Annotated in this window: 49 protein-coding genes (1 of these 49 only partly in view); 5 read left to right on the top strand and 44 right to left on the bottom strand. The window is 72.0% G+C overall.

Annotation, left to right across the window (positions count from 1 at the left end; translation table 11 throughout):
• Window positions 1-23 precede the first annotated feature (23 nt).
• The 19 genes from GA0070215_RS05105 to GA0070215_RS05015 form a co-directional block, all read right to left on the bottom strand.
• Window positions 24-1,229 carry an ATP-grasp domain-containing protein gene (locus GA0070215_RS05105; RefSeq protein ID WP_091042356.1) on the bottom strand — a complete coding sequence of 402 codons (1,206 nt, stop codon included), beginning with the start codon at window positions 1,227-1,229 and terminating at the stop codon, window positions 24-26.
• Window positions 1,226-2,464 (bottom strand): ATP-grasp domain-containing protein, encoded by a 1,239-nt coding sequence (locus tag GA0070215_RS05100; protein ID WP_244166863.1) that lies wholly within the window; start codon window positions 2,462-2,464, stop codon window positions 1,226-1,228. Before GA0070215_RS05100 ends, GA0070215_RS05105 begins: the two co-directional genes overlap by 4 nt.
• Window positions 2,461-3,675 (bottom strand): aminotransferase class V-fold PLP-dependent enzyme, encoded by a 1,215-nt coding sequence (locus GA0070215_RS05095; RefSeq protein ID WP_231394672.1) that lies wholly within the window; start codon window positions 3,673-3,675, stop codon window positions 2,461-2,463. The genes GA0070215_RS05100 and GA0070215_RS05095 overlap by 4 nt, the downstream gene beginning before the upstream one ends.
• Window positions 3,676-3,682: 7 nt before the next feature.
• Window positions 3,683-5,002: a pyridoxal-phosphate dependent enzyme gene (locus GA0070215_RS05090; protein ID WP_091042351.1), complete on the bottom strand. Its 1,320-nt coding sequence runs from the start codon at window positions 5,000-5,002 to the stop codon at window positions 3,683-3,685.
• A complete protein-coding gene (locus GA0070215_RS05085) occupies window positions 4,999-6,441 on the bottom strand; it encodes a Y4yA family PLP-dependent enzyme (RefSeq protein WP_091042349.1) in 1,443 nt (480 codons plus the stop codon). Before GA0070215_RS05085 ends, GA0070215_RS05090 begins: the two co-directional genes overlap by 4 nt.
• Window positions 6,442-6,771: 330 nt before the next feature.
• The gene (locus GA0070215_RS05080; RefSeq protein ID WP_018783819.1) at window positions 6,772-8,187 is read right to left on the bottom strand and encodes an alkaline phosphatase family protein; all 1,416 of its coding nucleotides are present in this window, start codon (window positions 8,185-8,187) and stop codon (window positions 6,772-6,774) included.
• Complete coding sequence (gene eboE, locus GA0070215_RS05075; protein ID WP_091042346.1) at window positions 8,184-9,404, bottom strand: metabolite traffic protein EboE; 1,221 nt, start codon at window positions 9,402-9,404, stop codon at window positions 8,184-8,186. Before eboE ends, GA0070215_RS05080 begins: the two co-directional genes overlap by 4 nt.
• Entirely contained in the window at window positions 9,404-10,255 is an 852-nt protein-coding gene (locus GA0070215_RS05070; protein ID WP_018783817.1) for a TatD family hydrolase, read from the bottom strand. Before GA0070215_RS05070 ends, eboE begins: the two co-directional genes overlap by 1 nt.
• Entirely contained in the window at window positions 10,256-10,879 is a 624-nt protein-coding gene (locus GA0070215_RS05065; RefSeq protein WP_091042344.1) for an EboA domain-containing protein, read from the bottom strand.
• Between the two features lie 135 nt (window positions 10,880-11,014).
• Window positions 11,015-12,016 (bottom strand): sugar phosphate isomerase/epimerase family protein, encoded by a 1,002-nt coding sequence (locus tag GA0070215_RS05060; RefSeq protein ID WP_091042342.1) that lies wholly within the window; start codon window positions 12,014-12,016, stop codon window positions 11,015-11,017.
• Complete coding sequence (locus tag GA0070215_RS05055) at window positions 12,013-12,981, bottom strand: SCO3242 family prenyltransferase (RefSeq protein ID WP_018783814.1); 969 nt, start codon at window positions 12,979-12,981, stop codon at window positions 12,013-12,015. Before GA0070215_RS05055 ends, GA0070215_RS05060 begins: the two co-directional genes overlap by 4 nt.
• A complete protein-coding gene (locus GA0070215_RS05050) occupies window positions 12,965-14,125 on the bottom strand; it encodes an inositol-3-phosphate synthase (RefSeq protein ID WP_091042339.1) in 1,161 nt (386 codons plus the stop codon). The genes GA0070215_RS05055 and GA0070215_RS05050 overlap by 17 nt, the downstream gene beginning before the upstream one ends.
• A gap of 631 nt (window positions 14,126-14,756) precedes the next feature.
• On the bottom strand, window positions 14,757-15,956 hold the full coding sequence (locus GA0070215_RS05045; protein ID WP_208600292.1) for a Gfo/Idh/MocA family protein: 1,200 nt from the start codon (window positions 15,954-15,956) through the stop codon (window positions 14,757-14,759).
• 35 nt (window positions 15,957-15,991) lie between these two features.
• The gene (locus tag GA0070215_RS05040; RefSeq protein WP_091042334.1) at window positions 15,992-17,047 is read right to left on the bottom strand and encodes a substrate-binding domain-containing protein; all 1,056 of its coding nucleotides are present in this window, start codon (window positions 17,045-17,047) and stop codon (window positions 15,992-15,994) included.
• 104 nt (window positions 17,048-17,151) lie between these two features.
• Window positions 17,152-18,276: an ABC transporter permease gene (locus GA0070215_RS05035; RefSeq protein ID WP_091042332.1), complete on the bottom strand. Its 1,125-nt coding sequence runs from the start codon at window positions 18,274-18,276 to the stop codon at window positions 17,152-17,154.
• Window positions 18,273-19,796, bottom strand: a complete 1,524-nt coding sequence (locus GA0070215_RS05030) for a sugar ABC transporter ATP-binding protein (RefSeq protein WP_091042329.1) — start codon at window positions 19,794-19,796, stop codon at window positions 18,273-18,275. The genes GA0070215_RS05035 and GA0070215_RS05030 overlap by 4 nt, the downstream gene beginning before the upstream one ends.
• Window positions 19,793-20,995, bottom strand: coding sequence for an ROK family transcriptional regulator (locus GA0070215_RS05025; protein ID WP_018783808.1), 1,203 nt, complete (start codon window positions 20,993-20,995; stop codon window positions 19,793-19,795). The genes GA0070215_RS05030 and GA0070215_RS05025 overlap by 4 nt, the downstream gene beginning before the upstream one ends.
• A gap of 436 nt (window positions 20,996-21,431) precedes the next feature.
• Window positions 21,432-23,108, bottom strand: coding sequence for a ThuA domain-containing protein (locus tag GA0070215_RS05020; protein WP_018783807.1), 1,677 nt, complete (start codon window positions 23,106-23,108; stop codon window positions 21,432-21,434).
• Between the two features lie 11 nt (window positions 23,109-23,119).
• Entirely contained in the window at window positions 23,120-25,924 is a 2,805-nt protein-coding gene (locus GA0070215_RS05015; RefSeq protein WP_244166862.1) for a carbohydrate-binding protein, read from the bottom strand.
• Between the two features lie 700 nt (window positions 25,925-26,624).
• Here GA0070215_RS05015 and GA0070215_RS05010 point away from each other — a divergent pair.
• A complete protein-coding gene (locus GA0070215_RS05010) occupies window positions 26,625-28,187 on the top strand; it encodes a S8 family peptidase (protein ID WP_026267528.1) in 1,563 nt (520 codons plus the stop codon).
• 104 nt (window positions 28,188-28,291) lie between these two features.
• Here the strand turns inward: GA0070215_RS05010 and GA0070215_RS05005 are convergent, their stop codons facing one another.
• Window positions 28,292-29,527 (bottom strand): alkane 1-monooxygenase, encoded by a 1,236-nt coding sequence (locus tag GA0070215_RS05005; protein ID WP_091042320.1) that lies wholly within the window; start codon window positions 29,525-29,527, stop codon window positions 28,292-28,294.
• 128 nt (window positions 29,528-29,655) lie between these two features.
• Here GA0070215_RS05005 and GA0070215_RS05000 point away from each other — a divergent pair, with 128 nt between their 5' ends.
• Complete coding sequence (locus GA0070215_RS05000) at window positions 29,656-30,255, top strand: TetR/AcrR family transcriptional regulator (protein WP_018783802.1); 600 nt, start codon at window positions 29,656-29,658, stop codon at window positions 30,253-30,255.
• An 82-nt stretch (window positions 30,256-30,337) separates the two neighbouring features.
• On the opposite strand, the gene GA0070215_RS04995 is transcribed toward GA0070215_RS05000, so the two are convergent.
• The 12 genes from GA0070215_RS04995 to GA0070215_RS04940 are packed head-to-tail and all read right to left on the bottom strand — an operon-like array spanning window position 30,338 to window position 40,535.
• On the bottom strand, window positions 30,338-30,790 hold the full coding sequence (locus GA0070215_RS04995) for a RidA family protein (RefSeq protein ID WP_196806653.1): 453 nt from the start codon (window positions 30,788-30,790) through the stop codon (window positions 30,338-30,340).
• On the bottom strand, window positions 30,787-31,518 hold the full coding sequence (locus tag GA0070215_RS04990; protein ID WP_091042317.1) for a 2-keto-4-pentenoate hydratase: 732 nt from the start codon (window positions 31,516-31,518) through the stop codon (window positions 30,787-30,789). Before GA0070215_RS04990 ends, GA0070215_RS04995 begins: the two co-directional genes overlap by 4 nt.
• Window positions 31,515-32,546, bottom strand: a complete 1,032-nt coding sequence (gene dmpG / locus GA0070215_RS04985; RefSeq protein WP_018783799.1) for a 4-hydroxy-2-oxovalerate aldolase — start codon at window positions 32,544-32,546, stop codon at window positions 31,515-31,517. The genes GA0070215_RS04990 and dmpG overlap by 4 nt, the downstream gene beginning before the upstream one ends.
• Window positions 32,543-33,478 carry an acetaldehyde dehydrogenase (acetylating) gene (locus GA0070215_RS04980; RefSeq protein ID WP_091042314.1) on the bottom strand — a complete coding sequence of 312 codons (936 nt, stop codon included), beginning with the start codon at window positions 33,476-33,478 and terminating at the stop codon, window positions 32,543-32,545. The genes dmpG and GA0070215_RS04980 overlap by 4 nt, the downstream gene beginning before the upstream one ends.
• Window positions 33,475-34,269, bottom strand: coding sequence for a 2-keto-4-pentenoate hydratase (locus GA0070215_RS04975; RefSeq protein ID WP_091042309.1), 795 nt, complete (start codon window positions 34,267-34,269; stop codon window positions 33,475-33,477). The genes GA0070215_RS04980 and GA0070215_RS04975 overlap by 4 nt, the downstream gene beginning before the upstream one ends.
• On the bottom strand, window positions 34,266-35,777 hold the full coding sequence (locus tag GA0070215_RS04970; RefSeq protein ID WP_091042304.1) for a 2-hydroxymuconic semialdehyde dehydrogenase: 1,512 nt from the start codon (window positions 35,775-35,777) through the stop codon (window positions 34,266-34,268). The genes GA0070215_RS04975 and GA0070215_RS04970 overlap by 4 nt, the downstream gene beginning before the upstream one ends.
• A 16-nt stretch (window positions 35,778-35,793) precedes the next feature.
• A complete protein-coding gene (locus GA0070215_RS04965) occupies window positions 35,794-36,054 on the bottom strand; it encodes a EutN/CcmL family microcompartment protein (protein WP_018783795.1) in 261 nt (86 codons plus the stop codon).
• Window positions 36,054-36,380, bottom strand: coding sequence for a BMC domain-containing protein (locus tag GA0070215_RS04960; protein WP_018783794.1), 327 nt, complete (start codon window positions 36,378-36,380; stop codon window positions 36,054-36,056). Before GA0070215_RS04960 ends, GA0070215_RS04965 begins: the two co-directional genes overlap by 1 nt.
• Window positions 36,381-36,403: 23 nt before the next feature.
• Window positions 36,404-36,694, bottom strand: a complete 291-nt coding sequence (locus tag GA0070215_RS04955; RefSeq protein ID WP_018783793.1) for a BMC domain-containing protein — start codon at window positions 36,692-36,694, stop codon at window positions 36,404-36,406.
• A 10-nt stretch (window positions 36,695-36,704) separates the two neighbouring features.
• The gene (locus tag GA0070215_RS04950; protein WP_091042301.1) at window positions 36,705-37,544 is read right to left on the bottom strand and encodes a DODA-type extradiol aromatic ring-opening family dioxygenase; all 840 of its coding nucleotides are present in this window, start codon (window positions 37,542-37,544) and stop codon (window positions 36,705-36,707) included.
• Window positions 37,537-38,520: a DODA-type extradiol aromatic ring-opening family dioxygenase gene (locus GA0070215_RS04945; RefSeq protein ID WP_018783791.1), complete on the bottom strand. Its 984-nt coding sequence runs from the start codon at window positions 38,518-38,520 to the stop codon at window positions 37,537-37,539. The genes GA0070215_RS04950 and GA0070215_RS04945 overlap by 8 nt, the downstream gene beginning before the upstream one ends.
• Window positions 38,517-40,535, bottom strand: a complete 2,019-nt coding sequence (locus GA0070215_RS04940; protein ID WP_018783790.1) for a hydantoinase B/oxoprolinase family protein — start codon at window positions 40,533-40,535, stop codon at window positions 38,517-38,519. Before GA0070215_RS04940 ends, GA0070215_RS04945 begins: the two co-directional genes overlap by 4 nt.
• Window positions 40,536-40,628: 93 nt before the next feature.
• Here GA0070215_RS04940 and GA0070215_RS04935 point away from each other — a divergent pair, with 93 nt between their 5' ends.
• Entirely contained in the window at window positions 40,629-41,465 is an 837-nt protein-coding gene (locus GA0070215_RS04935) for an IclR family transcriptional regulator (RefSeq protein WP_091042298.1), read from the top strand.
• A gap of 5 nt (window positions 41,466-41,470) precedes the next feature.
• Here the strand turns inward: GA0070215_RS04935 and GA0070215_RS04930 are convergent, their stop codons facing one another.
• The 8 genes from GA0070215_RS04930 to GA0070215_RS04895 all read right to left on the bottom strand — a co-directional run bounded on the left by GA0070215_RS04930 (window position 41,471) and on the right by GA0070215_RS04895 (window position 51,418).
• Complete coding sequence (locus GA0070215_RS04930; protein WP_091042295.1) at window positions 41,471-43,090, bottom strand: thiamine pyrophosphate-binding protein; 1,620 nt, start codon at window positions 43,088-43,090, stop codon at window positions 41,471-41,473.
• Complete coding sequence (locus GA0070215_RS04925; protein ID WP_081635875.1) at window positions 43,087-43,836, bottom strand: enoyl-CoA hydratase/isomerase family protein; 750 nt, start codon at window positions 43,834-43,836, stop codon at window positions 43,087-43,089. The genes GA0070215_RS04930 and GA0070215_RS04925 overlap by 4 nt, the downstream gene beginning before the upstream one ends.
• On the bottom strand, window positions 43,833-45,191 hold the full coding sequence (gene purB / locus GA0070215_RS04920) for an adenylosuccinate lyase (protein ID WP_091042291.1): 1,359 nt from the start codon (window positions 45,189-45,191) through the stop codon (window positions 43,833-43,835). The genes GA0070215_RS04925 and purB overlap by 4 nt, the downstream gene beginning before the upstream one ends.
• Entirely contained in the window at window positions 45,191-46,753 is a 1,563-nt protein-coding gene (locus GA0070215_RS04915; RefSeq protein ID WP_091042287.1) for a class I adenylate-forming enzyme family protein, read from the bottom strand. The genes purB and GA0070215_RS04915 overlap by 1 nt, the downstream gene beginning before the upstream one ends.
• Window positions 46,754-46,757: 4 nt before the next feature.
• Entirely contained in the window at window positions 46,758-48,767 is a 2,010-nt protein-coding gene (locus GA0070215_RS04910) for a hydantoinase/oxoprolinase family protein (RefSeq protein WP_091042283.1), read from the bottom strand.
• A 73-nt stretch (window positions 48,768-48,840) separates the two neighbouring features.
• Complete coding sequence (locus GA0070215_RS04905) at window positions 48,841-49,671, bottom strand: ABC transporter permease (RefSeq protein ID WP_141708154.1); 831 nt, start codon at window positions 49,669-49,671, stop codon at window positions 48,841-48,843.
• Between the two features lie 2 nt (window positions 49,672-49,673).
• Complete coding sequence (locus tag GA0070215_RS04900; RefSeq protein WP_018783782.1) at window positions 49,674-50,501, bottom strand: ABC transporter ATP-binding protein; 828 nt, start codon at window positions 50,499-50,501, stop codon at window positions 49,674-49,676.
• Window positions 50,498-51,418, bottom strand: a complete 921-nt coding sequence (locus GA0070215_RS04895; protein ID WP_255327229.1) for an ABC transporter substrate-binding protein — start codon at window positions 51,416-51,418, stop codon at window positions 50,498-50,500. Before GA0070215_RS04895 ends, GA0070215_RS04900 begins: the two co-directional genes overlap by 4 nt.
• Before the next feature lie 310 nt (window positions 51,419-51,728).
• Between GA0070215_RS04895 and GA0070215_RS04890 the strand changes: the two genes are divergently transcribed.
• Complete coding sequence (locus GA0070215_RS04890) at window positions 51,729-52,565, top strand: MaoC family dehydratase (RefSeq protein WP_091042280.1); 837 nt, start codon at window positions 51,729-51,731, stop codon at window positions 52,563-52,565.
• A 201-nt stretch (window positions 52,566-52,766) separates the two neighbouring features.
• Entirely contained in the window at window positions 52,767-53,150 is a 384-nt protein-coding gene (locus GA0070215_RS04885; protein ID WP_244166892.1) for a hypothetical protein, read from the top strand.
• Between the two features lie 42 nt (window positions 53,151-53,192).
• On the opposite strand, the gene GA0070215_RS04880 is transcribed toward GA0070215_RS04885, so the two are convergent.
• From GA0070215_RS04880 to GA0070215_RS04865, 4 genes are all read right to left on the bottom strand, one after another.
• Window positions 53,193-53,831: a nitroreductase family protein gene (locus GA0070215_RS04880; protein ID WP_244166891.1), complete on the bottom strand. Its 639-nt coding sequence runs from the start codon at window positions 53,829-53,831 to the stop codon at window positions 53,193-53,195.
• A gap of 130 nt (window positions 53,832-53,961) precedes the next feature.
• Window positions 53,962-55,203 (bottom strand): DUF1501 domain-containing protein, encoded by a 1,242-nt coding sequence (locus GA0070215_RS04875; RefSeq protein WP_018783777.1) that lies wholly within the window; start codon window positions 55,201-55,203, stop codon window positions 53,962-53,964.
• Window positions 55,204-55,214: 11 nt separating this feature from the next.
• Window positions 55,215-56,513, bottom strand: a complete 1,299-nt coding sequence (locus tag GA0070215_RS04870) for a DUF1800 domain-containing protein (RefSeq protein ID WP_036344922.1) — start codon at window positions 56,511-56,513, stop codon at window positions 55,215-55,217.
• 388 nt (window positions 56,514-56,901) lie between these two features.
• Window positions 56,902-57,671, bottom strand: partial view of a cellulase family glycosylhydrolase gene (locus GA0070215_RS04865; RefSeq protein WP_167361483.1) — the 3' portion only. It continues 1,213 nt past the right edge of the window; only the last 770 of its 1,983 coding nucleotides appear in the window; its start codon lies beyond the right edge, outside the window — the gene reads right to left on this strand; its stop codon occupies window positions 56,902-56,904.

Below are 57,671 nucleotides of genomic sequence, written 5' to 3'. Positions count from 1 at the left end.
CGGTCACAGATCCCGAGCGGGGATCACATCGCCGCGGTCACTGTCGATCCCGTGATGCGGTAGTCGGCGGCAACCTTCGACACCGCCGCCGACACCGCCGCCGTACTGTCCCCCCGGAACCGGAACCGGCCCCCGACGTGCTCGAAGTAAGCGTCGGCGTCCGGCAGGACCACGCCCGGCTCGAGCACCACCTCCGCGTACAGCTCGGGCACCGACCCCATCATCGGGGTGGACGCCTCGATCCGGCACGGCCGCTGCGCCGGGGCGGGCACGAGCAGAAACCCGCCGACCGGCCCGTCCGCCGTCGGGGCCGGCATGTCCGGCCTACGCCCCAGGGCGAGGTCGAAGGCGGCGTGGTTCAGGTCGTAACCGCGCAGTTCCCGCCACATGAACGGGATTTCCGCGCCGCCGGTCCGGGCACCGACCTCCAGGAACCGCAGCCGGCCTCCCTCGTCGAACAGCTCCAGATGGAACACCACCGGATCGGTGGAGAGCGCCCGCAGCACCCGTCCGGTGAAGTCCTCCACCCGTCGCCGGAAGCCGGCGTCATCGACTTCCACCGAGCCGAGCGCGATTCCCGACCGGAACTCCAGGCAGGTGCGCAGATAGCGGGACACCGTGCACGCCGCGACCGCGGCGCCGTCGAAGACCCCGTCGACGTGGTACAGCACACCAGGACTGAACACCTGGACCATCGACCCGGCCACCTCCCGGGGCACGTCGGCGGGCCGGTCCAGCACCCGCACCCCCGCGGCAGAACTGCCGTCGCGCGGCTTGAGCACCACCGGATAGCCGTGCGTCGTGGCGAAGTCGTGCACGTCCCCCGCACTGTCGACCGCCGCGAACGCGGGAACGTCGACCCCGGCCGCCGCGACCGCCCGGCACATCACCACCTTGTCGCGGAACCGGCGCGTGTCGTCCACCGTCGGCCCCGGACAGCCCCACTCCGTCCGCAGGTGCGCGGCGACGAGCAGGTCGTCCTCCTTCAGCGCGACGACGCCGACCGGCGGGCCGTGCCGACCGGCGAGTCCGCGTACCGCACCGGAGACCGTGGAGAGGTCGTCGGTGGCGGGCACCACGACGACCTCCCGTGCGTGCGCCGGCACCGCGTCGGCCCCGACGTCGGTGCTGACGTAGGTGACCGCGTGGGCGGTGTGATCCAGGTAGGCGGCGTAGTCAGCGTACCCGGCCCGCCACCGGTGCAGGACCACGACGTGCGGGGGCGTCATGCCCGGAGCCGGTAGAAACCGACACCGTCGAGGTAGTTGACGGCGCGGAAGTCGTCGGCGACCACCTGGGCGACCGGATGCGCCAGGCCCACCATCAGCGGTTCGGTCGTGTCGTCGACGGTGCGCGGCAGATGTTCGCCCGGCTGCACCCCCAGGTGCTCCCTGTGGAAGCTGGGCAACGCCCGCACCTGGTCCAGCAGCGGGTAGTCCTCCAGGATGCCCTCGACCGGCGAGGTCAGATACGCCATCACCACGTGCTGCTCGACCCGGTGCGGCTCTTGGTGGCGGTTCGCGAACAGAACCGGATCCAGGTACGCCTGCACGGTCCACTCCAGTTGTGACTCACCACCGGCAAGGGTGGCGTAGTAGGCGGCGCCGCCGCCGCAGAGCCGGATGCCGGCCTCGACCAGGCACGGTCCGTCGCTGGTGACCATGATCTCCAGGTGGGCGGGTCCGTGCCGCACCCCGAGTGCGTCGAGTACGCCGCCCGCGTACCGCACCACCTCCGGCACGTCGTCGACGGGGGTGGAGAACACCCCGGCGTGCCGGTCGACGACGCCGTTGACGGTCATCTTGGCGTACTGCCAGATGTCAGTGACCCGGTGCAGGCCGTTCGCGCTGACGGTGTTGACGGCGTACTCGGTGCCGACGAGGTACTCCTGGGCGACGACCGTCTCGTTGCACTCGGCGAAGACGTTCGTGCTGCCGAGGATCGCGTGGAAGGCTGCCGACGACGCGTCCGGGGTGTCGCAGAAGGTGACCCCGTCGTTGCCGGCGCTGCGGACCGGCTTCACCACGACTCGGCCGCCGACTTCGGCGTGCCAGGCACGCAGTTTCGCCTCGTCGGTGACCACGAGTTGCCGGGTGGCCCGCAGGCCCGCGGCGCGAACGGTCTCGTTCTGGACAGCCTTGTCACGTCGCGCGGCGCTGTGGGCGGTGCCGTTGGTCGGCAGCCCCAGCGCCTCGGAGAGCTGATCGGCGAGTTCGACGCCGGTCTCCCCGCCGGTGATCACCAGATCGGGGCGGTGCGCGGCGAGCGCGTCCCGGGTCGCGGCGAAGTCCCCGGTGTGCACGATGTTGGCGGAGAACATCGTCAGGTCCGGATGCCGCCGGTACGCCGGCGGCGGCAGGACGGTGCTCTGCACCCGCACGACGGTCGCCCCGGCGCTCTGGAACGCCTGCGCCAGCGGCACGGTGGGCGCGTACACGTCGACCATCGCTACGATCTTGTTCAAGATCCCATCCTTTCGCAACGCTCGACCACCGCGAGCACCCGGTCGATCTCGTCCGGGGTGTTGTAGACGTGCACGCTCACCCGCACCGCCAGGTCGTCGGTGTCGCGACCGGCCTGGCAGTGGCTGTCCGCCCGGACCATCAGCCCCTCGTCGGCGAGCACGAACCCGAGATCGTCGGAGCGCACCGCCGCGTGCCGGAACGTCACGATCCCGTCCCGCCGCTGCACGTCCGAGTCGGCGGTGAGGCTGTTCTGACAGCCGAGCACCCGCACACCGGGGAGCCGGCTCAGCCCGTCGGTGAGCCGTACGCACAACGCGGTCGTCCAGGCGTGGATGTCGGCGAGGCCGGCCCGGTCGAGCCAGTCGAACGCGGCAGCCATGCTGACGATCCCGGCCGTGTTCGGGGTGCCGGCCCAGCCGCGGCGCGCGAAGCGCGGGCCGCGCCGGTTGCGGGCCCACACCACGCCCGTTCCGGGCAGCGCGAGCATCTTGTGGCCGGAGAAAACCACGAAGTCCACGTCGAGGTCGGCGACCGACACCGGCCGGTGGCCGACGCTCTGCGCCGCGTCCAGGCAGATCGGCACGTCCGGGCCGACGACCTCGCGGATGCGGTGTACGTTCATGTCGGCGCCGAAGACGTGGTGTACATGCGTTGTGGCGACGAACCGGGTCCGTCCGGTGACCACCGACGGCAGCGCCCGGTGGTCGTAGTCGCCCGAGGCCGGGTCGACCGGCATCGGGCGCACGGTCACCCCGACGCCGGTGCGGGCGAGGCGGTCACGCAGGTCCAGCCACGGGCGCAGGTTCGACTGGTGATCACCGAACGGGACGATGATCTCGTCGCCGTCGGTCAGTTGTCCGGCGAGCCAGTCGTCCGCGACGGCCCGCAGGCCGTCACTCGTGCCGCTTGTGAAGTCGACAGTGGACCCGTCGCCGGTGTCACCGAGCGCACGCCGGATCCGGTCCCGGCACGCCTCGATCCGTGCGGTGGTGCGGGTCGCCCACGGGTGGGATCCCCGCCCCACGTTGGCGTTGCCGGTCGTCAGGAACTCATGCACGGCGTCGAGAACGGCGGCCGGTTTCTGCGTGGTGGCCGCGCTGTCCAGGTACGCCAGACCCGGACTGCGTTCGAAGATGGGGAACTCCGCGCGCAGACCGTCCTGCCATGACGCGAGCCGGTCGAGCACCCCGCCGTGGATCGTCGTCGTCACGGCCGGCTCAGTCCCGCACCAGCGGGGCACCCGCGTCGCGCCAGGCCACCACGCCGCCGCGCAGGCTGCGCGCATCCTGATGACCCATCCGGGTCAGCAGCGCGGCGTAGCGGGCCGACTTCTCGCCGACCGGGCACACCAGCAGCACCGGTCGCGACGCCCCGATCGGCAGGCCGCCGTGCAGCAGTTCGTCGAAGAGTTCGTCGACGATGTTGACCGAATTCTCGATGTGCAGCGCGGCGTAGGCGAACGCGCCGCGCAGGTCGACCACCAGCGGCGCCGTCTCGGCGATCCACTGCCGCGCCTGCGCCACGTCGACGGAGGCGGCAGCGGCGACCTCGGCGTCGGTGAGCGTGCCGACCGAGTTCGGCCGCGGCGGTTGCTTGAGCAGGTCGGGTCGGCGCTGACGGACGTAGCTCATGTAGCTCTCGACCCGGTCGCACACGATGAACACGGCCGTGCGGCGCTCGGTGAGGGTTTCGTCGATCGCCTTGAGATGACGCACCGCGCCGAAGTAGGCCGCACCGCCGGTGGGTCCGCCGAGCATGCCGCAGCGCCGGTTCAGGGTGAGCATCCCGTCGATGGCCTCCTGCGCGGAGACGGCCTCGATCGTGTCGTAGTTGCTCGGGTCGAAGAGACCGACCTCGTTCACCTCGTCGATGTTGCGGATACCGGGGATGAAGTCCGACTTCTGCGCCACCAGTCCGACGACGGCGACCTGCGGGTTGTGTTCACGCAACACGGTCGCGACACCGGTCGACGAACCGGCGGTGCCGACACAGGCGATGAAGATGTCCGGCCCGCGCCCGTCGAGATCCTTGATGACCTCCTGCGCGGTCGAGATCCGGTGCGCCTCCAGGTTGCGCGGGTTGAAGTACTGGTCGGTGTGCAGGTAGCCGCTGCCCTCCTCGGAGAGCATCCGGTACATGCGGGTCAGCGGATCCTCGGTGTCGGTCGGGTCGAGACACTCGGTCTGGCCCGGCAACTCCTCGATCTGCGCGCCGAGCAGCAGCAACAGGTCCTTGATCTCGGGGACCTTCATCCGGTTGGTGACGCTCTTGAACGGCAGCCCGTGCATCGCCGCGATGACGGCGAGTGCCTTGGCGGTGTTGCCGCTCGACAGCTCCACGATCGAGTCTCCGCGCTCGATCGCCCCCGCGAGGCCCTCCTTGGCCATGTTCCATGCCGGCCGGTCCTTGACGGAGCCGAACGGGTTCAGCATCTCCAACTTCGCGTACAGGTCGATGTTGCGCAGTCCGTGCACCTCCGGTGCCACCCGCACCAGCGGCGTGTCACCGATCGTGTCCAGGATGCTGTCGTACCTCATCGGTCACCTTTCACGGGCCAGTACTGCTCGTCGAGACACCACTTCCACGTCCCGCCGGCTCGGTAGACGGCGGCTTTGGCAGCGATGGGCTGCATCAGGGCGTGATCGGCGGCGAAGTCCATGAAGTAGCCGGCGGTGTTGACGAACACCACCAGGTCGCCTGGCGCGGGGAGGCGGGGCAGGGTCACCTTCCGGCGGGTGATGAGATCGTCCTCCAGGCACAGGTTGCCGGACAGGTACACGCCGACCGGATCGTCCTCGCCGGAGCCGGGCGGCAGCAGCACCGGGTCCATCAACACGGCGTGGTCCTCGGTGCTGATGTCGCGGGAGTTGGCCGCGAGCCGGACCAGCACGTCGCCGGCATGGGTGGTGCGTACCTCCACCACCCGGGCGGCGGTGAGGCCGCACTGGTCGAGCATCGCCCGGCCCGGTTCGACATGCAGGTCGTAGAGGCTCTCCAACAGCAGGGTCGCCATCGACCGGCCGAGCGTCGGCGCGTCGAGGGTCAGCAACGCGTCGAGGTAGGCCGGGCCGGCAACCGGCCGGTACGCCGGGTAGACACCCAGAGCGCCGCGCAGCGTGCCGGCCTCGGCGCGTAGTCCGTACCCGTGGTTCTGCCAGGTCATCGCCGGGCGCACGCCCAGGACGGCCCGGCCGAGTTCGGTCGTGTAGCGGTCCCATTCCTCACGGTCGGCGAGGTAGTTGACGCCGAACCCGCCGCCGATGTCGATCGCCGACGGCGAGAACCCGCGCGCCGACGCCTCGCGCATGGCCAGCAGGCAGCCCTCAAGCGCCAACGCCTTCTCGGTCAACGCGTTCGTGTCCAGGTGGTAGGCGAATCCGAGCAGGTCCAGCTCGTCGCGATGCTTGTCGAGCAGGTCCAGCACGAGGCCCACCTCACGACCGTGCACCCCGAACCGGCTGGGTCGGCTCAGCACCCGCACGCCGGCGGAGTCGAACGCCGACAGTCGCGCCATGACCCGCACCCGCGGCAGGCGGTGGCTGGCCACCAGCGCGGCTAGTTCGGCCAGTTCCTGCACGGAGTCGGCGTTGACCACAGCGCCGACCCGAGCGGCCAGCCACAGGAAGTCGGTGTCCTTGGGACCGGTCGCCATGATCCGGCGGCCGGCGCATCCGGCCTCCAGCACGTGCCGCAGTTCGCCGAGCGACGCGACATCGACCCCGGTGTCTCCGGCGGCCAGTTGGCGGACCAGCGCGCTCGACCGGTTGGCCTTGTGGGCGAAGAAGACCTCGCCGCACAGGTGATGAGAGGTCAGCACCTCGCGGTACCGCTCGACGTTGTCGGTAATCTGGTGCGGCAGCACGACGTTCAACGGTGAGCCCAACGCCTCGACCATGTCCGGCAACAGGTCCGGCTGGTCGAGAATTCCGCGCACCGAGTCGCTCAGCGACGGCTTCAGAAACAGGTCTGTGTCCACACTTCCCCCAGTACAGGCGCCTTCACCACTGAAGCCGCCGGGAAACCACCCAGGGCCGGTGGGAACGCAGCCGCACCCATCGAACGTGCTGAAAACGATTCCCGTTTCCATAGTGTCGGCCCGAGGCGCGAATCGCAACCCCCAGTCACCACCAAAATGCGTACCGGAACGACCCACCGCCAGACCTCGGGCCGCCCGCCGCACCAGAGACGTACGCCCGGACCTGCACCGGGACCCGCGCGCCGCGGACGGCCGCCCGCCGGCGAGCCAGGCGCGGTGCAGCGGTGTCCGTGCAGGACGTCGCCGTGCAGTCCAGTATGTCGTCGTGGATCAACGCGAACGCGTCGAACGACTCCAGCGCGGCGGGGCCAGTCCGGCGAGTTCCAGCAGCAGCCCCTTCACCTCGGTGGCGGCGACCCGGTCCCGCGCTGCCGACGCGTCGGAGCAGAGCAGCACCGGCCCGTCGTCCGCGTCGGTGGGCAGCCGCCCGTGCGAGCCCCGGACCGCGCGGGCGCCGGCGTCGAGCCCGACCACGCTCATCAGGTACCGCATTCCCAGCTTCTTCCGGGCCAGCGCCACGGCGGCCCGCCGTCTCGCGGCACCGGGGGCGGCCGGATCGAAGAACAGCTCCGCCGGATCGTACCCGGGCTTGCGGTGGATCTCCACCAGCCGGGCGAAGTCCGGCGCGCGGTCGTCGTCGAGCCAGTAGTAGTACGTGAACCAGGCATCCGGCTCGGCCACCAGCACCAGCTCACCCGCGCGGGGGTGGTGCAGCCCGTACGCCGCCTTGCCGTCCGCGTCGAGCACCTCGGCCACCCCGGGCAGCCCGGCGCACAGCTTCGCCACCGCCGGCACGTCGGCCGGGTTCCGGACGTACACGTGGGCGACCTGGTGGTCGGCGACCGCGAACGCCCGGGAGGTCCACGGGTCGAGGTACTCCATACCGGCCTGCGTGTGCACCCGCAGGAACCCCTCCGAGCGCAGCAGCCGGTTGACGTCCACCGGCCGGGACACGTCGGAGATCCCGTACTCGGAGAGCGCCACGACGGTGGCGTCCCGCTCCCGGGCGGCGTCCAGCAGCGGCGCCAGCACGGCGTCCAGCTCGGCCGCCGCGGCGGCGGCCTGCGGGCCGGACGGGCCGAACCGTTGCAGATCGTAGTCCAGGTGCGGGACGTAGACCAGGGTCAGGTCGGGTGACTGCTCGGCGAGGAGCCGCCCGGCGGCCCGGCAGATCCACCGGGACGACGGGAGCCCGGCGCCCGGTCCCCAGTAGGAGAAGAGCGGAAACGTGCCCAGCGCTCCGGTCAGCGAGTCGTGCAGCTCCGGTGGGTCGGTGTAGCAGTCCGGGTCCTTACGCCCGTCGGCGTGGTAGACCGGGCGCGGCGTGACCGTCCAGTCCACGTCCGCGCCCATCGCGTACCACCAGCAGACGTTCGCCACGGTCCAGCCCGGCGCTACCCGGCGGGCCGCCTCCCACAGCTTCTCGCCGCCGACCAGGGCGTTGTGTTGGCGCCACAGCAGCACCTCACCGAGGTCCCGGAAGTACCACCCGTTGCCGACGATCCCGTGCTCGGCGGGCGGCGCACCGGTGAGAAACGTCGACTGCACCGAGCACGTCACCGCCGGCAACACGGTGCCCAGCTCGGCGCGGAACCCCGCGTCGGCGACCGCGCGCAGCCGGGGCATGTGCGCGAGCAGCCGCGGGGTCACCCCCACCACGTCCAGCACGACAAGTTGCCTGCTCACCGGGTCGCCACCTTCCGGCAGGTCGGGGCCAGGCCGAGCGCCACCAGCTCGGCGCGGGTGAAGGCCAGCTCGGCCGCGATACCCGCGGCCAGCTCCGCGGCGGTGCGCGGCCGCCGTGCGGCCGGCAGCACTCCCCAGGTGTACGTCTCGACATCGAGGTGGTCGCAGGCAGCGCCGGGGCCGGCGAACAACGTCGCCAGCGCGGCCCGCAGCACCGGCAGCGTCGAGTCCAGCGGCGGTTCGGGCGGGGCATGCAGCGGCACGTGGTAGTGCACCCGCCACGGGCCGGGCAGCCCCGCGTCGAGGGCAACGTCCAGGTCGTCGGCGGCCCAGCCGGGTCCGGCCGGATCCGCCGGGGCACCGCGGCCGGAACCGGCGGTCGCCGCCGCGCACGCCGAACTCCGCGTCTGGTGCAGGAAGCGCGGTTCCACCCAGCGTCGCAGGGCGTTCGCGCCGGCGAGTGGGTCGGCCGCCTCCAGCGCGGCCGAGACCTGCACCTTCACGACGGGTAGGCCGGCAGCGCGCAGCCTCGCCAGGGCCGCCACCGGCTCCTCCCAGGCACACGCGAGGTGGGCCAGGTCGAGACAGATCCCGAGCCGGGTGACGTCCACTCCGGACAAAGCAGCCACGGCCTGCGCGGTATTTTCCACCACACAGCCCGGCTCCGGCTCGAAGCCGACCCGCACGCGGCGGCCGGTGTCCCGTTCGACGGCGGCGAGGCCGGCGGCGAGCTCGTCGAGCCGGCGGCGGGCGGCGTCCGCGCGGGCGGCGTCCCAAGGATCCCGCCAGGCCAGCGGCAGGGTGGAGACCGAGCCGCGGGCCGCGTCGGCGGGCAGCAGGTCCGCGAGCACCCGGGCCAGGTCCAGCGTGTACGCGAGCCGCCCCGGGGTGGTCCAGTCGGGGTGGTAGACCGCCCCCTTGACAACGGGCGCCTGGAAGGCCGCGTACGGAAAACCGTTGAGGGTGACGACCTCCAGGGCCCGCGCGGTCAGCTCGGCCCGCAGGCGCCGGCGGGCGCCGGCATCGGCGGCCAGCTCGGCGGCGACCGGCGCGGCCAGCCACAGGCCGAGCCCGAGCAGGTCCGCACCCAGCCGCTCGCGCACCGGTACCGCATAGGTGTCGAGTTGGGCGATAATGCCGGCGAGGTCCTCAGCGGGGTGCACGTTCGTGCAGTAACCGAGGTGGACGACGGTCCCGTCGGCGTGCCGCAGCCGCATCAGCTGCCCCCACGCAGGATCGAGTTGCCGGCAAACGTCGACTCCGGGGCGTCCACATCGCGCAGGTCGAGCCGCCCGGACCGGCCGTAGAACTCGACCGGGTTGCGCCACAGCACCCGGTCCACGTCGTCGGCGTCGAACCCGGCCAGCAGCATCGCCTCCCCGGTGGCCCGGGTCAGCAGCGGATCCGACCGGCCCCAGTCGGCCGCCGAGTTCACCAGCATCCGCTCGGTGCCGTACCGCTTCAGCAGCTCCACCATCCGCGGCGGCGACATCTTCGTCTCCGGATAGATCGAGAAGCCCAGCCAGCAGCCGGTGTCGCGGACCAGCTCCACGGTCACCTCGTTCAGGTGGTCGAGCACCACCCGGCCCGGCGCGATGCCCGACTCGGCGACCACCGCGAGCGTGCGCTCGACGCCGCGGGCCTTGTCCCGGTGCGGGGTGTGCACGAGCGCCGGCAGGTCGTGCGCGAGCGCCAGGGCGAGCTGGGCGGCGAAGACCTCGTCCTCCTCGGGCGTCATCGAGTCGTACCCGATCTCGCCGACCGCCACCACGCCGTCCTTCTCCAGGTAGCGGGGCAGCAGGTCGAGCACCGGGCGGCAGCGCGGGTCGTTCGCCTCCTTCGGGTTCAGCGCCACCGTGGCGTGGTGGCGGACGCCGAACTGGCCGGCCCGGAACGGCTCCCAGCCGATCAGCGAGTCGAAGTAGTCCACGAAGCTGTCCACGCTGGTGCGTGGCTGGCCCAGCCAGAACGCCGGCTCCACCACGGCCCGGACGCCCGCGGCGGCCATCCGCTCGTAGTCGTCGGTGGTGCGGGACGTCATGTGGATGTGCGGGTCGAAGATGCGCATTCACGCCTCCCTGTGGTGGGGTTGGCCGGTGCCGGCGGTGAGCCGGTCGAGCAGCGCGGCGGCGTCGGCGGGCATGGTTCGGCCGGCGGCGGTCCGCTCGGCGGCGAGCGCGGCGAGCATGGCCGCCAGCGTCCCGTCGGCGCGGGCGTCGAGATCGGCCACCACGGCCAGCGGCACGCCGGTGAACACGCACTTGAGCACCGCCTGCCGCCAGGCCGCCGGGTCGAGGTGCCGGGCGTACGGGCCGAGGGCCGCGGCGACCAGCCGCGTGTCGTTGGTGCGGATCGCGTCGTGCAGCAACGGCACCCCGGCGGCGCCGACCGGCAGCAGGGGCAGGGCTTTGAGTACCGCGCTCCTCTCGGCGGCGTCCCCGGCCCGGTAGAGCGCCTCGGCCTGTCCCGCCACGTGCTCGGCCGGCAGGCTGGTCAGCAGCAGCGCGCGGGTCGCCTCGTCGGCGGTCCAGCCGGGCAGGTCGGGCAGGTCGGCCCGACCGCAGCGTCGGCCGGCGGCCGGAAAGAACCGGGCGATCGCGGCCGGCTCGGCCGCGATCCGGCGCAGCGCCGTCGCCAGCCAGTCCGGGTCCGGTACGTCCCGCAGGGCCGTCCGTAGGTCGTCAGGTGTCACTCATGCCTCCCGTCGGCGCCACTCCCCGAACCGGGAGGCGGCACTCTCCCTCGTGCCAACCGGTGCGTCCGGCGCTCGGCCGGCCTCGCATGCGCCGGTGCGGCGGCGGTACGCCCGGACTGCTGCGCTCTCCCCCTACATGTGCGCCGCCTCCGGTGACGCGTCGGTAGGGGAAGAGCAAAGCCGCGGAGCGGGTACCGGCCGCCCGGCGGCATGCGGAGCCGGCAGGCCGGTCGCCGCGGCCCGCAGGAAGTCCAGCGAGCGGGCGGCGACGGCGGGCGCGGCGTGCGAGTGGCGCGGCAACTCGACCGCGACCAGGCCGGCGTAGCCGACCTCGCGCAGCGCCGCCAGCACCGGCGGGAAGTCGATCTCGCCGGCACCGAACTCCAGGTGCTCGTGTACGCCCCGCCGCATGTCGTCGATCTGCACGTTGACCAGGCGCGCTGCGACCGCGCGGACGCAATCGGGCACCGGCAGCGGCTCCAGGCAGCGACAGTGCCCGATGTCGAGGGTGATGCCGAAGCGGTCCGGGCCGCCGAGGGCGGCCGACAGCCGGCGCCAGTCCTCGATGTCCTCGACCAGCATCCCGGGCTCCGGCTCGAAGCCAAGCATCACCCCGGCCGCGTCGGCCGCCTCGACCACCGTGGCGCAGCCGGCAACCAACCGGTCCCGGGCCACCGCGGGCGGCACCGCCGCCGGCCGGACGCCGGCCCAGAAGGACACCGCCTCGGCGCCGAGATCCGCGCCGACGGCCACCGCGCGCCGCAGGAACTCGATGCGGCGGGCGGGGTCGTCGTGCAGCAGCGTGGGCGCGTGCTTGTGCCACGGATCGAGCAGGTACCGGGCTCCGGTCTCGATCACCACGCCGAGACCGAGCGCGGACAGCCGACCGGCGACGGCGTCGACGCGCCGCGCGAGGCCGGGTGCGAACGGGTCGAGGTGATCGTGGTCCAGGGTGAGGGCGACGCCGGCGTAGCCGAGGTCGGCGATCACCGCGAGCGCCTCGTCGAGGCGATGGTTGGCGAAGCCGTTGGTGCCGTACCCGAACCGCAGCCCGCCGCCGGTCTCCCCGGTGGCCGGGCCACTGTGGTGGGGCGGCCGGTCGGTGCGGGGAGCGGGCGGGCGGGCGGCGGTCATGTCGGAGAGACCTTCCGGGCGAGCCGCCGGCACAGTGGCGCGGCCGCCGCCACCGCCAGCCCCAGCAGGCCGGCACCGGCCCGCGCGGTCAGCGCGCCCTGCAGGGTGGGCAGGCCGGTGATACCGACGCCGACGGCCGCGCGCACCCGGCTGGCCGTGGGCTCGGCGACCACCCGTAGCTGGGCGGCGCCGTACCGGGCGACGTACCAGCCGGTCAGTGCCACGGGCAGGGCCGCGGCCAGGGCGGCTGCCGGGCTCCCCCGGCCGGGCCCCCGGGACCGGCCGGGCGGGCCGGCGCCCGCGCGGGGTGCGGCGGCGTCCGAACAGACGCGCCGGTCGCGGCCGAGGCGCCGGTCGAGGGCGGACGGAAGCACGGCGCTGGCCGCGACCAGGACGGTGCCGGCGAGGGTCCGCACCGGCAGGCCCGCATCGGCACCGTCAACCTCGCGGCGGGAGAGGGCGGTGACGGTCCAGGTGTGGGCGGCGACGGTCGCCGCCGCGGGCAGCGCCCGCACCGGCCGGCCGCCGGAGGCACCGAGGAGGACGTCCAGCCCCCGGCAGGCGGCCATGACGGCCGGACCGGCGGCGGTGTTCTTGGCGGCCAGGTCATACGCCCAGACCACGGTGGCGAGCGGGAGCGCGACGGCGGCGGCGCGCCGACCTCCGGCGGCGGCGGCGAGCCCGACCCCGGCGGCGGTGAGGCCGGAGGCAAGGCCGAGCGCGAGGCCGGGGGCGACCCGGCCGCTGGGGATCGGCCGGTCCGGGCGTTCGACCGCGTCGAGCCGCCGGTCGGCCCAGTCGTTGGCGGCCATGCCGGCCCAGTACAGCAGCACCGAGGCGGTCGCCAGGGCGGGCGTACGTGCACCGAGCGCCCCCGCCGCGGCAGCACCGGCAACGACGTCTCCCGGCACCGACAGCGCGGCCGGCGCCCGGACCAGTTCGGCAAGGTCAGTGAGGCGGGGCATCGGCACCTCCGGAGTGCAGCCGGTGGGCTAGGGCGCACAGCCGGGCCCACTGATCGGCGAGCGCGTGGGAAGGGTCGCCGAGCGGGTCCTTGAAGAAGAAGGCGAGATCGGTCAGGGGACCCGCGACGCCGGTGGCCTGCGCCGCGGCGGTCAGCCGGGCCAGGTCGAGCACCAGCGGCGCGGCGAGCGCCGAGTCGCAGCCGTGCCAGCTGAACTCCAGCCGCATGCCGGTGCCGAGGAACCCAGCGAAGGTGACCAGATCCCACGCGGTCTTGAAGTCGCCCAGCTCCTCGACGTACTCGATGCGGCTGCCGCCCTGCGGGAGGTAGCCGAGGGTCTCGCCGAGCACGCGTTGCTTGCTGCGCACCTTGGCGGCGTTGGCTGCCGGGTCGGCGAGCGTCGCGCCGTCGCCACCGCCGAGCAGGTTGACACCCGACCAGGACCGGACGGCGAGGTGCCGCATCGCGAACATCGGGGCGAGCACCGACTTGATCAGGGTCTCCCCGGTCTTGCCGTCGTGACCCGCGTACGGCACCCGGTGCGCGTCGGCCAGCGCGGCCAGTGCGGGCAGCCGCAGGCCGGTGGACGGGGTGAAGTCGACGTACGGGCAGCCCGTCGTCACCGCCGCGTACCCGTACAGCGAGCTGGGTGGCAGCACCTCGTCGGGACCGGCGAGAGCCGCCCGCAGCGCGGCCGGATCGGCGTGGCCCGGGTGCGGGCGAGGTGCCGGCTCGGTAGCGGCGACGTTGACCACCACCACGCAGGGCAGCCCGTGCCGTTGCCGGAAGTCGGTGAGGTCGTGCGCGATGGCCGCGGCCCGGTCGGCCTGCGTTCCTGCGCTGGGAGCGGGGCGCAACTCCCGCTCGACCGCCGCCAATTCCTCCGACAGCGCGGCGACCAGGCGGCCCGGTAGGACGCCCGCGGCGGCCAGCGACTCGGCCCGCTTGGCGAGCGGCGTGGTCACGACGTCGTGCCCGCCGAGGATCATGTCGGCGAAGGTCGGCAGGGCGGGCCCGCGCACGCCGGGCAGCTCGGTGACGCACCCGGTCGGACCCGTCAGCCCGGCCCGTAGGGCGAGCGCCCCGACGATGCTGGTGGTCGCGACCGAGCCGCGCGCCCCCACCAGCCAGACACCCGTACGCATGGCGCTCCTTCCGCTCGGAGGAACCAGGAATCTGACAGATACGAAAAGACGGTTCGGAAACCGTCTCCGGTGCGGATGGGCCCCGTCCGCCGCCCGCTCCGGGACCGGTTCGCCGGCCGGCGCCGAAGTCGGCGGTGACGGCACCGGGCCGGCATCCGGCGCGAGTACGGACGGACGGGGCTGGCAGGCAGGGACGGTCGGCGTCTCGCCCCTGCCTCCCCCGCATCCGGCCCGAGCGGGACGACGCCGCGCCCGGCCGGACGACTTCGTCAGACGCGGTCCACCCGGAACTGACGGGAGGGCAGGGGGCGGGTGGGCGATGCTGATGAGGGCACGGCGTCCTCCGGTAGCCGGGTGACCGCGGCCGGACGGCAGCGGGACGATCGAGCGGCGACGCGCGGCGACGCCGGCCGAGCTGCTGGTGGACGGCGAGTGGAGCGCCGCCCGGAGTGGTGGGTGGTGGGGCGGCGGTCCTCCGGTGCGACCGGGGAATCCCGATCCGGTCGCACCGGACGACCGTCTTGCTCGCGCCCCCGGGCCGCAACCCGTTGGCACGTACTCCGGTCCCGACCCGCACCCGGCCGCGGGGCGCAACCGCGGCCGGTCCTCGCCGGTCGGTACCGGAGGCGTCTCAGGCGGTGGCCGTCACCAGCGCCGGCTCCACGTCGGCCCACGAGGACCCCAGCTCGGCCGACCGGGTCACCGCGTCCAGCACCAGTTGGACCTGCAGGGCATCGGAGAAGGACGGCGTCGGGTCGACCCCGGTCGCCACCGCCTCGATGAAGTCCCGCATCTGGTGGGTGAAGGAGTGCTCGTACCCGATGATGTGGCCCGGCGGCCACCAGGCCGACATGTACGGGTGCTCGCCCTCGGTCACCAGGATCCGGCTGAAGCCCTGCTCGGCGGTGGGTCGCGTCGCGTCGTAGAACTCCAGCTCGTTGAGGCGCTCCAGGTCGAAGACCACCGAGCCGAGCGACCCGTTGATCTCCACCCGGAGGGCGTTCTTGCGGCCGGTGGCGAACCGGCTCGCTTCGTACGTGGCCAGCGCGCCGCCGTCCAGTCGGGCCACGAACACCGCGGCATCGTCGACCGTCACCGGACCGACGGACGGGTGGTGCCCGTCACCGTCCACTGAGGCGGCCAGGCCGCTGGATCCGGCCGGTAGCGGCCGTTCCCTGACGAACGTCTCGGTGACCGCGCTGACGCCGCTGATCAGTTGACCGGTGACGAACTGCGTCAGGTCGATGATGTGCGCGCCGATGTCCCCCAGCGCGCCGGAGCCCGCCCTGTCCTTCTGCAGACGCCAGACCAGCGGGAACTGCGGATCCACGATCCAGTCCTGCAGGTAGGTCGCCCGGACGTGCCGGACCACCCCCAGCCGCCCGTCGGCGATCAGCTGCCGCATCATCGCGACCGCGGGCACCCGGCGGTAGTTGAACCCGCACATCGACCGTACCCCGACGGCCTGGGCGGCGGCGGCAGCAGCCGCCATCGCCCGGGCCTCGGAGACCGTGTTGGCGAGCGGCTTCTCGCACAGCACGTGCTTGCCTGCGGCCAGCGCGGCGAGTGCGATCTCGGCGTGACTGTCCCCCGGGGTGCAGACGTCGACCACGTCGATGTCGTCCCGGGTGACCAGGTCACGCCAGTCGGTGGTGGACGCGTCCCAGCCGAGCCGGTCCGCCGCCTCGGACACCTTTCCGGCGTCGCGGCCGCAGATCAGCGCCATCCGGGCCCGCGCCGGCAGGTCGAACACCCGGTTCACGGTGCGCCACGCCTGCGAGTGCGCGGCGCCCATGAACGCGTAGCCGACCATGCCGACCCGCAGTTGCATGTCTGTCGTGGACAATGTGGGTCTCCCCCGGTGTGTCAGAACCCGAGCTTCAGGTAGTCGCCCGCGTTTTCCTTCGTGATCGTCTCGGAGGCGAGGATGATCTCCTTGGGAACCTGGAGTTCCACCAGGTCGGACATGCCCCTGCCCTGCCCGATGAGCCGGGCGAGCGAGATGGCCGAGGAGGCCATCGACGGGCTGTAGGTGACGGTGGCCTTCAGCGGGGTGTCGTCCGCCTGGATGTCCTCGATGGCCTTCTTCGAGCCGGCACCGCCGACCATGAAGAACTCCTTGCGATTGGCCTGGTTGATCGCGGCCATCACGCCGATGCCCTGATCGTCGTCGTGGTTCCAGAGGGCGTCCATCCTCGGCAGGGCCTGGAGCAGCTGGGAGGCCTCCTGCTGGCCCGAGTCGGCGGTGAACCGGGCGGCCCGGCGGTTGGCGACCTTGAATCCGGCCTGGGCCAGCGTGTCCGCGAAGCCCTTCGACCGCTCCTGGGTCAACTCCAGCTCGTCCATGCCGGCGATCTCACCGATCACCGGGTTGGCCACGTTCTTCGCCTTCAGCTGCACGATGATGTACGTGGCGGCGGCCACGCCCATGCCGTAGTTGTCGCCCTTGATCTGCAACCGGTAGGCCTTCGCGTCCGGAAACGCCCGGTCCAGGTTGACCACCGGGATACCGGCCTTCATCGCCTCCAGGCCGAAGGCGTTGAGTTCCTTGCCGTCGTGCGGCAGCAGCACGATCACGTCGGGCTTCTGCGAGATCAGCGTGGACAGCGCGGCCCGCTGGGCCGCCGCGTCGGCGCCGGCCTCGACCGTCTTGAACTCCACGTCCGAGAACGTGCCGGCCTGCGCCTTGGCGTTGTTGGTGATGGCGGCGATCCAGCCGTGGTCCGCGGCCGGGGCGGAGAAGCCGATCGTCACCTGCTTGCCGGGCTCGCTGTTGCCGCCGGGGGCGTTGGCCGCCTTGGTCTGCGCCTCGGTCGGCTGCTCCTCGTTGCTGGTGCAGCCGGCGAGCAGGACACCGGCGCCGACCGCGGCCCCGCCGAAGAGCAGCCGGCGGCGCGACAGGTCGCGGCTGTGCTGGGTCATGACGACCTCCTGTTTTCAGGAATGTTTGAAGGGATTCGGGTGTATGAGCTTCGTCCGCCGTGGTCTCGATGGCCCGGGGTTGCGGCAGGGTGTTTCGAACGGGGTCAGGTGGTGCGGGTGAGCCGGTTTCGGCCCAGGAACTGGGTGAGGCTGCGGAACTGCACCTGCTGGATCAGGACGGCGGCGACGATGATGCCGCCCTTGACCATGTTCTGGGCCTCGGTGGTGAGGCCGTTGATGGCGAAGAGGTTGGTGATCGTGGCGAAGATGATCACTCCGAGCAGCGAGCCGGTGATGGTCCCCCGCCCGCCGCTGAGCAGCGTGCCGCCGATGATCGCGGCGGCGATCGCATCCAGCTCGTACAGGTTGGCCATCGCCGCCTGGGCGGAGTTCGCCTGGGCGGTGAGCATGACGGCGGCGATGCCGCAGCAGAGACCGGAGAGCGCGTAGAGCAGCAGGGTGTGCCGCTTGACGTCGATGCCGGCCAGCCGGGCCGCTTCCGGGTTGCCGCCGACCGCGACGGTGCGGCGGCCGAACGTGGTGCGGTTGAGCAGCACCCAGCCGGCGGCCACGACGGCGGCGAGGATGTAGACCAGCAGCGGAATGCCGAGCACGTTGTTACTGGCCAGGCCGTTGATGAAGCCGTTGTCCGAGACCTGCGTCTGCTTGTCGGAGATCTCCGCGGCCAGTCCGCGGGCCGCCACCAGCATCGCCAGGGTCGCGATGAACGGCACCAGCCGCCCGTACGAGATCAGCAGACCGTTTACCAAGCCGACCGCCATCCCGACGGTGAGGGCGCTGAAGATCATGCCGCCGGCGCCGTAGCTCTGCGTCGCGACCGTGGTGCACCAGACTCCGGCAAGGGCGACGATCGCGCCGACCGACAGATCGATGCCGCCGCCGATCATCACGAAGGTCATGCCGACCGTGACCACACCGACCACCGAGGCGAGCTTGAGGATGCTCAACACGTTGTCCCAGACCCAGTCCGGTCGGGAGTAGAGATCGGAGCGGGTGGCCGCGCCGATGATGACCAGCACGACCAGGACCCCGATCAGGGCAAGGTTGCGCCGAGCGCCCTCGCCCCCCTCGCCGTGCCACCAGGAGAGCCTGCCGCCTGCCTTCTCACTGGCCAGGACGGTCTCCGCCGGGTCGACCGGCGGTGACTGCGCCGGGAGATCCGTCCCGCGCGCCGGCGCGGCGGTAGAGGTGTCCTTCACGTCACTCATGCCGGTGCGCCTTCCATCAGGGACCCCGCCATGACGAGGTCGAGCACGGTGTTCTCGTCGAGTTCGGTGGCCGGGGCCGTGCGGACGACCCGGCCCTCCCGCATGACCAGCACCCGGTCGGCCAGACCGAGCACCTCGGGGACCTCACTGGAGACCAGCAGGACGCCGACGCCCTGGGCGGCGAGAGCGCGGATCACCTGGTACAACTCCGTCCTGGCGCCGACGTCCACGCCCCGGGTCGGCTCGTCCAGCAGCAACAGCTTCGTGTCGCCGAGCAGCCACCGCCCGACCACGACCTTCTGCTGGTTGCCACCGGAGAGGGTGCGCACGGACCGGCGGACGTCCCGGGGGCGCAGGTCGAGGCTGTCGGCGATGCGGTCCGCCTCGACCTGTTCCTTGCCCGTGTCGGTGAACCCGCCTCGGGCGTACCGGCCGAAGGTGGCCAGCGTGACGTTGCGGTAGATCGGTTCGCCCAGCAGCAACGCCTGACTCTTTCGCTCCTCCGGCGCCATGCCGAGGCCGGCGCGGACCGCCGCGCCCACGCTGCCCGGACGCAGCGCCTTCCCGCCCATCGTGACGGTGCCGCCATCGGCCCGGCGGGCGCCGTAGATGGTCTCCAGCAGCTCCGACCGGCCGGAACCGACCAGTCCGGCTATACCGACGATCTCGCCCTCCCGTACGGACAGCGACACGTCGGCGAACTCGCCGGCCCGGGTCAGCCCGTCGACGCGAAGCAGTTCCGCACCGGCCGCCGCCTCGACGGGACGGTCCGGGAAGACGTACTCGATGCTGCGGCCGGTCATCCGGGAGACCAGGTCGCGGGTCGGGGTCTCGCGGGCCGACAGGTTCGCCGCGGTGGTCCGGCCGTCTTTCAGTACGGTGACCCGGTCGCCGATCTCGCGGATCTCCTCGAGCCGGTGGGAGATGTAGATGACGGCGATGCCCTGGGCGGTCAGCTCCCGGATGATCCGGAACAGGTTGCCGACCTCGTCGTGCGCCAGCACCGCACTCGGCTCGTCCATGATGATCAGGCGGGCCTCGTGCGACAGCGCCCGGGCCATGCTGACCACCTGCTTGGCGGCGGCCGGCAGCGAACGGACCATCCGGTTCGGCGGGATCTCCGCGTGACCGAGCCGGCCGAATATCTGCCGCGTCCGCCGCGCCATGTGGCCGCGCTGAACGAAGCCGAACCGGCGCGGCTCGTGGCCGAGGAAGGCGTTCTCCGCGACCGACAAGTCCTCGACGAGGTCGAGCTCCTGGTAGATGGTGGCGATGCCGGCGCGCATCGCCGCCTGGGGGTTGGCGAAGGTCACCGGCTCGCCGCGCCACTCGACGGTCCCGGAATCCGGCCGGTGCACCCCGGCCAGCACCTTGATGAGTGTGGACTTGCCGGCGCCGTTCTGCCCGAGCAGGCAGTGCACCTCGCCGGCACGGACCGCCAACTGAACCCCGTCGAGGGCGCGTACGCCCGGGAAGGTCTTCACCACGTCGGTGAGCCGCAGCACGGTCTCGGCGGTCATCGGCGCCTCCAGGTGGGTTGGGACTTGGCAGGAAGCATGGCGACCATCGTCGGGTCGGCGAGGACCTGTTCGACCGCGACGTGGGCTGCGCCGTGAGCGGCGGCCCGGAAGTCGAGTTCGGAGGCGACGAACTGGCACCGGGCATCCGCCCCGGCCACGACCAACCGGTCCAGCTGCGCCTGCGCCTCGGCGATGAGATGTCCGCGGAACCGGGCGAAGTAGCCGCCCAGGACGATCACCCGCGGGTTCAGCAGGTTGGCCAGGATGGCACCGCCGATGCCGAGCCACCGCGCGATCTCGCGCAGAGCCTGCTCGACCCGGGGATCCCCCGCCGCCTGCCGGCGTTCGATCTCCGTCAGGCGCTCCTCCGGCACCCGGACCGGGCCGCTGTCGGGGCGCCCGTAGGCGTGATCCGGCGCCGCCATCCGCAGCAGCGCCGCGAGGCCGACCTTGGTTTCCCAACACCCGGTCCGCCCGCAGCCGCACAGGTCACCGTTCGGATCGACCGGAAGGTGACCGACCTCCCCGGCGAAGCCGTCGCCACCACGCAGCAGCCGACCGCCGGAGATGACCCCACCGCCGACACCGACCTCCCCGGTCAGGTAGACCAGATCGGGGGTGCCGGCCGCCACGCCCGCCGTGTACTCGGCCAGGGCGGCCAGGTTGGCGTCGTTGTCGACCCGCACCGGGATCGGGGCCGAGCCAGCGGCCAGCCGCTGCGCCACCGGGACGTCCCGCCAGCCGAGGTTGGGTGCGTACAGCACGGTGCCGGTCTCCACGTTCACGAGCCCGGGGACCGCCACCGTGATCCCCATGACCCGTAGCCGCGCCGCGGCGAGGTCGGCCAGCGCCTCGCGCACCACCGCGACGAGCCGCTCCAGCGAACGGTCGACATCGGAACCCATCGCGTCGAAGCCGATCCGCCGGTCGATCAGCGTCCGCCCGGTCAGGTCCAGGCCGTGCGTGGCGATGTAGTCGACGTTGATCTCCAGCCCGAGCGCGCCGACGGTGGCCCCGTCGAGGGAGATCACCCGCCCGGGGCGGCCGACTGCGCCGGCCTGCCGCAGGCCGGTCTCGACCACCAGGCCGCGGGCCTGCAGCTCGCTGATCAGGCTGGAGACGGTGGTCTTGTTCAGCCCGGTCTCGGCGGCGATGGCCGCCCGGGACGCCGGGCCCCTGGTGTTCAGGTAACGCAGCACCAGGGAGAGGTTGGAACGACGAACAGTGGTCTGATCGGCTGGAAGATCTGCCGGCTGCGCCGGGGCGGCGGTTGGTTCAACCTGTACGACCAACCGTCTCACCCCCTTCCCCGGCGCTTTGGTCGCCCTGCCGTGTCGGCTATCAAGTTAGAGGCGACCGAGAGGCTCGACAAGACCGAGAAATAAATACTTTCGTAACACTTCAGCAACGACACCGATCACTGCCTCCGACTACTCACGAAACGATTGCACGCTCTGCCGGCAGCACACACGTGCTCCTATTCCCGCCCGGCGGAACGCATCTCGCACATAACTGTGCGAGACCCGGACGAGCCTATTCGGCACCAGTGCCGCGGTCGCCGGCGCAGCGGGTGCCGCTCCGGTCGGATGGGGTGCGGTGGGGCCGGCGGGTGCGTCCGCCGGCCCCACCGGCTGCCTAGCCGCCGTCGAGGCTGAGCCAGTCGACGTCGAACAGATATCCGCCGCCGCCCTTGAAGACCAGGTGGAGCGAGCCGGTTCCGGTGCTGCTCAGGGCGGTGCTGACCGTGGTGAAGGTGCCCCAGCCGCCGGTGCCCGGTACCGCCACCGACCCGAGCAGCGCTCCCGTGGCCGAGCCGGACCGGACCTCGATGGTGCCGCCGGCGGTTGCCGAGGAGACGCGGGCGGAGAAAGACGTCCGGCCGGCGGCGCTCACCGCCGCGTACCCCACCCAGTCGCCATTGTTGACGTATCCGACGGTCTTTCCTCCGCTGGCGGACGAGTGATTCGCGATCTGCACTCCGGACGACATCGAATAGGATTCCCCCTCCACCTTGACGGATGTGACAAGCTCCCTGATCCGGATGTTCCGGAACGCAACCCCGTCACCGGCCGCGCTGTTCTGGACGCCGATGTAACCCTGCAGACTCCGGCTCTGGTCGGTGCTGGTGAAATCGTTGATCTGCACGCCGTTGAGGAACACCCGGATCCGTTCGCCCTCCACCAGCAGCTCGTAGGTGTTCCAGCTGCCGGGCGGGTTCAGCGCCGCGTCCCGGGCCGACGCGTTCGGCGCCTTCGCCCCGTAGACCGCCCCGGTCACCTGGTTCGCCGAGCCGGAGCCGCCGATCTGGACCTCGTAGCCGCCGGCCGGGGTGGTCCCGGACGTGCTGTCGGCGCCGATCATCACGCCGGAGTCGTCCGAGCCGGCCAGCCGCCAGTCGAGCTTCAGGGAGTACGACCGGAACGCCTTGGCCGAGTGCCAGTAGACGCCCCGGCCGCCAAAGGAGCTGAGGGTCGCGTCACTGTTTGTGAAACCACCCGGTCCGGCCTGCGTCCAGCCGGCGGTCGACCCGCCGTAGAGGGTGGTATAGCCGGTCTCCGCTCGGCAGTCGAACTTCGCGAAGCCGGCCGCGTACCGGATCCCGCCCAGCAGGTGGGTGCGAAACGTCGGATCGGTGAAGGAGGCGTCGGTGTGCCCACCCCCGGTGTAGAACGACCGGCCGGCGGAGATCGAGCGGCACCAGACAATCGGGTGGTCTCCCATGGTGCCGCCGGAGTAGCTGGTCTCGTTGAGGCTGGCCAGCACTCGCGCGGACGACCGCGGGTTGACGTGGTAGTTGTACCACTCGTCGGTGCGGGTCCAGGTCTGCGGCAGGTGTGCGGTCGCGGCGTGCGCCCGGCTCTCCACCCGTACCTGGGCCGACTGGACCGCCGGGTGGGACACGAACCGGGCACCCACCAGCTGGCCGTACCAGGGCCAGCCGTGCTCGGTGTCGGCTGCCGCGTGCACCCCGACGAACCCGCCACCGCCCTCGATGTACGCCTGGAAGGCGTCCTGCTGGCTGGTGTTGAGCACGTCGCCCGTGGTGTTCAGGAAGACCACCGCCTCGAACTGGGCGAGGTTGGCGGTGGTGAAGGTGTTCGCGTCCTCGGTCGCGGTGACGGTGAAGTTGTTCGCCGCACCGAGGTCGCGCACCGCCTGGACGCCGGCGGCGATCGAGCCGTGCCGGAAACCCGCGGTCTTGGAGAAGACCAGTACCTGGTAAGCGGGGTCGGCAGCCGACACCGACGGAGCGAGACCACCGACCAGCAGCAGGACGGCTGCGAGTGTGGCCGAGAGCCGGATGGCTTTCATGGCATCTCCCCTCAGGACAGAACGAAGGAGTCGACGTCGAACAGGTATCCGGTGCCGGACCCGCGGTACACCAGGTGGAGCGGGCCGGACGCGGAGCCGGTCAGTGTGGTCGAGACGTGCTGGAAGGTCTCCCACCCGCCAGTCGCCGGCACCGACACCGAGCCGAGCAGGGTGCCGGTCGCCGAGCCCGAGCGGATCTGGATGGTGCCGCCCGCGTTGCCTGAGGAGACCCGCGCGGTGAAGGACGTCTTCCCGGCGGTGTTCACTGCCGCGTACCCGGTCCAGTCCCCGTCGTTGATGAAGCCGACCGTCTTTCCGCCGCTGGCGTTGAGGTGGCCGGCCACCTTCACCCCGGACTGCGAGCTGAACGACTCCGCCTCGGTGCCGGTGGCGAAGGTGAACGCGTCCAGGTCGAACAGGCTGCCGGCGCCACCGTTGAAGACGAGGTACAGCGGACCGCTCCCGTTCGGTGCGGCGGCCAGCGCAGTGCTCACCTCGGTGAAGGTGTTCCAGTTCCCGGTGACCGGCACGGTGACCGAGCCGAGCAGTGTCCCGGTGGCCGAGCCGTACCGCACCTGGATGGTGCCGCCGGCACCGGCCGACGAGACCCGGGCGGTGAAAGCGGTGGCGTTGTTGAGCCGGTACGGCTGGAATGCGATCCAGTCGCCGTTGTTCACGAAGCCGACCGTCGTGCCGCCCTCGGCGTTGCTGTGGCTGGCCTTCTGCACCCCGGACTGGGTGGAGTAGTGCTCAGCCTGCCGGTGCCGCGGCTGCAGGATGACCTGTGCGGTGCCGGTTGCCCCGGCGGTGTCGGTGTAGCTGGCCTGCAGGACGCCGTAGATGTTCGCGGTCTCGTCGTGTTCCCCGTCCACCGGAATGGTGATCGTCCCGGAGCAGCCCGTCCGGGAGGTGATCTGGTGAGCGTGCTCGTCGTGACCGAGCAGGTAGGTCAAGGTGACCTTCGTGCAGTCGATCGCGGCTTCCTCGGGGTCGGTGACGCCGATCTGAAACGGCACCGAGTCGCCGAAGCTGAACAGCGTCCCGGTCGTCGGGGCCTGGAAGGTAACGGTCGGGGCGGTGTTGCCGACGGTCACCGTGAGGTTTGCGGTACCGGTGGCGCCCTGCGGGTCACGGACGGTGAGGGTCACCGGATAGGTCCCGTTGCTGCTGAAGGTCTTCGTCGGGTTCGCGGCGGCGGAGCTGGTCCCGTCGCCGAAGTTCCAGGAGTAGGTCAACGTCCCACCGTCGGGATCGGACGAGCCGGCCGATGAGAAGCTCACGGTCAGCGGCGCCGGACCGGAGGTCTTGTTCGCGGTCACTACGGCCTTTGGCGCCTTGTTCCCGCCGCCGATGTACTCGATCCGGTAGATCCCCGGGGTGGCGTTGTTACCACCGTAGTCGAGCACGTAGAAGGCCCCGTCCGAACCGAACGCGGTGTCGATGATCTGCCCACCGGACCAGGGGAAGCTGTTTATCGCACCGTAGCTCCCGTCCGAGTTCATGTCGATGACCTTGATCCACTTACGGCCGTACTCGGCAGCGAAGTAATGCCCGTTCAGTGCCGACGGGAACTTGACTGTCGACGCGCTGGCGGCGTCGTAGCGGTAGACCTGGCCGCCCATCGGCGACTCCGATCCGCTGCCGAACTCGGGCGGGGAACCGGCGGAGCCGCCGTAGCGGATCCAGGAGGGCTTGGCCGCCGGAAGGTTGGTCAGACCGGTGTTGCGGAACGAGTTGTTGACCGGTGCCGCACAGTTGTACTGCCCGGTCGCCGGACCGCTGGGGAAGGTCCACTCCCAGTACGTCTCCGCGCTGGTGTTCAGCCCGGTGCAGTACGGCCATCCGTAGTTGCCCGGTCCGGTGATCCGGTTGAACTCGACCTGCCCGGCCGGTCCACGGCCGGCCACCGCGCCGCCGTCAGGGCCGTACTCGCCCAGATAGACGATCCCGGTGGGCTTGTCGACACTCATTCGGAACGGGTTGCGGAAGCCCATGGCGTAGATCTCCGGGCGGGTCTTCGCGGTACCGGGCGCGAAGAGGTTCCCGGTCGGGATGGAGTACGAACCGTCCGCGTTCACCTTGATCCGGAGCAGCTTGCCCCGCAGGTCGTTTGTGTTGGCGGAGGTCCGCTGAGCATCGAACTGCGGGTTGCGGTCGGCGCGCTCGTCGATCGGTGACGATCCGGAGGACTCGAACGGGTTGGTGTCGTCGCCGGTGGTCAGGTACAGGTTGCCCTGCGCGTCGAAGTCGATGTCGCCGCCGGCGTGGCAGCACAGGCCGCGGTCGCTCGGGACCTTGAGCACCACCTTCTCGCTGGCGAGATCCAACGTGTTGTTGCTCTTGAGCACGAAGCGGGAAAGCCAGAACTCGCCCTTCCACGCGTTCCAGTCCGCCTGGGTGCCGGTTTTCGGGGCGTCGCCGCTCGGCGTCGACAGCTTCGGCGAGTAGTAGAGGTAGATGTACCGGTTGCTGGCGAAGTTGGGGTCGACCCCGACGCCCTGCAGGCCCTCTTCGTCATGGGTGTAGACGGTGAGCTTCCCGGCAACGCTGGTGCTGCCGTTCTTGTCGGTGATCCGGACCGTTCCGTCGCGCGCGGTGTGCACGACGGAGAGATTGGGCAGGAGGGCCAACGACATCGGCTGGCCGACGTCGCCACTGCCCGAGGCGAGCTGGACGGCTTGGTAGTCGGCGGGATCGACGCTGTGGGCGCTCCCCGGAGACTGCACGCCGACGACCATCGTGGTGGTGGTGAAGGCCAGCAGCACGGCGTGCAGCAGTCGCGATCGACGCCCGGGACGGGACGGGGACATGAGCATCTACCTCTCCTGAACTGTGAGTCAGTCAGGCAGAGCGCGCGCCGCCGCGCTGATGCCGGGGTGGGGGTGCCACGGTGGTGGTGGTGGAGCCGCGGTGGTGTTGGTGGTGGAGCCGCGGTGGTGGTGGAGCCGCGTGACGGGTGCCGAGGCCGTCAGCGTGCGCTTCGGGACCCCTCGTCGCCACGACCGGCGACATCGCTCGTGACGTCCGCCGACCGGTCGGCACCGAGAAGCTCCGGAGCCCGTGGTGTGGTTGCCCCGGAGCCCTGGGAGCAGGACCGGAAGGTCCGGTTCGGGGGTTCGCTCCGTTCGTCCGGTGGCCCAACAAACAAACCACAACGGACGGTGGGGGCGCAACACCTGCTCCAAAAGAATCCGGCTTTGTCGATTGGTGTCGAGCTGCGCCGGCCGCTTGGGTGGCGTAGGTTCGCCGTCCGGCCGAGCCGGTGACCCGGACAGCCGACCCGCAGCAGGCCGAGGGGTCGGTGATGTCGCCGCGTTCTCGGCCGACGGGCTTCCTCCCCGCGCCGGCGCCGCCCGCGCTCGACGGTGCGCCCGATGCCCGTCATATCGCCGAAGTATCCATCATCTGCTATTTACCTGAGGGCGGGACGACTCCTACGATCGTCGTCAATCGGCGCCGATCGATCGCACTGCCACCGCAGCGCGACGCCCCGGCTCCGGCTGGAGGAGGAACGCGATGCGTCCATCGTGCAAGTCCGCACTCGCCGGGGCCGCGGCCCTGACGATGCTGATGGCGGCCACCCCCGCCATGGCGGCCGACCGGGTCGGCGTGGTCCGGGATGCGGGCGGTGCCACCGCTGTCGCAGACAGCTACATCGTCGTGTTCAGGGATGCCTCGGTCACCCGGGCCCGGGTCGGTGACACCGCCCGGCGGCTGACCGGTCGGCACGGTGGGGCGGTCGCCCGCACCTGGGGGGCCGCGTTGCGCGGCTTCGAGGTGCGGGTCGACGCGAGCGCCGCGGCCCGGATCGCCGCCGACCCGGACGTGGCGTACGTGCAGCAGAACCACACCGTGTCGATCAGCGGCACCCAGACCAACCCGCCTTCCTGGGGCCTGGACCGGATCGACCAGCGCAACCGGCCGCTGGACAACTCCTACACCTACCCGAACACCGCCAGCAACGTGCGCGCCTACATCATCGACACCGGCATCCGCACCACGCACACCGACTTCGGCGGCCGGGCCACCTGGGGCACCAACACGGTCGACACCAACAACACCGACTGCAACGGCCACGGCACCCACGTCGCCGGCACCGTCGGCGGCTCCGCGTACGGCGTGGCAAAGGGCGCGCAACTGGTCGCGGTCAAGGTGCTCAACTGCGCCGGCAGCGGCACCACCGCCGGCGTCGTCTCCGGTGTCGACTGGGTCACCGCCAACGCGGTCAAGCCCGCCGTCGCCAACATGAGCCTCGGCGGTGGCGTCGACACCACGCTGGACGCCGCGGTACGCAACTCCATCGCGTCCGGCATCACCTACGGCCTGGCCGCCGGCAACGACTACGGCGCGAACGCCTGCAACAGCTCACCGGCGCGCACCGCCGAGGGCATCACGGTCGGCTCGACCACCAGCAGCGACGCCCGCTCGTCGTTCTCCAACATCGGCACCTGCGTGGACATCTTCGCGCCCGGCTCGTCGATCACCTCCGCCTGGAACAGCAGCAACACGGCCACCAACACCATCAGCGGCACCTCGATGGCAACCCCGCACGTGGTCGGCGCGGCGGCGCTGGTCGTCAGCGCCAACCCGTCCTGGACCCCGCAGCAGGTCCGCGACTACCTGGTCGACAACGCCACCAGCAACGTCGTGACCAGTCCCGGCACCGGCTCCCCCAACAAGCTGCTCTACGTCGTCAACGGCAGCACCCCGCCGCCCCCGCCCCCGCCGCCCGGCTGCACCGGGACCAACGGCACCGACGTGGCGATCCCCGACGCCGGTTCCGCCGTGACCAGCGCCATCACCATCTCCGGTTGCGGACGCGCCGCCTCGGCGACCGCCACCGTCGCGGTCAGCATCGTCCACACCTACCGCGGGGACCTGGTCGTCGACCTGCTCGCACCGGACGGCACGAGCTACCGGCTGAAGAACAGCAGCGGTTCCGACAGCGCCGACAACGTCAACGCCACCTACACCGTCAACCTCTCCTCGGAGGCGGCCGACGGCACCTGGCGGCTGCAGGTGCGCGACGTCTACTCCGCCGACACCGGCTACCTCAACACCTGGACCCTCACCGTCTGATCACGCCACCCACACCGCACGACGGTGCGGCCGGCTCGCCGCCACGCGAGCCGGCCGCACCTGTCTGAAGTGCCCTGTCGGCAGCGCGCCGTTGCGCGAAACGATCAGCGGTGCGGGCCGGGAGCACCCAGGCTCGGGTCGGGCCGGGCGGCGTGCACCGCCGTGGTGTCCGCCGACGGCCGGCTGTAGCGGCGACGCAGGCGGGCCTCGGCGCGGGGGTTGCGGTTGGCGAGGGTCAGGTCGCCGCCGTAGTGCGCCAGGACCCGTGGGTCCATCACCCGGTACCACAGCGGCGGCACCAGGGCGAGCAGCACCATCGAGGCGTAACCCCCGGGCAGTTGCGGCGAGACGTCGAAGCTGCGCAGCGTCTGGTAGCGGCGCAGCGGGTTGGCGTGGTGGTCGCTGTGGCGTTGCAGCTGGAAGAGGAACACGTTGGTGACGAGGCGGTCGCTGTTCCAGCTGTGCCGCGGGTCGACCTTCTCGTAGCGGCCGGTGGCCGTACGCCGGCGGCACAGGCCGTAGTGCTCGAGGTAGTTGACCGCTTCCAGCAGCGAGAAGCCGACGATCGCCTGCAGCAACAGGAACGGGACGAGCTGCCACCCGAACACCGCGATCAGCAGGACGAAGAGCGCGACGGTCAGCAGCCCGGCGTTGAGCACGTTGTTGCGCAGCGTCCACGGACTCCGGTGCCGAAGCCGGAAGCGGCCGAACTCCAGCCGCCACGCCGAGATCAGGCTGCGCCAGACCGTGCGCGGCCAGAACGCGTAGAAGCTCTCCCCCAGCCTGGCGCTGGCCGGGTCCTCCGGTGTGGCGACACGGACGTGGTGCCCGCGGTTGTGCTCGACATGAAAATGGCCGTACCCGGTGGGCGCCAGCGCGATCTTCGACATCCACCGCTCGACCGACTCGCGCTTGTGGCCCAGCTCGTGTGCGGTGTTGATGGCCAGGCCGTTGACGATTCCGATGGTGGCGACCAGGCCGGCGGCACCGACGGCACCGAGACCGCCGCGCGTCCACACCCATGCTCCGAGCAGCAGGGCGGCGTACTGCACCGGCAGGAACACGAACGTGATCCAGCGGTAGTAGCGGACCTCCTGCAACCGCCGGGCGACGTCGTCGGGCGGGTTCTGTCCGTCGTCACCGAGCAGCACGTCGATGATCGGGATGAGTCCGAAGACCACCGCCGGGGTGAGCCACCAGGCGGCAGGTCCCGCGCCGGCCTCCCACAACGCGTACGCCAGCATTGGCAGCACCGGCACGAGAAGAGCCAGTGGCCACAGGGGCTTCCTGCCGTCACGCCACCCGGCGGCGAACGCCGGGGCATCGATCGGGGTCTGCATGAACCGCCTCCGGGGTGTCGACCGTCGTATCGACTGTCACACGGGCGCTTACGCTTGACAATATCCAATCCGCGTCAATTTATTGGGCACGCTGGATGTGCGTGTCCAATCGCTAGACTCGGCGCACCATGGCCAGCTCCCCGCGTTATCGCCACGCCGCGCGCCAGCACCTGCGTGACGCCGTCATCGCCGCCGGCCGCGACCTGGCGATCGACCGTGGCTGGGACGCGGTGCGGATGGCCGACGTGGCGGCCCGCGTCGGTGTGAGCAGGCAGACGCTCTACAACGAGTTCACCAACAAGGCGGGTCTGGGCGAAGCCGTCGCCCACCGCGAGATCGACCGGTTCATGACCGGTGTGCGGGACGCGTTGTCCGCTCACGGCGGCGACGTGCGGGCCGCCGTCCACGCCGCCGTCACGTTCGTGCTGACACATGCCGGTGCCGACCCGCTGATCAAAGCCGTCGTCAACAGCGTCCGAGGCACCGACTCCCTGCTCCCCTACCTGACCACCCGCGCCGACCTGGCCCTGGCCGCTGCCGTCACGGTGCTGCGAGAGTGGGCGGACACGCACCTGCCCGGGGTGCCCGCCGACGACGTCACGGTCGGCGCCGAATCCATCGCGCGATTGGTCGTCAGCCACATCGTGCTGCCGACCGCGCCCGCCGACAACACCGCCGACGTCATTGCCGGCCTGGCACAACGCTTCCTGGACCCGCCGCCCGCGTGAACGAGCGCACCGGGCGCGTACGGCCGCGGAGCAACCCCCGTCGCCCGAGCGTCAGGAGCAGAGGCTCCGCCGCTCACCGCCTTCAGGGGATCGCGCGGCGCCCCACCGCCTGAATCTCGATCAGCAGGTGCGGGTGCGGTAGCTGATGGACCGCGACAGTGGTGCGGGTCGGGCCGGTCTCGTCGAAGTACTCGGCGTAGACCTCGTTGTAGCCGCCGAAGTCGTTCATGTTCACCAGATAGGTGGTGACCTGGACCAGGTCGGTGAGGTCGGCGTCGACGGAGCGCAGGATGTCGCGGATGTTGTCGATGACGGCGCGGGTCTGCGCGCGGATGTCCAGATCGGTGACACCCATCGCGTCCACCCGGGCGCCGGCGATGGTGTCGTCCGGCCGGCGGCTGGACGTGCCCGAGACGAAGATGAGGTCGCCGACGAGCTTGACGTGCGGGAACCGGCCGCGCGGCCGGGCCAGGCCCGGCACCACCCCGCCGTGGCCACTCGCGTGACCCCCGGGCGCATCGTTCCGCCCGGTCACGGCGCGACCCGCAGGGACGCCGAACCGAGCCGCTCGACGGTGACCCGGACGTGCGTCCCGCTGCGCAGCGGGACGGCGGCCGTGGCCGCGCCGGCGAGCAGGACCGAACCGTCGGGCAGCTCCAGGTCGCAGGCACCCGCGAGGCGGACCGCGTCGGGCAGGGCCCGCCGGGGATCGCCGAGAATGGCAGCCGTCGACCCGAGCTGGACGACGCGTCCGTCGACCTCCAGCAGCACGCCGGAGTTGTCGATCCCGGCCGGCACGGGCTGCCAGGCACCGAGCACGAAACCGCTTGCCGAGGTGTTGTCGGCGACGACCTCGGGCAGCGTGAAGCGGAAATCGACGTACCTGGAGTCGATGACCTCGATAGCCGGTGCGACAGCCGTGACGGCGTTGCGCTCGACGAGGAAGGCGACCTCCGGTTCCGCCTTCGGGTGGATGTGGTCGGCGAGTCGGATCGTGCCGCCGTCGGGAATCCACATGGCATCGGTGAGCCGGCCCCAGATGACCTCGTCGACGCCCATCTGCGCCATCTTGGCGCGGCTGGTCAGCCCCAGCTTCACCCCGACGAGACGCTCGCCGCGGGCCAGCCGGTGGGCCACCACGGCCTCCTGCACCCGGTAGGCGGTGGGCACGTCCAGGCCGGTGGCGGCATTCAGCTGCGGGACCGCGACCCGGCTGGTCGCCGCGGCGTCGAGGTGCGCGGCGAGCTGGTCGACATCGGTCATCGGTTGCCTCCGGTCGGTGCGGTCCGGGCGGTGGCCAGATCAAGGGCGACGTCGACGATCATGTCCTCCTGCCCGCCGACCATGCGGCGGCGGCCGAGTTCGACCAGGATCGAGCGGACGTCGATGCCGTAACGGTCCGACGCCCGTTCGGCGTGCCGCAGAAAGCTGGAGTAGACCCCCGCGTAGCCGAGGGTCAGCGTCTCCCGGTCCACCCGGACCGGCCGGTCCTGCGACGGCCGCACCAGATCGTCGGCAGCGTCCATCAGGGCGAACACGTCGCAGCCGTGCTCCCAGCCGTGCAGTTCGGCGACGGCGACGAAGACCTCCAGGGGTGCGTTCCCGGCTCCCGCGCCGTGACCGGCCAGGGACGCGTCGACCCGGACGGTGCCGTGTTCGACCGCCGCCACGCTGTTCGCCACGCCGAGGGACAGGTTGTGGTGAGCGTGGATGCCGATCTGCGTGGCCGGGTCGAGGACCTGCCGGTACGCGTCGACCCGCTCGGCGACGTCCCGGGTCAGCAGCCGGCCGCCGGAGTCGGTGACGTAGACGCAGTGCGCGCCGTACGACTCCATCAGCTTCGCCTGCTCCGCCAGTGCCGCCGGGTCGCTCATGTGCGCCATCATGAGGAACCCGGACACGTCCATGCCGTTGTCGCGCGCCCACCCGATGTGCTGCGCGGAGATGTCCGCCTCGGTGCAGTGCGTAGCGATCCGCACGCTGGTGACGCCGAGGTCGCGGGCGGCCCTCAGGTCGGCGATCGTGCCGATGCCGGGCAGCAGAAGCGTGGTCAGCCGGGCGGTGGTGACCGCCTCCGCCGCCGCCGCGATCCAGTCCGCGTCGGAGGCGGCGCCGTGCCCGTAGTTCACGCTCGACCCGGCAAGGCCGTCGCCGTGTGCGACCTCGATCGCGGCGACACCGGCCGCGTCGAGGGCGGTCGCGATCGACCGGACCTGGCCGACGGTGAACCGGTGTCTTACCGCGTGCATGCCGTCGCGCAGCGTCACGTCCTGGATGTACAGCCGATTCATGCCGGGACCCGCCGCTCGGCGCGTCGTGCGACCATCCGTTCCGCCGTCCGCAGTGCGGCCGACGTCATGATGTCGAGGTTGCCGGCGTACGCCGGCAGGTAGTGACCCGCCCCGGACACCTCCAGGAACACCGACACCTGCACTCCGGTGAACCGGGCGCCCAGGGCCGGCACGTAGGTGTCGACAGGGTCGAACTGCACCTGCTGCTTGAGCCGGTAGCCGGGCACGTATCCGGCGACGTCGGCGACCATCGCCTCGACCGACGCCGCGACTGCCGCTCGGTCCACCTCGCCGCCGGGGCACAGGCAGTAGACGGTGTCCCGCATCAGCAACGGTGGTTCCGCCGGGTTCAACACGATGATCGCCTTGCCGGTGTGGGCGCCGCCGACGACCTCGATCGCCCGCGCCGTGGTCTCGGTGAACTCGTCGATGTTCGCCCTGGTGCCCGGGCCCGCCGAACGCGACGCGATCGACGCGACGATCTCCGCGTACCGCACGGGTGTCACCCGGGCGACGGCGGCGACGACGGGGACGGTCGCCTGCCCGCCGCAGGTCACCATGTTCACGTTCGGCTCGTCCAGGTGCTCGTCGAGGTTCACCGGGGGCACCACGTACGGGCCCACCGCGGCCGGGGTCAGGTCCACCACCAGCCGGCCGTGTTCGCGCAGCACCTCGGCGTGCCGGCGGTGCGCCCCCGCCGAGGTGGCGTCGAACACCACCGCCACATCGGCGAACTCCGGCATGGCCAGCAGCCCGTCGATACCGTCGGCGGTGGTGGCCACACCGAGCCGGCGCGCCCGCGCGAGGCCGTCGGAGCCCGGGTCGACGCCGACCATCGCCACCATCCGCAGCGACTCCGACAACCGAAGCACCTTGATCATCAGATCGGTGCCGATGTTGCCCGACCCGATCACCGCCACGCCCGTGCTCACTGGTGCACCCCCGCACTGAAACAGACCCGGACCGAACCCAGACCGGAGATTCGTGCCTCGTACGCCGCGCCGGCGGTGACCGGCACCATCGGGCCGAGCGCCCCGGAGAGCACGACGTCACCGGCGGCCAGCGGGCTGCCCGCGACGGCCATCCGCCGGGCCAGCCAGACGACCGCGTGCACGGGATGGCCGAGGCAGGCGGCGCCGGCGCCGACCGACACCGGTTCACCCGCGTGTTCGAGCACCATCCCGGCCAGCCGCAGGTCGACCTGCGACAGCGTGTGCGGCTGGTCGCCGAGGACGAACAGACCGGAGGAGGCGTTGTCGGCGACCGTGTCCACGATGGAGATGTCCCAGCCGGCGACCCGGGAGTCCACGACCTCGATCGCCGGCAGGACGTGATCGGTCGCCCGGATCACGTCGGCGACCGTCGGCTGTTCGGACGGCAGGTCCGTGCCCAGCACGAACGCAACCTCGGCCTCCACCCGGGGCTGCAACAGCCGGCTGAGGTCGACCTCGTCGCCGTCGGGGACCGCCATGTCGGCGAACAGCACCCCGAAGTCCGGCTGGTGGACCCCGAACGCCTGCTGCACGGCCGGCGACGTCAGGCCGATCTTCGCCCCGACCCGCCGCCGACCCGCCGCCTCCCACTCGTCGACCTGGGCTCGCTGCACCTGGTACGCCACGTCGACGTCCCCGACCGGAACCAGCTCGCCGCGCAGCGGCGCAACCGGCTTCCCGGTCTCGTAGGCGGCGCGGAGCAGTCCCGCAGCCCGTGCGACGTCGCTCATGACAGGTCCACGCAGACGTTTGTCAGTTCCGAGTAGAAGTTCAGCGAGTGGACGCCACCCTCGCGGCCGACACCGGACGCCTTCAATCCGCCGAACGGGGTGCGCAGGTCCCGCAGGAACCACGTGTTCACCCACACGATCCCGGCCTCCAGCCGGACGCCGGCCCGGTGCGCCCGGCCGACGTCCCGGGTCCACACGGTGCCCGCCAGTCCATACTCGCTGTCGTTGGCCAGGGCGAACGCTTCGTCCTCGTCGTCGAACGGCGCCACGTGGCAGACCGGGCCGAAGACCTCCTCCCGGTTGAGCCGGGCGGTGGGAGCCAGGCCGGTCAGCACCGTCGGCTGGACGTAGGCGCCGCCGTCGCGGCCGTCGTCGAACCGGGGTACGCCGCCACCGGCGAGCACCGTCGCTCCCTCGGTGCGGGCCAGGTCGTAGTAGCCCAGCACCTTCTCCCGGTGCTTCTGGGAGATCAGCGGCATGTTCACGGTCGCCTCGTCGGCCGGCCAGCCGAACGCCAGTTCCCCGGCCCGCTCGGCCAGCCGGGCGGTGAACTCGTCGAACACCTCCCGCTGCACGAACAACCGCTCGGTGCACAGGCAGACCTGGCCGCCGTTGGTGAACGACGACCGCACCGACCCCTCGACCGCGGCGTCGAGATCCGCGTCGGCGAAGACCAGGCCGGCGTTCTTGCCCCCCAGCTCGAACGACACCGCCTTCACCCCGTCGGCCGCCGCCCGCATGATCGCCCCGCCGGTCGCCGACTCACCGGTGAACGTGACCGCGTCCACGCCCGGGTGGCGGGTCAGGAACTCCCCGGCCGAGCCGGGCCCGAACCCGTGCACCACGTTGAAGACACCGTCGGGCACCCCCGCCGCCGCCATCACCTCGGCCAGCAGCGTGGCCGACGACGGCGTCTCCTCCGACGGCTTCACCACCACCGCGTTGCCGCAGGCGAGCGCCGGCGCGACCTTCCACGTCAGCAGCAGCAGCGGCAGGTTCCACGGCACGATCACCGCGACGACCCCGACCGGCTTGCGCACCGCGTAGTTCAGCGCCCGTCCGCCGGTGGGCGTCCCGGTGGTGAACGACTCCGTCGGCGCCGTCGACACGATCTCGGCGAAGGCCCGGAAGTTGGCCGCGCCACGCGGGACGTCAAGCGTCCGGGCCTGCGAGATCGACTTGCCGGTGTCACCGACCTCGGCCGCCACCAGGTCCTCGAACCGGCGCTCCAACTCGTCGGCGACGCGGTACAGCACCGCGGCGCGTTCCCGCTCCCCCATCCGGCCCCAGGGGCCGCGCAACGCCGCCCTGGCCGCGGACACCGCCGCGTCCACGGTGGACTCGTCGGCCTCGGCGACGTGGTGGATCGTCTCGCCGGTGACCGGCGACATCTTGGGGAAGCGTGTGCCGGACGCGTCGAACTCGCCGTCGACGAAGTTCGGCAGCACTGTCGGCTCGCCGGCCGGTCTGCCGGTGAGCAGGCTCGGGGACCAGGGCCCGTCGGTCATCAGGCGCACCTTTCGGTCAGGCGGTGGTGGCTCCGGAGTCGGCGGAGTCGGCGATCAGGGCCACGATTGCGGCGTCGACGGTGGTCTCACCGGCCACCGCGGCGGCTGCCTCGTCGGTGACGACCAGCACGGTGGTGCCGACGCCTGCGTTCAGCGGATCGACGGCGACCAGGTCGGGGCCGTCGGGCCGGACCCGGACCAGGACGAGCCGCCGGCCCTGCAGCGGAGGCAGGATCCGGTCCGCCCACACCTTGCCGACGACCTCGCCGAGCACCATCAGCCTTCTCCGCGCAGGGCGGCCATGACCTCGCGGATCCGGGCGGTCTCCGGGCCGTCGAGCAGCGCCGCGGTAGTCGGGTGCGGCTTGGGGTATACCTGCGAGCTGCGCAGCTCGCCGTGGGCGCGGACGGCGGCCTCGCCGGCCGAGACGGCCTGCCGGACGGCGGCAAGGGTGCCGCGTACGGCGACGGCGAGGTAGCCGCTGGTGACCCGTTCGACGCCGACGCACCGGACGTCGGCGGTCTTGATCATGGCTTCGATACCCGCCGAGAGGGCCACGATGCCGCGGGTCTCGACGATTCCGATCGCGATGTCGGAGGACATGTCTGGTGCTCCTAACCGGGAAGTCAGTTGCCGACGAGTTGGGGGTCGGCCGCCAGCGCGCTGACGGCGTCGCAGGGGCTCGCGAAGACGATCGAGCGCACCGAGCGGCTCTTGGCCCGCGCGGTCTCCTCGCCGATGTCGACGGCCTCCTCGACGGTGGCGAGGTCACCGCGTACGGCGACGGCGACGATGCCACCGCCGAGCCGGACGACCTTGGTCACCTCGACCTCGGTGGCCTTCACCATCGCGTCGACGGCGTCGAAGACGGGGGTGAAGCCTTCGGCTTCGACGAAGCCCACGGCCATGTTCCGCATGGTCTCTCCTCTAGTGGTGGTCGGTCAGGTTCCAGGACAGGACGGCGCCGCCGGTGCCCCAGATCGGGCCGTAGGCGTGCAGGTGAGCCGGGCCGGTGGCCGCGCCCGCGCCGGCGGCGAAGGCCAGCGCCCGGAACTGGCTGTCGGCCTGCGCCTGCCGGGCGAAGTCCTCCCGCACGGCGAGTGCCTCGTCGACCTTGCCGGCGGTGAGCAGGTCGAGAATCCGGGTGTTCCACTGCTCGTGGCCGGCTGCGCCGATGCGGTCCTGGCCGGGCTCGATCCACTCCTGGATGAGCCCGGAGGACATGCCGGTCACGACGACGACGGCGGCACGCAGGCCGGCGTCGCGGGCGGCGGCGCCGCCGGCCCGGCCCACCTCGGCGAGGGTCCCGGCGTCGGCGTAGAGGTTGCAGGAGACCTGCGCCCAGCGCAGCTTGCGGTCCGGGTCGAGCAGCGCGGAGGTGACGATGGTGCCGGCGTCGATCGGGAACCCCTCGTAGCGGGTCCGCCGCGCCTGCAACCCGCCGGCCTGGACCCGGGCGGCCCAGCGTTCGGTGAAGTCGACGTCGAACCGGAGGTCGTAGTCGAGCAGGCCGTAGTCGTAGGCGTACCAGTTCTCGTCGACGTGCCGGCCGCGCGGGTTGGGGTCGCACTGGAACTGGTGGCCGAGGACGGTGAACCACTGGGTCGACAGCAGCAGCACCACGTCCGGTTCGAGGCGGCGCAGCCGGGCGCCGACGTCGCGTGCGGCGTCGGCCAGCGCCGACCAGCTCGGCGCCGGTTCGTCCGCGAGCAGGTGCGGCATGCCGGGCAGCAGCGCCCCGGCGACGATCCCGGTCCGGTCAGCCATGCCGGCTCCCCTCGGGCAGCCACTCCACCACCGCGTTGCCGGTGCCGATGATCGTGCCGTAACCGAGCACGTCCCCGGCGACCTTCGGCCAGCCCATCGCGGCGAGCATCCAGGTGAGGCTGCCGGCCTTGGTCTCGGAGGCGGTCGCCTCGATGTGTTCGGGAATGAGTTCGCGCAGCGGCGCGGTGGGGCCGCGCCGGATCGCCTCCAGCAGCTTCATGTCCCACCGGTACTGGTGGTTGTTGTACGGGTGTTCCCGTTCCATGTCCTCGGGCAGTTCGGGTTCCTCGTGCCAGTGCAGGTGGGACAGCGAGTTGGAGGCGAGCAGCACGGCCCGCCGGCCGGTGGCCTCGACGGCCCGCCGGGTGGCCTCGCCCAGGACCTCCATCTCCTCCAGCGACGCGTCGGAGTAGAAGTACGGGTTGTTGTTGGCCGACAGCGACACCACCGGGATGTCCCAGGCCGGGTTGGCCAGGTGCAGGGCACCGATGGTGGCGTAGTCGACGCGTACCCGGGCGTCACGCATCGTGCGGGTGACCAGCCCGAGCCCGCTGGCCTCCTCGGCGATCGCCTCGCCGAGTTCGACGTCGCTGCGGAAGTCGTAGCGGTAGCGGAACAGGTGCGGGAAGATCGGCTCGACCGAGATGCCGCGCGGGTTCGGCACGCAGTTGACGTGGTGGCCGACCATCGTGATCCAGTGCGGGGCGTGGACGATGAGCACGTCCGGCTTGTGCACCTCGCGGATGCGGGCGCGCAGTCGCTCGTACGCCCAGCGCAGCGTCTCCCAGCCGCCGGTGGACCGCGGCTCGTTCTGCGGCGGGTTCTCGGCGTAGATCAGATGTGGCGGGTGCGGGCTGAGACAGCCGGCGACGATGCCGCAGCGGGGCGGCCCCGTGGTGGCCGGGCGCGGGGCCCGGGGTGCGGCGGTGGCGCCACCGCGGGTCGGCGCCAGCGGCACTCGGAAGACCTTGCTCATGACAGTCCTTCCCCGGTGAGCGCCCGCACGTAGGAACGGTCGTGCGGGGCGGTGCCGAGAATCTGGAGCCCGTCGTCGTCGAGGGCGAGTTCGTCGGCGGCCAGGGCCGCGTCGTGCCGGATCCAGGCCCGCAGCGGGGCCGGATGTCCACCATGGATCTCGACGAGGACGTCCTCGGCGAGGCCGCTGACGGGAGCCACGTACGCCAGCCGCCGCTGCCCACGCCGGCCGGTGTAGGCCGGACGAGGGCTGACCGTGGTGCGCAGCCAGCGCCGTTCCTCGCGTAGCCGGTGCCGGCGGGCGGCGGTCGCGGTCGCGTCGACGGAGCCGGCCGGGTCGAGCACGACGCCGTAGCGCCGCTCGGCCTCGGCTGTGGTCAGGTACTCCTGGCCCACATCCTCGGCGACGTGCTCGGGCATCCGTTCCAGCGGGTCGCCCCAGCCGCCGCCGCCGGCCGACTCCATAACCAGCACGTCACCGGCGCGCATCGGGTAGCCGGCGACCTTGCCGGGGGTGGCGAAGTCGACGCGCTCGCCGTCGGGCCGCCGGATGTGGGTCACAGTGGGCGCTCCGGGGCCGCCGTGCCGCAGCCCGTACGGGGGGACGGTGGTCCGGTCGGTCTGCACCGAGTACGCTCCGCCGCTGGCCAGCAGGCGGGTCTCCCGCCGGCTGCCGAGCCCGCCCCGGCGTACCCCGTCGCCGCAGGAACCGGTGCGCAGCTCGCAGGCCTCGACGAGGATCGGGATCTCGGTCTCCAGCCGTTCGACGGACTGGATGGTCGAGATGTCACCGAGGTCGACGGGGTTCATGGCGCTGGGCCCGTCGGATTCGAGGAATCCGCCGTTGCCACCCGCCGGGTAGTCGTAGTAGAGGTAGGGCCGTCCGGTGTGCTCGTCGACGCCGCCGATGAGGTTCTGGAAGGTGGTGCCGAACTGGTCGGCGGCGATGAGGTCGGGCGCCACCTGGCTGAGGGCGGCCATCACGGCCGAGATGACCCGCTTGCGGACCTCGCTGTGCGCGTTGGCCGGGGCCGGATGGCTGACGTGCACGACGGTGCCCGGTTCGGTGAGCACCCGCAGCGGCCGGAACGCGCCGTGGTTCACCAGGCCACCCGGGTCCAGCGCCGACTTGACCGCGATGAAGACGCCCGCGACGGTCATCGCCCGGGAGGAGTTCACCACGGCCGCGACCTGTTTCGACGAGCCACGGAAGTCCGCCTCGATCTCGTCGCCGTCGACGGTGAGCCGGCACCGGACGATCGCGGCGTCGTAGTCCCCGTCGGTGTAGAGGTCGAGGTAGTCCTCGTAGCGGTAGGTGCCGTCGGGCAGGGCCCGGATCATGTCGCGCAGCCGCTGTTCGGTGCGGTCCATGTTGGCGGCGACGGATTCGCCGATCAGGTCGGCGCCGTGGCGGGCGACGAGTTCGCGCAGCCGCCGTTCGGCGGTGTGGCAGGCGGCGATGCTGGATTCGAGGTCGCCACGGCGTTCGTCGGCCATCCGCACGTTGGCGAAGACGATGGCGTACGCGGCCCGGTTGGGGCGACCCTGGTCGATCAACTTGATCGGCGGGATCCGCAGCCCCTCCTGGAGGATCTCGGTGGCCTGGCCGGAGACGCTGCCCGGGGTCATACCGCCGATGTCCGCCCAGTGCATGCGCACGCAGGGGAAGAGGAAGAGCTTGCCGTCGACGAAGACCGGGCTGATCAGGGTGACGTCGTTGAGGTGGCTGCCGCCGCGGTAGGGGTCGTTGACGATGTAGAGGTCGCCGGGGCGCATCTCGTCGGCGAAGTCGGCGAAGATCTCGGCCACCGAGGCCGGCATGGCGATGACGTGACCGGGCATGTCCCGGCCCTGGGCGACCATCTGCCCCTTCGGGTCGAACAGCGCGCACGAGAAGTCCTGCGCGTCGGCGATCACCGGCGAGTGCGCCGTGCGGAAGATCGTCTGTCGCATCTCCCGGACGATCGAGATGAGACCTTCGGTGACGACTTCCAGGTCGATCGGGTTAACAGTCATGCGGATGCCTCACTGGTTCCGGTTCGATCCCGGTGGCGGGCTGGACCATAATGTGGTCCTAGAGTTATATTATGAAACCTAGCAACCGAGAAGATGGGAAGCAAGATGTCGTACGCCACTGACGCCGTCCCCGACGACGGGCCGGCCCCCCGGGAGTCCGGCACGCAGGCGCTGGACCGCGCGCTCAGCGTGCTGCTCGCCTTCCGCGGGACCGAGGCCGAACGAAAGGTCAGCGACGTCAGCCGCGAACTCGGCCTGCACAAGTCGACCGCCAGCCGGCTGTTCCGCGCGCTGGCCGACGCCGGCTTCCTGCAACGCAACGAGGAGAACGGGAACTACCGGCTCGGGGTCACCGTGTTCGAACTCGGCGCGCGCTACCTCGCCGGTCTCGACCTGCACACCCTCGCCCGCCCCCTGGTGCACCGGCTCGCCGAGGAGGAGGGCGAGAGTGTCAACCTGTCGGTCCGGGAGGGCCTCGACGCGATCTCGATCCACGTCGTGCAGGGCACCCGCAACCTTCAACTCGTCTCCCGGCTCGGCCGGCGCATCCCGCTGTGGTGCAGCGCCGCCGGCAAGGCCCTGCTGATCGACTCCGACGACGCGGCGCTGCGGGTCATGCTGGCCACCGCGCCGTTCACCGCCCTGACCGGCAACACGATCACCGACCTGGACACGTTCGTGGCCCGGATGGTGACCGTCCGGCAGCAGGGCTGGGCGCTCAACGACCAGGAGAGCGAGGAAGGGCTGCGGGTGGTGGCCGCGCCGGTCCGCGACCGCCACGGCCGGGTCACCGGCGCGATCAGCATCTCCGGCCCGATCTTCCGGCTCGGCGAGGCCCGGGTGGCGGAACTGGCCGCCGCGGCCCGACGGACCGCCCACGAGCTGTCCCGCCAGCTCGGCTACGGTCTCGGCGACGTCTGGGGCGACTGACCCGGTCAAAACCGCTCCTGCACCACGTCGGGGCGTACCCGCACGTGCAGCACCGCCGGCCCGGTCAGCGGCAGCACCTCGTCGAAGGCCACCCGCGCGCCCGCCTCGTCGGTCACGGTCCACGCCGGCAGTCCGAGCGCGCGGGCCACGGCCGCGAGATCCCGCTCGGGGAAGCGGGCCAACCCCGGGTCGGCACCGCGCGGCGCCAGCTTGCGTACCTCCGCGCCATATGCGGCGTCGTCCAGCAGCACCAGCAGTACCGGCGCGCCGACGCGGGCCAGGGTGTCCAGTTCACCGAGCCCGGTGAGCAGGCTGCCGTCGCCCTCGAAGGCGACCACCGGCCGATCGGGCCGGCCCACGGCGGCGCCCACCGCGAACGGCAGCCCGACGCCGATGCTGCCGAACTCCCACGGCGCGAGGAACGACCGGTCGGTCGCGGTCGAGTCGAGCAGCAGGTTGGGCCAGCCGCCGAAGTGACCGACCCCGACCACAGTGGTCCGCTCGCGCGGCAGGTGCTCCGCGCAGATCCGGATGAACGCCCGGGGGTCGATCCGGTCGGCGGCGGACTCGACGACCAGACCGGCGAACGGATCGGCGACCGCCAGCCCGGCGGCCAGGTCGCTACTACGCCAGCTCGGCCGGTGCACCGGAGCCAGCACCGCCGACACCGCCCGCGCCGTCTCCCCCGCGTCGCCGACCACCCCGGCCGTCACCGGCCAGCGGGCCCCGATCGCCGCCGGGTCGACGTCCACGCTGACCACCTCCGCGTCCCGGAAGAGTGCGCCGTGGTCGGCGGTCCACCGGTTGAGCCCGGCGCCGAACGTCACCACCAGGTCCGCCCGCGCCAGCGTCCGCCGGGTCAGCGGCCGGGACAGCCCGCCGGCCACCCCGAGGTCGTACGGGTGCCCGGCGAACAGGCCGGCGGCCATCAGCGTGGTGGCGAGCACGGCCCCGCCCCGGTCGGCGAGGTCCCGGATCGCGGCCGCTGCCGGTTCGGCGCCCCGGCCCGCGAGCAGCACCGGGCGGCGTGCCGACCGCAGCCGTTCCGCCAGCGCCTCGACGTCGGCCGGATCCGGCACGAGGGGTCGCGGCGCCCGGGGCACCACCGGCACCGCGACCACCGGGCCGGGCGGCACCGGCGCGTCGGCGAGGTCGATCGGCACGTTCAGCACCACCGGGCCGGGCATCTCACGGGCCGCCCGGAAGGCCGACCCGACGTCGCGTACGGCCGTCGAGGCGGCGGACACAGGCACGAACGTGCCCGCGGTCGCCAGCGCGTACGGCTGCTGATCGAAGTGCTGCACGTGCAGCGGGTCACCCGGCGGGGTGTCCCCAGCGATCAGGACCAGCGGCGTGCGGGCCTGCCGGGCGATGGTCAGCGCCGCACCGGCCACCGCGAGCCCCGGCCCCTGGGTGACGGTGGCGACCGCACACCGGCCGGTGCTGCGGGCATACCCGTCGGCCATCATCACCGCGGCGTTCTCGTTACGGGCTGCGACGAACCGCACGCCGTGCCGCTCCACCAGGTCGGCGACGAGGAACATGTTGGCGTCGCCGAGAAGACCGAACACGGTGTCGACACCGTGCGCGACGACGGCGTCGGCGATCGCCTCGAAGACCTTCACCGCGTACCCCCGTCCAGGTAGTCGCCGGGCGGGCGCAACGCCACGCTCAGCGCGCCCAGGTAGGAGTCGTTGGCCACCGCGTCGAACCGCGGCCCGGCCAGCCGGGCGGCGCGCTTGGTCATCGAGCGGCCGACCGCCGAGGTGGCGAGCAACCGGTCGGTGATGCCGGCGACGGCGGCCGGCAGCCCGTCGGCGTCGACCACCCCGGTGACCAGGCGCAGGTCCAGCATGTCCGCGGGCTCGACGCGCTCGCCGAGCAGCAGCCAGCGCTTGGCCAGGTCGGCGCCGACCAGGTCGGCGAGGATCGCCATGCCGCTCCAGGTCAGTGGGATGCCGAAGGTCACCTCGGGGAAGGTGAAGAACGCGCTGTCGGCGGCCACCCGCAGGTCGCTGGCGAGCCCGAGCACAGCGCCCGAGCCGATCGCCGGCCCGTTGAAGGCGGCAACAGTGGTCTGCTCCAGCCGGTACCAGCGCTCGACGAGTTCGGCGGTGCGGCGTTGCACGTGCATGGTGGTCCCGGCGTCGAGACCGGCCAGCTCCCGCAGGTCGGTGCCGGCGCAGAAGGCCGTCCCCGCACCGCTGAGCACCACCACCTCGACCGTGCGGTCGCGGCTCAGCTCGTGCAGCACGTCCTCGAAGCGGGCGAGCATGGCGAGGTCGAAACTGTTGCGCCGGGACGGCCGGTGCAGGGTCACCCGGGCCGATCGCCCCGAGCGGTGCAGCAGCACGGACTGGTCAGTTGTCATGGTGACTCCGAGGTCAGAAGGGCCCGGTCGACGAGCGCGGCAGCGTGGCCGACGTACGACAGCGGGTCGAGCAGCCCGGCCAGGTCGGCGCCGGGCAGGGCGGCGGCCACCTGCGGGTCGGCGCGCAGGACCTCGGCGAACGGCCGGTTCTGGTCCAGGCTGTCGCGGACGATCCGCATCACCAGGTGGTGGGCCTGTTCCCGGCCCAGCGGGCCGGCGAGACGGAGCATGACCGCCTCGGACAGCACCAGCCCGCCGGTGAGATCCAGATTCGACCGCATCCGGTCCGGGTTGACGCCGAGATCGCCGAATACCTCGACCAGCCGCTCCAGCGCGCCGCCGATGAGGATGAAGCACTCCGGCAGCAGCTTCCACAGCGTCATGCCGACACCCATGTCGCGGTCGTCCTGGGCGACCATGGTCTGCAACGCCAGCGGCACCTGCGCGCGCAGCGTACCGGCGGCGGCGATCACCGCCTCGCACCGGATCGGGTTGCGCTTGTGCGGCATGGTGCTGCTGCCGACCTGGGTCGCGCGCTGCGGCTCGTACGCCTCACCGACCTCGGTGCGACCGAGGAAGTAGACCTCCCGGGCCAGTTTCTCGGCGCTGGCGGCGACCAGCCCGAGGACCATCAGGCACTCGGCGAACCGGTCCGACGTGGCATGCCACGGGGTGTCCGCGACGCCGAGGCCGAGTTCGTCCGCCACCGCGCGTTCCACGGCGAACGCCTGCGGGCCGTAGCCGGCCATCGTGCCGGCGGCCCCGCCCATGCTGGTCACCAGCAACCGGGCCCGCATCTGGGCCAGCCGCGCCCGGTGCCGTTGCAGCTCGCTCTGCCACACCGCGCAGCGCAGCCCGAACGTGGTCGGCAACGCCTGCTGGCCGTGGGTGCGGGCCGGCATCGCTGTGGCGCGGTGCCGAAGCGCCAGCCGGCGCAGGATGCGTACCAGCTCGTCGACCTGGCGCGCGACGATGTCCAGACCGGCCCGGGCCCGCAGCACGAACCCGGTGTCCATCACGTCCTGCGTGGTCGCGCCGAGGTGGACGTATCGGCCGGCGTCGCCGGCGCACGCGGCGGTCAGCGCCCGGACCAGCGGCACCAGCGGGTGCACGGTGTCGGCGGCGTCGGCCGCGAGCACCGCCGTGTCGAGCCGGTCGAGCCGGGCCGCGTCGGTGATGGCACCGGCCGCGGTCGACGGGATGACACCGAGGCCGGCCTGCGCCCGGGCCAGGGCCGCCTCCACGTCGAGCCAGGACTGCATGAGCTGGCGGTCGTTGAAGACCCCGCGCATCTCGGCGTTGCCGAAGAAGCTGGTGACGGTCAACGAGTCCAGGAAGCACGAGCCGAGTTGCATCAGCGCTCCTTTTCACCGGTGAGCAGGCCGAGCGCGGCACGCCGGTCGACCTTGCCGGACGGCAGCATCGGCAGCCTCGGCACCGTACGGATCAGCGTCGGCACCTTGTGCCGGGCCAACCGGGTGGCGGCGGTCGCGGTGAGCCGGCCGGGATCGGCTTCGGCACCCGCGGCGGCGACGACGAGGGCGCCGACCTCCTCGCCCCACCGCGGTGACGGCACACCGAGCACACACGCCTGGGCGACGGCCGGGTCGTCGAGCAGAGCCGCCTCCACCTCGGCCGGGCTGACGTTCTCGCCGCCCCGGATGATCAGTTCCTTGACGCGGCCGGTGAGGGTGAGGACCCGATCGCCGTCGAGCGCACCCAGGTCACCGGTACGCAGCCACCCGTCGTCGGTGAGCGCGGCCCGGGTGGCCGCCGGGTCGTCGAGGTAGCCCGTGGTCACCGACTCGCCGCGCACCAGCAGCTCGCCGGGCTGCCCGGCGGGCAGCCCGGTCCGGGTGCCGGGGATCACGACGACGGCGCACAGGTCCGGCACGATCCGGCCGACGGTTCCGCCGGGCGGCCCGCAGCTTCCGTCGCCGGGGTCGACACTGATCGTCGGCCCGGCCTCGGTCTGCCCGTAGACCACCGCGACCCGGTCGAGCCCGAGCACCCGCCGGGTCCGGGCGATCAGCGCCGGCGCGCAGGCCGCGCCGCCGAGGAAGCCGACCCGCAGCGAGGCCAGGTCGAAGCGGTCCGGTGCGGGCTCGACGGTGTCGGCGAGCATCGCCGCCATCGTCGGCACGGCCTGGAGCACGGTGCACCGGTGCCGGGCGATCTGGGACAGCACCGGCTCGGAGCGGAACCGGCGGACCGACACCCAGAGCGCCCCGCTGACCAGCGCCAGCACGGCCCCACTGCCGAGACCGGCGGCGTGTGCCAGGGGCAACGGCGAGGCGATCCGGTCGTCGGCGCCGAGTCGGGCGGCGTCGGCCGTCCAGCGGGCGTTGGCGATCAGGTTACGGGCGCTGAGCGAGACCATCTTGGCCGGGCCGGTCGAGCCCGAGGTGAACTGGATGTTCAAGGTCGCGTCCGGGTGCCCGGCCGGGGTCGGCACGGAGCCGGTCCAGCCGGGCAGCGCGGAAAGGTCGTCGCCGAACGCGTGCCAGCCGTCCGGGCGTACGTCCGGCGGCAACGCGGCGACCGCGCGCGCGGCGACGGCCCGGCCGTCGCGGTCCCGCACCCGCTCGGCCACGAAGAGGCGGCGGGGGCGGCTGCGGGCCAGCGCCGAGGTGAGTTCCGCGGCGGTCAGGCCGGGATGCAGGGTCACCAGCGCGGCGCCCCGCCACGCCGCGGCGGCCAGCAGAACCAGCCAGCCGAGACCGTTCTCGGCCCACACCGCGACCCGGTCGCCGCGACCGACCCCGAGCGCGGCCAGCACCGCCGCCCCTCGGCCGGCGAGGTCGGCGAACTCGCCGGCCGACACCGGCCGATCCCAATCGTCGAAGGCGTACAGCGGACGGTCCGGTTCGTTGGCGGCGCGGTCCAGGACGGTGGCGTCGAAGGCGGGCGGGATCACCGGGTCACTCCTTGACGAGCAGCAGGTTTCCGTGGTCGTCGACGGTCGCGGTCCAACCGGCTCCGACCACGGTGGTGCTGCCGTTCTCGCGGACGACCGCCGGGCCGGGCACAGTGCAGCCAGGGGCCAGCTCGGTGCGCCGCCGGACGGTGGCGTCGGCCCAGCCGTCCGCGCCGTAGATCCGGGTCCGGCCCGGCTGCGACGCCGCGCCTGCCGGAGGCGCGAACCGCACGGAGGGCCGCGGGCCGAACGCGGTCAGCCGGCAGTTGACGATCTCGGCGGGGTGCCCGGACCGGGCGTACGCGTACCGCTCGGCGTAGGTGGAGTGGAACGTCTCCACCAGTTCCTCGGCGGTGACCGGCACGTCCTGGACGGGCACGGCCAGATCGAACGACTGGCCCCGGAACCGCATGCCGACCGACAGGCCGAACGTGACATCGTGGGGCTCGACGCCGTCCTCCGCCTTGAGCTGGGCCCGCGCCGTGTCCCTCATCTCGGCCACGACGTCGCGGACGGCGGCCAGCCCGCTCTCGTCGGCCGGCGCCAGCACCGTCCGCACGTAGTCGTGCCGGGCCTGCGCGGTGACGAAGCCGAGCGCGGAGAAGTTGCCCGGGACCGGCGGCACCAGCACCCGGCGGATGCCCAGTTCGTCGGCGAGCGCGGTGGCGTGCATCGGTCCGGCACCGCCGAAGGGCATCAGCACGAAGTCGCGGGGGTCGTGGCCGCAGGCGACCGAGATCTCCTTGATCGCGCTGGTCATCTTGACGGTGGCGATGGTCAGGATGCCGTGCGCCAACTCCAGGTCGTCGAGGCCGAACTCGGCCGCGAGCCGGCTCATGGCCGTGCGGGCGGCGGCGATGTCGAGGCGTACCTCGCCGCCGAGGCTCTCCTGCGGGTCGAGGTGCCCGACGACCAGGTGCGCGTCGGTGGTCGTCGGCTCGGTGCCGCCCCGCCCGTACGCGGCGGGGCCGGGGGTCGAGCCGGCGCTGCGCGGACCGATCCGCAGTTCGCCGCCGACGTCCCGCCAGGCGATCGAGCCGCCGCCGGCGCCGATCGTGTTGATCTCGACCTGGAAGGTGCGGTTCGGGTAGCCGGCGATCTTCCCGTCGTTCGTCATCAACGGGGTGCCGTTCTTGATCAGGCAGACGTCGGTGCTGGTGCCGCCGATGTCGCAGGTGATCACGTTCGGATAGCCGGCCAGACCGGCGACGTGGACGCTGGCGGCGACCCCGCCGGCCGGACCGGACAGTGCCAGGTTGATCGGCAGCCGGCCGGCCTCGTCGGTGGAGACGACCCCGCCGCTACTGGTCATGATCGACAACGGGTGGGCGTAGCCGCCGGCGGCGAGCGCGGTGCCGAGTCCGCGCAGGTAGTCGGCGACGGTCGACCGCACGCTGGCGTTGAGCACGGTGGTCGCGAAACGCTCGTACTCGCCCTGCTCCGGCACCACGTCGGAGGAGAGGGTGCAGATCAGGCCGGGGTGCCGCTCGGCGAGCCGGGCGGCCGCCGCCCGTTCGTGCGCCGGATTGCGGTAGGAGTGCAGCAGGCAGACGGCGACGGCCCTGGGGCCGGCGGCGGCCACCCGGTCCAGCACGGCGTCGAGGTCGGCAGGGTCCACCGCGCGTACGACGCTGCCGTCGGCGCCGATCCGTTCCCGCAGTACGTGCCGCAGCCGACGCGGCGCCAGCGGCGGGCGTCCCGCCTCCTTGACGCTGTAGAGCTGCGGCCGGTGCCCCAGCCCCATCTCCAGGACGTCCCGGAAGCCCTCCGTGGCCACCACGCTGACCGGCTCACCGGAACCTTCCAGCAGCGCGTTGGTGACCCGGGTGGTGCCGTGGACGAAGCGGTCGACCTCGTCGAGGCGTACGCCGAGCTTGGCCAGGCCCTCGAAGATGGCCGCTGCCGGGTCGTCCGGCGTGGACAGGGTCTTTGCCTCGGCGAGCCGGGCGGTGGCCGGCTCGTACACGATGACGTCGGTGAAGGTGCCACCGATGTCGACGCCGATGCACAGCATGGCGAGCCTTTCGATAGTGGTGGGCGCGCGGACCCGGGCGGCCGTCGCCGGGCCGCCGTCACGGGTGGTCGGATCAGAAGGTGACGCCGTAGCGGCGCAGGGTCCTGCTGGTGACGGCCCGCAGGATCCAGTCGAAGAGGTAGCCGAGCAGACCCAGGGCGATGATGCCGACGAAGACCCACTCGGTCTTGGCGTAGTTGCGGGCGGTCCAGATGAGCGACCCGAGGCCGCTCTGCGCCGCCACGATCTCGGCGGAGACGATGGTGAGGAACGAGTTGCCCATGGCCAGGCGAGCGCCGGTGACGACGTGTGGCACGGTCGACGGCAGCACCACCGAGACCAAAGTGCGGGCCGGGTTCGCGCCGAGCGCCCGCGCGGCCCGCAGCCGCAGCTCGTCGACCGACAGGACGCCGGCCAGCGTGTTCAGCGCGACGATGAAGACGGTGGTGTAGAAGATCAGCGCGATCTTCGACGCCTCACCGGGGCCGAGCCAGATGATCGCCAACGTGACGAAGGCGATCGGTGGCACGAACCGGAAGAACTGGATGTACGGGTCCACCATCAGCCGCAGCCACGGAACGCAGCCCATCAGCAGCCCGACCGGTACGCCGATCACGACACCGAGCGCCCAGCCGGTCAGGATCCGGGTGGACGAGGCGCTGACCGAACTCCACAGCGTGCCGTCCTGGACCAGGTCGACCGCGCCGCGCCAGGTCAGCAGCGGCGACGGCAGGAAGAAGGCGGTGTAGTTGCGGCTGACCAGATCCCAGACGACGACACCGAGCATGACCGACAGGACCGACAGCCCGATCCGGGTCAGCCGGGGCCGGGACCGGCGCCGACGGGCCGGACCGGGGGCGTCCCGACCGGCCCGCTGCGCCACGGTACGCACGTCGACGGTCATGGTCATGCCTCCCTGTCGCCGCCGGCGAAGCGGCCGTCGTGCCCGTCGTCGAGTCCCTGGGCCTGCAGGGTCCGGGCCACCTCGGCGCCGATGTCCTCGCGCAGCCGGCGGAAGAGCGCGGCGCTCGCCGGGTCGGTCAGGTCTCGAGGCCGGGGCAGGTCGCACGGGTAGACGTTCTTGATCGCCGCGGACGGGCCGGCGGTCATCGTGACGATCCGATCGCCGAGCAGGATCGCCTCACCGATGTCGTGGGTGACGAACACGATCGTGGCGCCGGTCTCCCGCCAGATGCGATCGAGTTCGACCTGCATCACCAACCGGGTCTGCGCGTCCAGCGCGCCGAACGGCTCGTCCATCAGCACCACCGACGGCTCGTTGGCCAGCACCCGGGCCAACTGCGCGCGCTGGCGCATGCCACCGGAGAGCTGGCCGGGGAACCGGTCGGCGCTGTGGCTGAGCCCGACCATGGCCAGATAGCGGTCGACAGCGGTGGCCCGCTGTGCCTTGCCGACACCCCGCATCCGCGGACCGAAGTCGACGTTCTGCCGCACGGTCAGCCACGGAAAGAGGGCCTCGGCGCTCTGGAACACCACGCCCCGCGACACGTCGGGGCCGGTGACCGGCGCGTCCGCGCAGGTCACCTCCCCGCCGGCCGGCCGGACGAACCCGGCGATCGCGTTGAGCAGCGTCGACTTGCCACAGCCGCTGGGGCCCAGCAGGCAGACGAACTCCCCACTCGCGATGTCCAGGTTCGCCTCGCGGACCGCCTCGAAATCGCCGAAGCGGATGTCGACGTCGCGCACGGAGACCGGTGAACCGGAGCGGCTCACGCCACACCCCTGACCATGACGGTCGCCGGGTCGGCCTTCTGGTTCACGATCTTGCTGTCCTGCTGGAACTGGGCGATCTCCTGGTACCGCTCGATGTCCTCGTCGGTGAAGTCCCGCACCTGGCACTGCACGCCCTCGAGCAGGCTCTGCGCCTCGGCCGCCGGCACCTTGATCGCCTTCTCGGTGACCGTGCCGGCCTTTGCCGGGTCGGCGGTGAGTTGCTCGCACGCCTTGCCGACTGTGTCGACGATCTTCTTGGCCGCCTCCTTGTTGGCCTCGTACCAGGCGCCGTCGACGCCGATCACCAGGTTGTAGACGTAACCGACCTCGCCGCTGGTCAGCAGCACCTTGCCACCGTTGGCGACGCCCCGCGAGGGCCACGGCTCCCACATGATGTAGCCGTCGATGTCGCCGCGTTGCAGCAGCGCCGGCATCTCGGCGGGCGATGCGTTGACGAACTCGACCGCGTCACGGCTGATGCCCTTGTTGTCGAGCACCTTGTTGGTGGCGTACTCGTTCACGGTGCCCGGCACGACGCCGTACTTCTTGATGCCGGCGACGTCGGCGATGCCGGCCCGCGCGACGAGCTTGATGAAGTCGGGCGACTGCGAGAAGACCGCGAGCCCCTTGATGTCACCACGGGTGGCCCGGTTGAGCAGGCTCGACTCGGTGCTCGCCGTGACCTGGCCCTGCTTCGCCAGGATCGCGTCGAGCCCGCCCGTCCCCTCCTGGTACTGGGTGACTGTCACGTCGAGGCCGGCCTGCTCGAAGAGGTTCTCCTGATTCGCCAGGTAGATCGGCGAGTACGCCGGATCGACCCCGACCCCGAAGTTCACGGCGACGGAAGGTGCGCCGGTGTCGCCGCCGGGCTCCCCGGAGGACTGGTTCTCGGAACACGCCGACACGGCAACGGTCATCAACAGGGCTGCGGCCACGGCCCGCACTCGCACTCTCATCGCTACCCCAGACTTAAGCGGCTCATAATGTGGTCTTGGTTGCTTAATATGGGACGCTACTGTGAGCCGCTTTACAACGTCAAGAGCTACGACCACCGGCCTTTCACCACAGAGAGTAGGCAGACCCAGCCGAACTTCCCCATCCCACCGCCCGTGCACCGGGAAGAGAACAACCATGAAGAGCCTGGAAAACCCGCTTGGTACGGCGAATCCGAAATCTCGCCCACCGGCAAGCCAGAAAAATCCGGTCACGGAACGTGTCGACAAGGCGGTGAGGGCCCGACTTTCGTCATCCGGCCGTTATGCGGCGACGACGACCGAGCGGGCGTGGACCACCACCGACACCATCCTCTACGCCCTCGGCGTCGGCGCCGGACAGACCGGCCTCGCCGACGAACTCCGGTTCACCACGGAGAACTCCACCGGCCACCCGCACGCCGCGCTCCCGACCTTCGCCACCCTGCTCGCCGCCGACCCACCACCCCTCGGCGAACCGGCCGTCGTGCGGCACGCCGGCGAGACCCTGACCCTGCACCGGCCGCTGCCGGCCGCCGGCCGGGCCCACGTCACCGCCGTCGTCGCCGGCGTCCACGACCGGGGCAGCGGCACCCTGGTCCATCACCGGTCGGAGATCCACGACCTCGGGGGCGGCCACCCTCTGGCCACCGTCGAACGGACCATGTTCGTCATCCGCGCCGACCGCGCCGAGGGCCGGCCGGCGCCGGTCCTGCAGCGGCGGTGCCCGGCGGGCCGGCCCGACCACACCATCCACCACCACATCCGCCCCGACCAGGCCCTGATCTACCGGCTCAGCGGTGACCGCAACCCACTGCACTCCGATCCCGCGGTCGCCGCCGCCGCCGGGCTTCCCGGCCCGATCCTCCACGGACTGTGCACGTACGGCTTCGCCGCCCGTACGCTGCTGAACGCGGTGGCCGGCGGCGAGCCCGACCGCATCCGCCGGATCAGCGCCCGGTTCAGCGCGCCCCTACTCCCCGGCGACACCCTCACCGTGCTGGTGTGGCGCCGACCGGGTGGTGCACAGTTCCAGGCGCTCGACGGGCAGGGCCGGCCAGTGCTCGACCGGGGCGCACTGGACCTGCGATGACCACCGGACGAGAACTCGCAGGTCCTGACGCGTGGTGGAGCACGTCCCGCCGTTCGTCGCCGGCTGAGCGCCGTCGACAAGCGCGCGGACGGACACGTCGCGGCCCCGGATCAGGCGTGGCGCCGGTCCGGAACGGGAAGAGACCCTGTGCCGCGGGTACGCTCCCACGCCAGCTCGCCATAATGGAGGCTCTTCGTGATCATGGCACTGCTGCTCGACCTCGCCAACATCGTCGGCGGTTTCCTACTCGCCGTTCCGCTGCTGCGACTGTTGCCACGGGTCGGCGACGACCTCGGCCGCCTCGCCGGCCGGGCCGCCCCGGTCGGGTGGATCGTCGGCCTCGTCGCGCTGGTGACCGGCGGGTACCACCTCATCGTCCACCTCGTCTCCGGCCCCCGGCTGTTCCACTTCGAGGTGGTCGGCATCGGCGTCGGGCTGGCGCTGCTGTGGAGCCGGCTGACCGGGCGAGCGGCGCCGCAGGCCGAACAGCCGAAGCAGGCCACGGGCGTCCGGCTGCTGCTCGCGGTCTTCGGTCTCATCGCGATCGTGGTCGGCATCCAGGGTCTGTTCACACCGGACGGCTGACGCGAGACACCACCGCAGGGCACCGAGAGCACGGGATCCGCCTCATCGGCGAACGAGGATCTCGTCCAGGGGCTTGCGGTCGATCGCGGGCACCTCGGCGTCCGCCGCCGGGTATCCGACCGGTATCACGACGTATCCGCGCTCCTCGCGGGGCCGATCAAGAATCTCGTTGAGGAACCGCATCGGGCTCGGTGTGTGGGTCAGGGAGGCCAGCCCCGCCTGGTGCAGCGCCGCCAGCAGAAATCCCACGGCGATCCCGACGGACTCCTTGACGTAGTAGGGCTTCGGCGACCTCGGACCCTTGTGCACCTCGAACACCACGATCAGCGCCGGTGCGGTCTCCAGAAACGGCTTGCGCCAGTCGGTGCCCAGCGGCGCCAGCGCGTCCCGCCACTCGTCGGAGACCCGCCGCCGGTAGAAGTCGCGCTCCTCGGCCTCGGCGGCCTCGCGCAGGGCGCGGCGTACGCCGGGATCGGTGACCACCACGAACCGCCACGGCTGGAGGTTGGCGCCACTGGGTGCGCTGCCTGCGGCCCGCACGGCCTCCTCGAGGACGCCCTCGGGTATCGGGCGGTCGGCGAACTGCCGGACGGAGCGCCGGGCCGACAGGTTCGCGGTGAACGCACGTGCCCGGGCCAGCGCCTCGTCGACAGGCACATCGGAGCGGGGAGCAGCCCGCATCGGCACCGCTGGTCCGTCTACTGACATCACGTCAGTGTGCCGGACGGCACCGACGGATGACCACCACGCGGCGACTGGCGCGTGGCCTGCCGGCCAGGCGTGCTGCCGGGGCGACGAGCAGCGGCCGCCCTCAGAGCACGCCGGTCAACCGGCCACGCCAGCCGCCGAGGACCGATTCCGGTTCGGTGTCCAGCACCGACTCGAGCAAGGTCGCGTAGACGTCCCGGAAGTCGGCTGTGAACTTGAGGTCACCGCGGTCGAGGTCGGTCAGGCTGGGCGGATCCCCGTGCAGGCCACCACGTACGCCCGAGCCGAGGAGGAGCACGTTCGAGGCGGTGCCGTGGTCGGTGCCGTCGGAGCCGTTGGCCCGGACCCGGCGGCCGAACTCGGAGTAGACGGCGACGACCACCTTCCGGCCCGCGTCGGTGCGCGCCATCCGGGCGGCGAATCGGGTCAGCGCCCGATCGAGCTGCCCGAGCAGCACCTCCTGCAGCTGCTTCTCGTCGGCGTGGGTGTCGAACCCGCCCAGCGACACCGAGAACACGCGGGTGGTGACGCCGGCCTCGATGCACTCGGCGGCGAGGTCCAACTGCGTGTCCAGTGAGGTGCGGGCACCGCCGGTCGCGGTGGCCGGAGCCGTCTCCCCGTCCTCGTCGCCGTCCTCGTCCGCTGCCGCGTCGCGGACGTCGCGGATCATCTGGTCGACCGCGCGCAGGTCGGCGAAGCAGGCCGCGGCGCGTGCCCGGGCGGCCGACTCCCCCGGCTCCGCCGCCGCCAGCGCCCCCAGTGCGGTTTCCGGCAGGCCACGTGGGGCCCTCCGCCCGCTCACCGACACCGACGCGCCCGCCGTGCGCTCCCCGGCCAGCAGCGGCGGCAGTGCCGGTTCGAAGGAGACCGCGAGTCGCGGATCCCCGCCGTTGCGGTCCAGCCACCGGCCCACCCACCCGGTGGTACCGGGGCGCTCGGGTTCGGCGGTGTGCCAGATGTCCATCGACCGGAAGTGGCTGCGGTCGGCTTTCGGGTAGCCGACGCCACGCACCACCGCGAGCCGGCCCTCGCCGTAGAGCGAGTGCAGTCCGGCCAACGCCGGGTTCAACCCGACCTCGTCATCGAGGCGCCTGACCTCCTCCCCCGCGTATGCCAGCTCGGGACGGGCGTCGTGATAGGCCGGGTCGGCGTACGGGACGACGGTGTTCAGGCCGTCATTGCCGCCGTACAGCGTGACCAGAACCAGCGTACGTACGTCCGGGTCGCGGTCGCCGGCGGTGGCCAGCAGGTCCTCCAGCCGGTACGCGGCGGCACCGGCCGCCAGGCCGGCGGCGCCGGCCACGCCGCTGGCGACCAGGAACCGTCGCCGAGTCAGGATGTCCACACCGATCTCCTTCAGCTGACTGTGTATTCGGGGCTGACCAGGCCGGCGATGATCAGCCGGCGGGGCTCACCGGCCAGCGGGGCCAGGACCGCGCGGGTGCGCTCGCTCCACCGGTCGACCACGAGGAGCCGGGCCAGTGCGTCCGGTCGACCGTCTCGTGGGGCCGCCGCGAGCCGGGACAGCACCGCCGGTGCTGCGGCAGCGGCGAGATGGTCGGCGGCGCGCAGCCGGGCCTGCGCGGACGACGTGGTCAGCCAGGCGGTCCCGGACGGCCAGCCGCCGACGCTGGGCGGGCGCAGCGGCACCTGCTCCAGCGCGCTCAGGCCCGTGACCAGCTGCCGGCGACGGTTCTCGGACAGGGCCGACGGGCGGATCCCGAGCTGCCGCGTCGCCCCCACCAGCCACTCGACGGGTTGTTTGACGAGGGTGTCCCGGGTCCGCGCGAAGTCCGGCGCGGTGAACATCCGGCGCAGCGTCGCCGCGGTGTCGGCACCGGCCAGCCCGTCCGGGGGCGGCACGTGCGGGCCGGCGAACCGGAACCAGAGCCGACCGGCCACGAACCGCGAGGTCTCCGGCCGCTCGGCCAGCAGCCGTGCGTACGACCGGGCGTCGAAGGCGGCGGTGACGCCGAGAATCGTCTTCGGTCCCGGATCGTGGCGGCGTGGCTCGAACCGCGCCTGCCCGCTGCGGTCGATCGTCCAGCCGGTCAGCGCGCGGGCACCCTCTCGGACGTCCGCCTCGCTGTAGGCGTCACCGATGCCGAGGGTGAACAGCTCCATCAGCTCCCGGGCGAGGTTCTCGTTCGGGGCCTGCCGGGTGTTCCGCTGCCCGTCCAGCCACCGGATCAGGGCCGGGTCGCGCACCATCGCGTCCACCAGCGGCGGCAGCGGTCCGAGCCCGAGCCGGCGCAGGGTCTCCAGCTGCGTCGACATCATCCCGGCGGATCGGACCTTCTGCACGCTGGTCGCCCAGTGCCCGTGCCAGAAGAACAGCAGTTTCTCGGTCAACTGGTGCTCGGCGGCGATCATTCGTTCCAGCCACCAGTCCAGCAGCCGGGTGGCCTGCTCCCGGCGCTGCTGGTTGGCCTGCTGCCGCTGCTCCCGGGTCGCCCCGCGATCGAGTTGAGCGGCCGGGTCCGGGCCGAGGACCGGCGCCGGGGTGGCCGCCGCACCACGATCCGGGCCGTCGGGACCGATCAGCCGATCGAGGGTACGGGCGAATCCGTCGCGTTCGGCCGCATCCACTTCTTCGGCCGTCGGCCCGAACGTCGCCCGGCGCAGCAGGTGCGCCACCGCTTCCCGCTCATTCATTCGGCCGACGCTACGGCACGAATGTACGACGACGGTAAGAACTCGGTCCGGGATGGACAAACAAGCGTCGGTCGACACGAACCCGGCATCCACCAGCAGCCGTCACCCCCGGCGGTCCCGGCGGACGCACGCCTGGACACGTGCTGTGCCTGCTGCCGGTGGCGTCACCGAGGCCGGCGCCGGTACGCCGCCCTTGGACTCCCCGGTCAGGCCGGCAGCAGACGGTAGGAGTCGCCGGTCGGGATGCCCCAGTCGAGGGAGGCCTGAACGCGTGCGCACGGTGCGGGGACACGGCCCGGCGGGCGGGCGAACCGCCGCCGGGCCGTGTCCGGTCAGCACCGACGAGTCTTCGGAGCCGGTGGACCCGCGGCCTGTCGCGCGGGTCCGGTCACGACGCGGCGCAGCTCAGATCGGCCGGCGCGGTGCCGGCACCGGTGCCGGTGAAACCGAAGGTGGTGCTGGCCTGCGGTGCCACCTTTCCGTTGTACGGCTCGTTGCTGACCGTGTTCTTGCCACCGGTGGTGGTCAACTTCCCGTTCCAGACCGACGAGATGGTGGTGCCGGAGGGGTTCGTCCAGGTCACGGTCCAGCTGTTGATCTGTGCGGTACCGGTGTTCTTCACCTGGATGTCGCCCTGGAAGCCGCCCTGCCAGGCGTTGGTCAGCTGGTACGTGGCGGCGCACCCGCCGCCACCGTTGCCGCCCGCCGGAGTCGTCACGGTTCTGGCCGGCGAGAGCGCCGACACATTACCCGCGGCGTCGCGGGCCCGCACCGTGAAGGTGTACGTCGTGTCGCCGCTGAGGTTGCCCGCCCGGTAGCTGGTACCGGAGACCGTGGCGACCACCGTCGCGGGGGCGGTGCCCACGGCACGCAGCACCTCGTACGAGGTGACTCCGACGTTGTCGGTGGCGGCGGCCCAGGTCAGCGTGGCGGCGTTGGCGGTGACGTCACTGGCGGCGGGCCGGCCGGGGGCGGTCGGCGCGACGGTGTCGTTCGCACTGCCACCGGCGTAGCGCTCGGTGAGGGTGATGCTCGTGGTCGAGCCGGCACCGCCGAGGCGAACCTGGTGGTCGAGACTGACGAACTTTCCGTTGTGCTGCCAGAGCACCGGCTTGAGGATCTGGTTGTACTTCGTCTCGTCCCAGGTCTTCCAGTCGT

Origin of the sequence: Micromonospora marina, assembly GCF_900091565.1 — a bacterium.
Taxonomy (GTDB): Bacteria; Actinomycetota; Actinomycetes; order Mycobacteriales; family Micromonosporaceae; genus Micromonospora; species Micromonospora marina.
This window is presented reverse-complemented; position numbering and strand designations above follow the sequence as displayed.

Excerpts from the sequence above, each read along its gene's own strand:
- GA0070215_RS05105 (WP_091042356.1), bottom strand. The coding sequence starts at position 1,229 with ATGACGCCCCCGCACGTCGTGGTCCTGCACCGGTGGCGGGCCGGGTAC.
- GA0070215_RS05090 (WP_091042351.1), bottom strand. The coding sequence starts at position 5,002 with ATGAGGTACGACAGCATCCTGGACACGATCGGTGACACGCCGCTGGTG.
- eboE (WP_091042346.1), bottom strand. The coding sequence starts at position 9,404 with ATGCGGCTGCGGCACGCCGACGGGACCGTCGTCCACCTCGGTTACTGC.
- GA0070215_RS05070 (WP_018783817.1), bottom strand. The coding sequence starts at position 10,255 with ATGCGCATCTTCGACCCGCACATCCACATGACGTCCCGCACCACCGAC.
- GA0070215_RS05060 (WP_091042342.1), bottom strand. The coding sequence starts at position 12,016 with ATGACCGCCGCCCGCCCGCCCGCTCCCCGCACCGACCGGCCGCCCCAC.
- GA0070215_RS05055 (WP_018783814.1), bottom strand. The coding sequence starts at position 12,981 with ATGCCCCGCCTCACTGACCTTGCCGAACTGGTCCGGGCGCCGGCCGCG.
- GA0070215_RS05050 (WP_091042339.1), bottom strand. The coding sequence starts at position 14,125 with ATGCGTACGGGTGTCTGGCTGGTGGGGGCGCGCGGCTCGGTCGCGACC.
- GA0070215_RS05045 (WP_208600292.1), bottom strand. The coding sequence starts at position 15,956 with ATGCAACTGCGGGTCGGCATGGTCGGCTACGCGTTCATGGGCGCCGCG.
- GA0070215_RS05040 (WP_091042334.1), bottom strand. The coding sequence starts at position 17,047 with ATGACCCAGCACAGCCGCGACCTGTCGCGCCGCCGGCTGCTCTTCGGC.
- GA0070215_RS05035 (WP_091042332.1), bottom strand. The coding sequence starts at position 18,276 with ATGAGTGACGTGAAGGACACCTCTACCGCCGCGCCGGCGCGCGGGACG.
- GA0070215_RS05030 (WP_091042329.1), bottom strand. The coding sequence starts at position 19,796 with ATGACCGCCGAGACCGTGCTGCGGCTCACCGACGTGGTGAAGACCTTC.
- GA0070215_RS05020 (WP_018783807.1), bottom strand. The coding sequence starts at position 23,108 with ATGAAAGCCATCCGGCTCTCGGCCACACTCGCAGCCGTCCTGCTGCTG.
- GA0070215_RS05015 (WP_244166862.1), bottom strand. The coding sequence starts at position 25,924 with ATGCTCATGTCCCCGTCCCGTCCCGGGCGTCGATCGCGACTGCTGCAC.
- GA0070215_RS05010 (WP_026267528.1), top strand. The coding sequence starts at position 26,625 with ATGCGTCCATCGTGCAAGTCCGCACTCGCCGGGGCCGCGGCCCTGACG.
- GA0070215_RS05005 (WP_091042320.1), bottom strand. The coding sequence starts at position 29,527 with ATGCAGACCCCGATCGATGCCCCGGCGTTCGCCGCCGGGTGGCGTGAC.
- GA0070215_RS05000 (WP_018783802.1), top strand. The coding sequence starts at position 29,656 with ATGGCCAGCTCCCCGCGTTATCGCCACGCCGCGCGCCAGCACCTGCGT.
- GA0070215_RS04990 (WP_091042317.1), bottom strand. The coding sequence starts at position 31,518 with ATGACCGATGTCGACCAGCTCGCCGCGCACCTCGACGCCGCGGCGACC.
- dmpG (WP_018783799.1), bottom strand. The coding sequence starts at position 32,546 with ATGAATCGGCTGTACATCCAGGACGTGACGCTGCGCGACGGCATGCAC.
- GA0070215_RS04975 (WP_091042309.1), bottom strand. The coding sequence starts at position 34,269 with ATGAGCGACGTCGCACGGGCTGCGGGACTGCTCCGCGCCGCCTACGAG.
- GA0070215_RS04970 (WP_091042304.1), bottom strand. The coding sequence starts at position 35,777 with ATGACCGACGGGCCCTGGTCCCCGAGCCTGCTCACCGGCAGACCGGCC.
- GA0070215_RS04965 (WP_018783795.1), bottom strand. The coding sequence starts at position 36,054 with ATGGTGCTCGGCGAGGTCGTCGGCAAGGTGTGGGCGGACCGGATCCTG.
- GA0070215_RS04960 (WP_018783794.1), bottom strand. The coding sequence starts at position 36,380 with ATGTCCTCCGACATCGCGATCGGAATCGTCGAGACCCGCGGCATCGTG.
- GA0070215_RS04955 (WP_018783793.1), bottom strand. The coding sequence starts at position 36,694 with ATGCGGAACATGGCCGTGGGCTTCGTCGAAGCCGAAGGCTTCACCCCC.
- GA0070215_RS04950 (WP_091042301.1), bottom strand. The coding sequence starts at position 37,544 with ATGGCTGACCGGACCGGGATCGTCGCCGGGGCGCTGCTGCCCGGCATG.
- GA0070215_RS04945 (WP_018783791.1), bottom strand. The coding sequence starts at position 38,520 with ATGAGCAAGGTCTTCCGAGTGCCGCTGGCGCCGACCCGCGGTGGCGCC.
- GA0070215_RS04940 (WP_018783790.1), bottom strand. The coding sequence starts at position 40,535 with ATGACTGTTAACCCGATCGACCTGGAAGTCGTCACCGAAGGTCTCATC.
- GA0070215_RS04935 (WP_091042298.1), top strand. The coding sequence starts at position 40,629 with ATGGGAAGCAAGATGTCGTACGCCACTGACGCCGTCCCCGACGACGGG.
- GA0070215_RS04925 (WP_081635875.1), bottom strand. The coding sequence starts at position 43,836 with ATGACAACTGACCAGTCCGTGCTGCTGCACCGCTCGGGGCGATCGGCC.
- purB (WP_091042291.1), bottom strand. The coding sequence starts at position 45,191 with ATGCAACTCGGCTCGTGCTTCCTGGACTCGTTGACCGTCACCAGCTTC.
- GA0070215_RS04910 (WP_091042283.1), bottom strand. The coding sequence starts at position 48,767 with ATGCTGTGCATCGGCGTCGACATCGGTGGCACCTTCACCGACGTCATC.
- GA0070215_RS04905 (WP_141708154.1), bottom strand. The coding sequence starts at position 49,671 with ATGACCGTCGACGTGCGTACCGTGGCGCAGCGGGCCGGTCGGGACGCC.
- GA0070215_RS04895 (WP_255327229.1), bottom strand. The coding sequence starts at position 51,418 with ATGACCGTTGCCGTGTCGGCGTGTTCCGAGAACCAGTCCTCCGGGGAG.
- GA0070215_RS04885 (WP_244166892.1), top strand. The coding sequence starts at position 52,767 with ATGGCACTGCTGCTCGACCTCGCCAACATCGTCGGCGGTTTCCTACTC.
- GA0070215_RS04880 (WP_244166891.1), bottom strand. The coding sequence starts at position 53,831 with ATGCGGGCTGCTCCCCGCTCCGATGTGCCTGTCGACGAGGCGCTGGCC.
- GA0070215_RS04870 (WP_036344922.1), bottom strand. The coding sequence starts at position 56,513 with ATGAATGAGCGGGAAGCGGTGGCGCACCTGCTGCGCCGGGCGACGTTC.